Consider the following 57,671-nt stretch of genomic DNA (forward strand, 5'->3'; position numbering starts at 1 on the left):
GATGGTACCGCTTTGTTCGGACACGTTTAGTCCGGATATTCTGCTGGTTTTAATCGCAGGCATCTGCAAAACGTTTACGGAACTTTATGACGATAAAATGCCATTGCAGAATGCAATTGTAACGATGGCTGAATTTTATAACGTCTGGGATCCTACTAGCAACGGCACCGTTACGATGGATTATCTGCTTAATCATGATGACGAGGTGCAATGGGCAAAGCTCGAGGAGGCTTACGAAGCAACTGAGGACGTTGGGCCGTACGATCTGCTCGGCTACCCGGTTTATCTAAGCGTCCGCTCATATTTAAATGGCAAGGGATACGTTTCGGAGGAGGATATCGATGAGTACTTCAAGAATCACCCAGAGTCAGATAACTGATCCGCGGTGCTGGTCGTTTGCCAGACGGGCACTGGCAGAAAAACGCAGCGAAACCAAACGCAAGCCATTCTGGTTTTGGATTGAAGTGGAGCTGCCCAACCAGAAAAAACAGTGGTATCAATTGCCAAAAGATCTGCAGTTTGCTATGCGGCAGTATCTGCATGAGCGGCCAAAAGAATGGGCAAAAGTTTTAAATGGAGCGTTGATCAACGTACCACAATCCGATTATGACGATCAAGGTTATGCCAGCCTCACGCTGGGTATGATTCGGCAGGTTAAGATTCGTCGTCAGCACACCAGCATCAGCCGGCAGGTATCGCGCAGTCAGTTCATTATGCCGGAGTGGACCTGGTATGGATTGGCCAACAAAAAGCAGATCAAACGCTTCATGTTTCACGATCATGACACTGGCAATCGTAAGAATATCTTGGCCGCATTACGGCACTGGGAAATACAGTTCTTGTTGAAAAAATATTTTAAGATTGGAGATTTTTAGCATGGGATTTGAAACGATACACGAGATTCGCAATCGATTCTTTATCAAGCACGAAACGCCAGAAGAAATTGCCGATACGATCGACTATTCAGAGTTGCTGGAGGAATTTAAAGAGCTGGGCATTGTCTTTGACGATCATGGCACTCTGACTTGGCACGGGCGCAAAATCGGCGGCATGAACAAGAGTTATGCCGTTAGCCTGCTACGGAAAATGATGGTGCGGATCATCATCAGAGAATTCATGATTGATGATCAGGTAAATCAATATGAGGCGCTCGAAAAACAGCAGATTGCACTGACGGTTATGAAAATCTCACCAGAAATTATGGCCATGGATATCGACTTTCACGATCTAATCAGCGTTTTGATTGACCAGGCATTTACTTTTGATGCAACAAAATCGAAATGGATTGAACTTGAATACGCCGGCCAAAAGTTGGGTGCGTTTGTCAATCCGTATTCCAGTCAAAGTACAATCGCTGATACAAACTATGAGGCCGTTGTGCAGATCTTAAAGTTGCTGATCACGCCATTTATGCTGAAGAACTATCAGCCAGCTGTAAAAGTCGTTCTGAATGAGGAGGACGAGTGAAATGAGCAATGGAATATTAACTATGTTGACTATGGTTGCTACTAGCGGTTGCGTCTTGATTTTTGGAATTATCCATCGTTTAAGCTGCTGGAAAAAATCGTTGACGTGCTGAATATCGATATGAATGAGTTCCGCGGATTGAGTTAAAAATTGGCAGGCCGGTCGGTAACGGCTGGTCTGTTTTTTTAGAAAAAGTCGGTTTAATTGCCGACTTAGAATCATTTGATTTTTACGTGGCGAAAGTTTGAAAAAATCAAAATCTATTTAGAATTTCTAAATAAGTCATGTAATAAATAGCAATACATGATGTAACTAATGCGTAACTACAACGTGTTAATAGCCCATACAGGCGAGAAAATTGGCACTACTGCCCGGATCCCCGCCACTGGTGGGCCGCCGACTTGTCGGTGGTAGATCCCCCTTATGCTCTTTAAAACTTGTGAAACCATAGAAGGAGTGAATCATGACAACTTCAAAAATCGCAATCAAAATTGATGAAAAAATCTACGAAAAAATTTCGACCGCAGCCAAACAAAATCATGTTAATAAAACAGAAATGCTGGAATTGATTGTGGAGAATTATTTTCACGATCAGACCATTGAACGAGGAAACGCAGAATTAAAATCGATCATACGAGAGTACAACGATAATCTCGCCGCAATTTCAGAAAATCTGAAAAAGCTGGCTGGCGATTCGGAAACGACAAAGAATTATATTCGGATGTTTTTTGAAGAGTTGACTGGCGTATATGATCCAGATGACCTTGATGGCAATGATTTCAAAAATTAAAGGAGTGAGATTGATGGATCTTCAAAATCATTTTTCAATTCGGCTATATGACAAGACGGTAGCTAACCTTAATTATTTGTTGGCGCAATGGAATGCCAAACCATTTTTGATTAAACGAATGCCAGATAATCGCAGTGCCCTGATCAATATGTTGCTGACTGACTACTCAAACTATCTAATAGAAGAACAACGGCAGGACAAAAAGAAAAGCTACGATCAAATTGCAGCTGAACTTAATCACTCAAGATCAGAACGTGAGACCGTTGAAAAATTGCATCGTGAAAACGAGAAGCTGCACAAAGATAATATGCAATTGCTCAATCGATTGAATGAACTTTATTATCTGCAAATGATTGCAACGAAAGTTTTAATCGAGACTGGCGGCTTAAACGATCTTGAATCGATGTTTGAGTTTGGCAGTACCGAGTACAAAATTCATCAGGCTTTGCAGCAGTTAGTTGACGAAGACAATAAGCGACTGTTCGTAAAAACCAAGAATCAAAAAGGGTGATCAAAATGCGAGTAAAAAACAATCAAGATTTCTACCGGGCACTTCATGCTTTAGAGGAAGATCCAAAATGGTTTGCACATGTTGGACAAGAGAGCGGATTGGATCAGTACATTGACGATGGCGATCCGCAGACGGACGTGAAAACAGTTTTGGAGGATCGAAAACGACTGAAAAAAGTCCGCAAGATGCTGCAAGTTAATCCGCAAGCATGGCGCACTGGCAGCAAGCGCGATACGGTCCGCTTGGTCGTAACGTACTATGCTCGGTTCGGTTTGAGTTACAAAGATATGTCGGGGATTCTGCACATTCCAGTCAGCACGCTTCGGCATGGTTATCCGCCATTTAAAGAAAACGAGGTGATCAATTCTGACTTGCGAGTTGAGCTTAAGGACAAGTTTGGCAAGCACGTTCAATTGTAAAAACGAGGTGATCAGATTTGTATATGACCAAAGACGGTGAGCAGTCGCCGGATATCATCTATACGCAGACGTTTCACGTGGCGCAATCAAAGTATCTGGGCTATACGGAACGGAAGGAAGCCATTAATCCGGAGAAAGATTTTGAGCTGGAAAATAATCCATATGCTGATCAGATTCAAAAGGATCCTGACGAAAAATTTGCCGGCTACATTGGCTATACGGATCGGCAGGCCGCTACCAAACTTGAGCGGGGGGTCGATAAGAATCGCTATCCAACTTTTACAAAAGATAGTCTCAACATTGACAATCACCAGCACCAGGAACTGATCGATAATCTCAACCTGGCGCAGAAAAATAAGACCATGCTCTGGGCCGGCGTGATCTCGTTCAGTCCAGAATTTATTCGCGAGGCGGGGCTGTATGACGAGAAAACTAAGACGGTTGATCAGCGGGCCATTAAGTTGGCAGTGCAGAAAGCCATGCCCGGTTTTTTGGCGCAAGAAGAACTGGATAATTCAGAAACTTTCTGGTGGGGCGACGTGCATTTGAACACGGATCACGTCCACGTGCACCTGGCCATCAGTCAACGGCAGAATACACGTGAGCTGAAGAATGGAGAGCCGGTCGGTATGTTTCATACCAAGTCACTGCGCCGGCTTAAGTCTGACGTCCACCATGAGCTGGCACGATCAATCAATCGTGAGCGCGACGTTGAGCTGGACAAAGAGATTGATCACCTGCGGAAGGATCTGGTCGAGAACGTGCAGTGGCTGGTGCGGCATGATGCTGATCAGCAACAGCAGCTTCAGACTATCTACTGGTCGCTGCCTCAGTATCGCGACAAACGCAAATGGCGGGCCAGCAACCATAGCAAAGTCTTTCATGAGTCGCATGAGCTGACTGCAAAGTTGGTTGATAATCTTCTGAATGATCAGTTGCAAGATTCCTACCAGCAATTTAAAATGGCCGTGCACGAAAAGGATACTCGCAGTCGAAAAAAATACGGTCAGCATATCAAAGATACGGAAAAAAGACGCGATCAAGCCTTGCGCGAATTTTTGGCCAATCGGGTGTACGACTATCTGCGTGAAACAGATGAGCAGCAAAACAGTCAGCAGACACTGGAAAAAATTGCCGCACAAGGCGTTGACGAGAATCTTAAGCAAATTGAGTTGGAGAAGCAGCGACTCAGCATGCTGAAGCCATCGTCAAATGAAGCTAAAGCCTTAAAAAAACGTCTAGGGCTGCGTCGTCTCTATCTGCGTCAGGTCAATCTGGATGCACGGGCGAATGCCATTGATAATCAGATTGCCAAACTAAAAAGGCTGCACGACAAGTCGCCAGCCAATGAGTATTTTTTAAACGTACTGAAGGAACAACGGGAACTGGTTACGCTCAAAAAACTGCCGAAATTTGAGCGGACTAAACAGGGGCTGACCAAGCGTTATCGAGAACTTTCAAAACGCTATGTCAACGTGGTCAAACTGCCGATTCAGGCAGCCAGTCCAGAAGTTGTCAGTGAACGAATTGATCAGCTAGGCAAAGAGCTAGGCGTTATGCTCAAGTATCCGGATTCGCCGACTGTACAAATGATGCTACCGAATCCCGGCAGTCCCTATGGCTTACAGAATGCGGTCTATTATTATCAGATGCAGCAACAAGTGTTGAAGCTGAAAGGGCAGATTTATGAGAACAACCGGCAGTATAAAGACGATTTTACCAAACGGAATGCAACGAATCGGCCGCTGTTCCAGCGATTAAAAAAGAGCTACGCGATGCTTGAGAATGGTGAAAAATTGGATCAAATGATTCAGCATCGGCAGGAGTTTCTGGAGCGAACGCAAAAGCAGGCACAAGCAAGATATCAGACACACCGCGGCAGTTTGCGGCTATTGTCTAATCTGGATCGCCTGATGAGTGGACTCCAACGTGACGGCAGAGCAGAGATGAATGCCATGCGCAAGCACTTGGACGATGATGATGAGATTGAGCGTGCTGATCGAGAAGAAGAACGTGAGACGCGTGAGATTTGAAAGCTAGAAGCATCTGTCATTTCCGTACAGCGAAAAAGTAAACCATGCTATAATATTAATAGAAAAAGCAAGGTCGCTTTAAAGCCGGTCTACTTGGTTGGTCCCGCTAAGTTTAGCGTACTAATATATACTTAAATCGTATTCCTCACGTATGTGGGGGTGATCCTTACTACAAAATGGACGCCGGCTACTTTAACGAGTATTCCCCACGTATGTGGGGGTGATCCTGATATTAATATTAGGGATATTGCTTTATAGCAAGTTTCCCCACACAAGTGGGGCTGCGGTCGTCGTATGACGGCCTTTTTTTTTGGCGAAACTTGCGTAAATCCTAGTTCTGATGATGATTAAAACCAGACTTTAAATGGGGGCCTTTTTATGGAAAATTACGATCTGGGCCTGATTACCAGCCTGGAGCATGGCGCGGCCAAAGGGATCATTCTAGGCACGCAGGAGCCGTTTGCGATCAAGATCAAGACCGATGCGGCGGATTCCTTAATGCAGTATATGGTTGTGGCCATTAATCCAGACCATACTGATTTTGTTTATCAAGAATAAGGAGAGTGATGGATTATGTCTGCAAACGTTAGACGACAACCAATCAGTCAGGAATATTTTGAAGAAAAAATGCTTGATTTTTATAAAAACTGTAATGTCAGCCGGCCATTAGCGATGAAGATTCTAACCTTCTGCAAGGATATGATTCCGCTGATGCTGATGGGAACGCCTGAGACGGTTGCACGCGTCTGTTATCGAGAATATACTGGCGAAAAGCTGTAGGGGGCGGTTAAAGTGCCCTATGTTTTGATGTATCAGGCGCGTAGCAAACAGCGCTGGTATTGGACGATTGATCAGAAATTCACCTCAAAAGAGAACCGCGAGTTTGTGATCTGGGAGTCCTTGACCGGCCTGCATCATGACTTTGAAAACCTGAGACAGGCTTATCCAACGCGGTTTCGATCCAAACGGCCAGATAGCTTTTTTGCTCTTGATCTACAGGATCGGGAAACGCTGCCCTTGGCTGCGATTGCGGAAAACGATCCGGAGGCGCAGGAAACTTCTACTCGCTACGTGATTACGGTGATGCGGAATAGCGAGATGTATTATTTTCGCAAGTCCACCAAGAAATTTGAACAGACTGACGCGAAAGCATCAGTTTGGCAGGAATTAGCTGCACCAATTGAGTTGGCTCAGAAGATGGCTAAAAGCAAAACGATCTGGGCACACAATAAAAAATGTGATCCAGAAACGTTGCGTATTTTTGATTTGGCCAGCGATGAGTTTGTCTGGGAGCCTTCAAAAGAGGATCAGGTGACGGAGCCAAGCTACATGCCATTGTTTCAGACAATTGAAAAGCGCATTACCGCTCATCTGCAGAATAGTTCGCGAATCAATACTGATGCAGCAATAAGGCACAATATGCCAACAATCGACTGTGATCTTTGCGAAATGCTGGCGGCAGTTGGTATTCTGGTACAGGGACTGGCTAAGAAAACCGCGGTTGACCGATTGCTGAATACCTATGAGAAGAGCATTCTTCAAGACTTCCTGCACACGATAGAGTTAACAGATCTTGATCAGCTTGATCAGTCAGCGTTCTTGGCTGCTTTTCAAGCATCGCGCCTGGAACGGCGAAAAATCAAGGATCTTAGCATCTTTTTAACAGCGCTGGCAGAGTCGTTTGACGTAAAAAAGTTCTTGAATATTCTGCAGAGCAATCCGTCATACGGTAACAGTTATTCTTTCAAGGATAAGGAAACGGCTGACAAAATCAGCAGTTTGATTAGAACACGATAATAATGTTGACACACGTGCTTTAAGGAGGCTCATTTTATCTTCCGTGATTATATCTCGAATTTCTGCTAAAATAAAAATAACGCAACTGTAAAGTCGCGTTATTAGGGTTATTTATTTACAAGAGGCGATCGGCTATTATTCAAAAAAGTAGTCGATTGCCTTTTTGTGTTCCTTGTGGCCTTTCCAGGCATAGTACAGATAGGCAACCAAAGCGAAAGTGAGTACAGCTGCCAGATCATACTTGTGATCGGCTAGTGTTACTCCTAGCATAATTGACAAAAACGTAATGGCAAAATGATCAGTCATTATTATATCCCCCTTAGACGTTTATTTTATATAGAAAATGTTCATAGTAGTGAACGTTTTCTATATTTTTATTATACTATCATTAGTACAAAAATCAATATATTTGAATAATATTATTGAAAAATGTTCACTATACTGTACAATGATAATAAAAACAAGAGGGGCATAGATCATGATTTTTAATCGTTTAAAAATGTTGCTGAGCGAACGTGAGCTGAGCATTACGCAAGTAGCCAAAGATACCGGCTTATCACGAACAACCTTAACTTACATGGTGCAAAACAACTCGAAGGGCATTCAGCTGGCTACGCTAAACCAGCTATGCCAGTACCTGCATGTCCAGCCAAAGGATTTGCTGGAATACTACCCGTTTGACTTGCACTACGAATTTAACAGAGAGCAGGACAAGATTACTGTTGCTGCATCGATTCTGGAAAATGGTCAGGGTATTCAATCCGCACAAATTTCAGGAAAGATTACGAACACTGCTTGTCGGATTGCTTATTCTGATCTGGAACTTCATTTTGCCAAATATTTTAGTCAATTATCTGTCTTTGCCAAGACGTTGATGAAAAATGATTTTGTGGCGTTAGCAGGCAAAGAGCTTGGCTGCTCTATTGAATTGGGGTGAAAAAATGTTAATCTTACGTGGCCACTTTACTTCAGCTGAATTAGCAAAAGCTTTTGATGTTTCTGAATCTGAAGTTAGACAAGTTGCTGGTGATAAAATTCCATTTAAACTAATTGGTCAGACGCGCAAGGCAGTATTGGGAGAAGGAGTCTCTGAATATATCGGCAACAACTTCACGGTTCCTGAATGCTGTCGGTTATTGGGCAGATCGCTATCTGATGATCCAAAGGGTGCCTTTTTAGGTATTACGATTTATGGTGATCCAAAAGGAGATCATGTAATTCCGCTTGAAGATGTGATTCATGGCTACAATCTGTATCTTAATGATATTGATGACGGATATTGGGACTAATCGTGATTAAGCTTGTTTAATGGCTATAATTATAAATTAAGGAGGTGATTATAATGTTAAGCATATATGATTTGAATAATCAGGTGATGCTAAAGGATTCTGATTTTTTTAGCTTAACGAATGACTTTGATACTTTTAGTGGCGTATCTTTCGTGAGTTCCTTTAAGATCCTAGAAAAAGAGCTATTACCACGATTTAAAAATATTAAGCTAATTTTAGGTATGGAAGATCAGAGGACCGGCCAAAGTCTAAACCAGATTTTTGATATTGCTCGCCGAGTTAAGGAAATTAAAAATGCCAGTGACGAATTTATGAAACGGATTTCTGATGGTACGTTTCAGCTGCATTTTACAAAAGATCACTTATTCCATAGTAAATACTTCATTTTAGAGAATGAAAATAAATTTGCTATTTTTAATGGATCAATGAATCTAACTAATAAGGCAATGCACGATAACCATGAAGTACTTTGGCTGTATCAGGGAGATAAGAACAATAATGCTGATTTGTCAATTTATAAAGCTCATAAAAATCTGTTTAAGCACAATTTTACTTTTGATAGTACAGAGTACATAGACCGAAAGATTATTAAGCAGTTAGGCAGTAAAACAACCTATGCTGAAATTACAGCAGTCATTACAAATGATGCAATTGATAAACTGGGCGATAAAACGGTTGTTGTTAGTCCCACGGCAGTTAAGCAACTGGTTGGTAGTAAAATCGATGACGAAAGCAATCTCTTGATGAAACCTGAAACTGTAGAGATATTGAAGAATACCTACACGCAAAATGGAAACTTAAAACGTAATTTAGATCAGGTAAAATCAAGTATTAAAAAAGTTACCTACCAAACATTAAATAAAACAGCCACTAAAGAAATGAAGGCCAGCGACTTATATCCAAAACCACTGTGGGTATATGATCACGATCAGATTATGGTAAAAGATGATGGCGATGAATTATTTCACCCACTAACAATTAATAGTGATCTAGTCACTAGAGATGACGTTGAAACCTTTATTGATATTATAAGAAGCTTTAAATTAAACAAGGAACATGATGAAAGTCACCAAGCTTTGTCAGCTTTTCTTTATTTAATGACGGCTCCATTAATTTGGAAAATTCGCGAAGAAGTCTATCAAAAATCTAACTTTGCCAAAAATCCTGATCAAGTTCCTATGTCAATGGTGTTGATTGGACGTGGATCAACCGGGAAGACGCTACTATTATCTAAATACTTTAAGCCGTTTGTTGGTGATTGTTCAAAAACCATTCAATATACCGAGATCAATGGCTCTAACGCACGTCCAATTCCTGCTATTAATTTCCTAAGTAACTATCTAAAATCAAAGCGCTTCGTATCACCAATGATTGTTGACGAGTTGAATGGTAATTTTCTAAGTTATAAAGATGCCATTCAAGCTATCAAGGACTGGTCCTCACTTCGGATTGTGAATGGGGTTCATAACGTGAACATCTTTGCTATGAATCATAATAAGGGAGATAAGCCTATTAACAATCTTGAGGAAATTACTAAACGAACGTATTATTTATCTTTTACTTCAGACTGGAAACTAGATGATCAGCAAGAAATTCCTTACAAGATTTTGATCAATAATGTAAATGATCATATCTACCGTTATGTAACGTGGCATTTAAATGAACGATTAAATCATCTAAATGGTAATGAAGAAAGTCATTTAATCGATGACTACCTGTATTTAACTAAAGATATCCTCTATAGTTTATTAGATAAGTTTGGTCAAGCTGAAAAGTTTCCAAGCCAAATATGGGAAAATTACGACTATAAGAGAGACTGTAATAAGACTAACTGGCGAATGCTGATTCAAAATGATAATTTTGAACACGTTTCATTTATTGAGGGTAAAGATAACGTCTTCAATGTTGCAAAATCTATTTTTAATAGTTTCAAAGGTACTTCTTATGAAAACATAAATGAGAGCCTAGATAACTATTACAATATGTTTCCCAGAAAAGAAGGGATTGCTTTAGAGTTGTATGATAGCGGTATGCTACTAGATATTGATCGATTTGATGAATTTATAGGAGAACCGTTAATTAGAAACTATTACAACAAAATTCATAGTAGTGAACGTCAGCAGATACAGTTAGAAACTCTTCTTGAACAGCAAAACAAGCAAAATGAAATTTTAGTGCAAACTATGAGTAAATTGGCAAATAGTCAGAATCAACCTGGTAAAAAGAAAGGATTCTGGTCAAGGCTCTTTGATAAATAATAAATAGTGTTCATATTTTCTAACCAGTCATTAGTGAATCTAGTGGCTGTTTTTTTATTGGCCAAAGATTGAATCCTGAAAATTACCGTTATCCTAGAGCCAAGAATCAAGGAAAGCGGTGAGGAGATGCTGAATCCAATTGGCTTGTCAATGCACGAACTGGAGCGGATTATAACCAGCCCGCCAGCTGCGGCGAACCAGGGTATTTATCTGGCTCATGATCTTAACAGCAACCATTACTTTGTTGTGGACCGCTTAAACAAGAGTGATCAGAGTCAGCAACCATTTGAATTTGAAACGTTTGATCAAGCATATTCTTTTGCAAAAATAAAGGAGCGAATGAAGATGGAAAAAGAAAAACAGCAAAAAAAGGTGTCGCCAGCTGAGATCGAACGGTTTGCCGTCAGTCGCAAGGCGCAGCAGCTACTGAAAGACGGGACGCAGACCATTGATGCAATGGAAAAGCTGGTTGATCAGGTCAGTCCAGTAGTGGATTATGGTCGGGTTAACAGTTTGCTGCTGACGCAGGCCAGTCCGGAACGGGGCTTTATGACGAAGCAGGCCTGGCTCCATCATGATAAGAACGAGGATTTAAAAGGTGTTGATTTTGATCAGCTCGAAGGCGTCAAAGTATTCGTACCAAACGCTAAGCAACCTGGTCAACCCGTTACTTTTGGTATTGGTAAGATGTATTCTGCCGATGAGATTGCTGCCAAGTATCCGAACGTCAAAATACCGGCACAAGCACTGGTCAGTCAGCGTAGTTTAATGCACCAGTCTTCAGAGCCGAAACGACTGGGCGCAGTGGTTGATGCTCTGCGGGAATTGAGAGTACCGAAACCGGACTGGGTTTGGGGACGCAACCAGATTCATGCCGTGCAGACACATATGGCACGCCATATGGCCTTTGCCGGTGCTGGTCTCACGGATCAGTCTTTTCATTTCAGCGCCAGTGAGCGCAAGGCTATGGCCAACCTGCAGCCTGATGAGCTACAGACGATGTTTGTCAAGTCGGTCAGTCTGGCCAGTAAGATCAATCGGACGGCCAACCGCAAGCTGTATCAAATGAAAACGCAGCAAAAAATGCAGCAGCCAGTTAAGACTAAAGCAAAGGAGCGCTGATTATGGCAGGATACGGAGAATTAAAGAATCTACAGGCTTTTTTAACTTATTGGAATTTCACGGCCGACAAGTTTGAACAGCAGAACGATATTTACGGTCGGCTGACGGGAGCAATTATCCGCGACTGGGTATACGACTATACCAAGGACGGCGACTTTTTGGTGGGAAATGGTGATCTGGATTGGTTAGTCAAAGGACCGGCGTCAGATGATCAGAAATTGGCGGCATTTGATCAGTGGCTTGGCCATAACACGGCGAACTCAGCAATCGTGCCGGCAATCCAGGACTATCTGGTTGAACACCGCCAAGAGATTGATCAGGAGGTTAAAGATCACCAGCTGACTCTGGACAACGTAACTGATGATTCAGCGGAACGCTACATGGAAGTCCTGGAAAAGATCAATGATCAAAAACTGCCAAGTCAGGAGCTGATGCTGGGCTGGGCTGGCAGCTATGCGATCAAACAGGACGGCGAATGGCAGATCCATGGTACTCATGCGGCATTGGAAGAGCTTGAGGCTGATCAGGTCGGCTATAAGTTTGCCGGCGACTTAAGAGATGCGCCAGATGATGCGCCCGTGCATGCAACGCCTGATATCCTCCTGGCGCCAGAAGAAATGTCAGTTACCACCAAGCAGGAGTTGATGGAATCAGCGCAAGAGGTTTTACGGAACAATGACCTGCCTGATACTGAGTACAACTGCTACTCACTAGCTGAGACCATCTTAGAAGTAACTGAATGGACGCACACCGGAATTTCGGCAGAAGAGGTCAGCATTGATCTGCGTGAGAATCCGAAAAATTATAATCTAGCCGGCATGGCAGAACGCGATGCTGTCGATAAATACAATGAGCGCTTTATAGAGCTTGCAAGCCATTATGGCCTTCTGGCAGCACCTTATGATGAAACCAATTATTATACCAGAGAAGTCAAGACCAACTTATGGCTGAAGGATAGGTCATTGCGAGAAACTGATGACCGAATCATTGTTGCCGATTTTGACGAGATTATGAACGCCGATGCCAACGGTACACTCGATCGGCTGGCAATGAAAAAGATGGTTGAAGCTACCAGAGCCATTGAATCATCGGCTGAATACGATCAGGACAAGGAAGAAATTGATGAACGCTATAAAGAAATTGCTCGAAAAATTGAGCATGATCTGAAGAAACAGCGAAAAGTCATCAGCTATGATATGGAGACAACGGGCTTTGATCCGCAGGACGATGATATTCTGCAGCTGTCAATCGTTGATGGCGATGGCAATGAGCTGTTCAACAAGCTGTTCAAGCCAACGAAAAAGAACGAGTGGCCAAAGGCAGCAGCCGTCAATGGAATTACTCCAGAACGCGTACAGGACTGCCCTGCATTCCAAGCCTGGACTGGTCAAGTGCAGGAGATATTTGACCAGGCCGATGTGATAGTCGGATATAATCAACGCAATTTTGATGATCGGTTTTTGAAAGCAAATGGCATCAAGATTGATCCCGCTAAAGAAAACCATGATATGATGCTGGAATTTGCCGAGGCCGTTGGCGAACCGAATCCTTATCCAAAAGGCTTCAACAAGACGCCTTATAAGTGGCAAAAGCTGGGTCAGGCTGCTGATTTCTATGATTACGACTGGGGCAATGAACATGCTCATGATAGTCTGGCGGACGCGCGGGCGACTGCCTACGTCTATCGGCAGATGAATCCAAAACGGCCGGTACAGCCAAAAGAAATGGCTAAACAGTATCTTAACTATCTGCATCAAGCCTATCCGAACTATGAGAACGCACCAGTCGGCATCAGCAATAGTCTGAGCATGCTGCAAGATATGTCTGACTACCTGTACTATGAACAGCGGACGCCACGGTATACGCCACGCCAGCTGCAATCGATGGTGCGCCAGGGTTTAGAAGAGCTGAAGAAGCAGGAGGAACGGACGCAGGAGATCATCTACCATGATGAGCGGGTTGAGGCGGTAAAAAAGCTGACACTCACTGATGACGCCAGTGAGCGAGGCGGCAAAGCCTATGCAGATGAAACGGCCGGCGACTTTATGCGGACGGCATTTGGCAAACGGGCCGACGTTGATTTTAAAGAATTGAATCAAGCCTTAAAGGAAAGCGGAATTAAGCCGCTTGAAGAACCGCTGGCCCAACAGAAAATCGAACGGGCAACCAAGGTCCTGGAGAAAAACTATGCGCAAGATCAGACCAGCATGGCAGTAGCCGAGTATCTTCAGAATCCAAAACGGCCAATTGCTCAACGGTTAAAGGTTGCCAACAATATCATTGCTGCTCGCCGGCCGTATGCCAAGCCAATTTCCAATTCCAAAAAGCAAACCAAAGAACGTTGATCAAGGAACCATTGCTCGAAATGAGTGATGGCTCTTTTTTTAACCTCGTTCCAACCTTGGAACGAGGTTGGCCAATGGCCAAAGATTGATTTTTCTTCAGCGCAGATAAGCTCAACGTGAGGTAAATTTTTAAAGGAGTGATAGCAATGGCAGAAAATCCTGGAGTCAGCTATTTAGCAGGGGTCGATAACAGTTATGCTGAAAAGGTTGGTAACAGCTGGACTATTCACGGTGCAAAAGCAGTTGATCGGCAAGGAAAAAGCTGCCACTTTTATAAGCTGCAGAATACCGCTGAATTAAGCAGCTTGCCTGATGATGTACCAATTTTTGCAAGCTGGACTGATAATACAACGATTATTCCAACTTCGGTCAAGTCAACCACTAAACATGATCTGGATAAGATGGCCACTGATGCCTTGACAACATATGCGTATGGATTATATCCAATCAACCAGCACAATACAGAAATTGTTGCGCAGAGCATTCTTGAACAAAGCGATATCAAGAATTACCGGACTCTCGACGTTGCCGATGGATCCTGCCTGTATGACGATTATTGGAACGTCATCGATGATTTAGGAAAAGGCCAGAATGGTAGATTTCAAGCTCTGGATGGCTGGTTCCTTGATCCAAGAATCAAATCGGCGAAGTCCAAACCATTGGTTCGTGATGAATCGATTGAAACTAAAACCAAAGACCTTAAAACGGTGGCCGACTATCTAAAGGACTACGAGTTCTATGCTGACCGACAACTAAACCCTGAGTTTCTAAATTGGAACTTAGAGTTGGATGGCTTTCAGCGATTAGATAGCAAACGTACCGTTCCGCGATATACCTACACCACGCCGGATGGAACATTGCAGACGATATCGGAACATAAGCTGCTGCAAAGGGCAATTGAACTGGTAGAAAACCGCTATGCTGATGACGATGTAAAGACCTCTGCTTTAAAAGTATTAAAGCAGAAGCCTTATAGTGATTATTACCAAGCTCAGCGATTAAAACTGGCCACGCAGATCGTCGAAAAGAATGATCGAATCAAACTGGTGCCAATCGAAAAAGGATTAGCAGATCAGGTAGAGCATTTGATACGAAAACCCATGGCCAAACAGATTCAGCCAAAAGCAAAAGAACGCTAGTTAGTTGCGAGAAAGGAGCATTAAATCATGCAGAAAGATAGCCAGGATTTCGTAACCGAAAAGATGCTGAATGATTATGCCAATGATTTTTTACGGCTTATGGATTTTCCCAGAACTGATCGCAATATAAGCCTAATCGCAAAAGAATTGTTAGATGACGCTAATTCTAGCGACATTCAGACTGCCCATGACAACCTAATTAAAAACATGTACAAGGGTCGGACTAGGCAAAAACAAAATTCGCAGCTGGATGGCTTTTACAAGGATCCCAGAATTGATAAGCGTAAGAATAAGGTGCTTGAAGCAGATAGTACGGCTGCTGCTACGCTCCCTAAAGGTGCCGGGCAAACTCTAAACGATTTTCTTTTGAATGCCTATACGCTTGAAGATGGTGATCTGAACCGCGGAATTCGGCTGCTGGACTACAAGCAGCTGAACAAGATCCTGGAAAAAATGGGTTTTGAGTGTTTGGTTAAAAAGCACCGCAGGCCTAAGTTCGGCACCATTATCAATGGTCAAAAGCGGACTCTATCCGAACATGACGTACTCAATTGGGCGTTGGACGCGGTTGAGAACTATTACGTACAAGATCGGACGGCTGTTACTATCAGCAATTATCTACGCGACTCAGCTAATAATTCAATCGACAAACGCTTGAAGCTGGCAATCAAAGTAGTTGAAAATACTAAAAACGTTAGATTGGTGAAGCTGAATCCAAGTCAACGGCTATCAAAAAGTATGGCCCAAGCAAAAACCAAAGAACGTTAATCGGGGAACCATTGCTCAAATTGAGTGATGGCTCTTTTTTTTAACCTCGTTCCAACCTTGGAACGAGGTTGGCAAAAGATTGATTTTCTGAGCCGCTGTTTAGACTCAAAGGCAAAATCAATAAAAAGTGAGGGACAATTATGGAACAACAGGATCAAGTCAAGTATGTCTTTAATGATGGGATTGAGCCGATTGCGTTTACAAAGGATGAGCTGATCAAACAGGCCAACGCGGACGGCTATGAAACCAGCAGACACCCTGATTCAATGGCGGCCTCTATTAAGGCGGCCGAAGATCTGTATGACACCAAGTTTAAGTTTACAGTCAAGCCACTAGCCCGCTTGGAAAAAATTCACGAAGATGACGCCGTGCTGATGAACGTGGTTGATTTGCACGATCAGCAGCTGCCCGGCTTTGAAGGTCAGGCCAAGGCCATTGAAATTATTGGTGATTACGGCATGCCAGGCGATACGCACTTGCTGATGCCTTATGACCAGAAAACGCTGAGCATGTTGAAGAGTTTTGACGACTGTCAGGAGCCAGAATGGCAACAGGCTTTTGACCGGCAGCTGGCAAAAGCACCAGAACATGCCGGCAGTCAAGACTTGGAGCTGCCGAAAGTGACGGCTGATGAAATCAGCAAGATAGTCTACGAGAAAGAACAGCCTGAAGATCTTGAAACGCAAAAGAAAATTGATTATGCCAAGCAGATTCTGCAAAAAGACTATGTGCAGGATCAGACTAACCAACAGGTAACGAAATTCTTGGATAGCAGCAAGGTTCCACTAGACAAACGTGCAGAACTGGCGAGTCGGATTATTAAGGGCCGGCAAAGCAGGCAGAATCAGACTAAAGCCGTTAATTTTGACAACACTGAAGTCCGATATTTATTTGACGAGGGGGACTGGTCGACGAATCCGGCCAGCTATACTAAAGATGAAATGTTAAAAGCGACAGCAGATTTTGGATATAAAGCAAATTCACTGGAAGATGCTGTCAAAACGGTTGAGCGGATTACTACCCGTAAGTTTATGTGTAAACTAAATCCGCTTCTGCGTTCCCAGAAAGTATATGAAGCTCCTGGAATTTTGATTAACATTGTTGATTTACATAACAATCCTGGCTTGCGATATTTCAAGAATAAAGATAAAGCAATTGAGGTTGCTGGTTATGCCTTTTTACCTAGTCATAATCGTGTTCATCTGCTAATGCAATTTGATAAGGAGACGCTTGAACAATTAAAAGGCTTTCGCGATCTTAAAAATCCAAAATTTTATCAGGCTGCAGACCAGTTAAAAAACACTGCCCCCGATAAAGTTGATGGAGGCTGGCTGCGTTTACCTCTCATGTCGGATAAGAAAATGGATGAAATTACCTACCAAACGCCACAAATTAGTGTGAAAAAAATAAAGCCTAATCAGTTAATCAAGAAGAAAGGCCAAAAACGTTAAAAAAAAAAGCGCCCATGATGGACGCTTGGAAGCTCTTTACAGGTTTTGATTTAACGCGTGACGTACAGCAAGCTGATTACCAGTAACACGCAACGGGCAAACCTTTTTTTGATTAATAACGTGGGTACACTATTGCCATATCAAGCCCCAACTCTTTCCCATTAAGTATAGCATATTGTATTGTCAGAGTCATTGCTCGAATTTAAGTAGTGGGTCATTTAACCTCGTTCCAACCTTGGAACAAGGTTGGCCAAAGATTGAATTTTCTTCAGCGCAGATAAGCTTGGAATAAACTTTTAAAGGAGTGATGGCAATGGCAGAGGAGCCTGAAGTCAAGGTTGTGGATTTCGATGACGTTGCACTTTTTGATATCAACGGCCTGCGTTACGAACTATCATTGGAAAACAGCCACCTGATTCATAAGGTTGATGAGCGATTAGCGAAGATTCCAGCTGAAAAATATGATATGAAAGTTTTCACGATTAACATGCCGTATCTGTTTGAGGTGCCGGGACTAGATAAATATCTTGATGTTACTCTTTCAATCGACTGCCAGCCCTGGGACTATAAGCCGGATAGCCACTATGTAAGCACCAACTTAGGAATCGAATCAGCCAGACTGCGTGATAAGCGAGAGGATGAGCGCGTGGAGGCTGAAAAAGTAGTCGTTGCTGGCGATTATGAAAAACGTGAAGGCCTGGGCGATAGCTATGCTATCAAGCAGAATGGCAACTGGGTAGTCTATGGCGCGCATGACGTGATTGATGATGATTATTTTGCAGCCTATCGTGATAGCGTTAATTATAAGATTAAAGATCTGGATGACTTTGACAAGCTACCAGATGACGTCCCGGTATACGTTTCAAACTTTAGTCAAAACAATATCGTTTCGGCAAGAGAAATGGACGAGTGGGACCTGGAGCATGTCTTCATTACTAAAAAGCAGGTCTTAAAAGATGCAGCAGCTCTCTTGAAAAGACATGATCTGCCAGCTACGCCGTACAATCAAGCACAGATTGCTAAGGAAATGATAAAAAAAGCCGGGACGAGTCATTATTATGAAGAACCAGCAATCGAATACACGAATCGCGAAATTGATGAATGGGACTACCAACGATTGAACAGAGTACTGGAGTATGAAGGACTGGACCATATTGAGAAAAAATTCCAAGGCGAAGGTGAAAGCTATGCTGAAGAGTTAACCGATGGTCGATGGGCAGTTTTTGGTACGGCAGCAGCCGATGATAGTCTGCCATCTGGCAAAAAGACCTATAGACTAAAGAACATGGCAGATCAGTTGGATAATCTGCCGGCTGATGCGCCACTGTTTGTCCATCCAGCAATTTTTGAACATCAGGATCTTGTTATCACGAAACCTAATAATGCCGATTGCGTCACCAAGAAGCTGCTGATGGATAAATCCAAAGAGCTGCTGATAAAGCTAGACTATCCGGAAACCAAGAAAAATCTTGATACGATGGTCAAAGAGCTACTCTCGCAGGCTGGTTATGGACGATATGATGCCGGCAGCTACGATATCGAAGTCTGGAGTCAGGGAATTGCCGAACGAGTCCGCAAGGGGAATGAGACCGAAAAGTACTCGCAACTGGATGGCTTTTACAAGGATTTGAGGATCGAAAAAGCCAAAAATCAAGAATTAACTGAGGATAGCAATGCCAACAACGGTCTGATGTTTGAGGGTGAAACACTGAACGACTTCATTTTTACCGCATATGGCAAGAATCCTGCAAAACTGCGGAATCTTGACTATAAGCAGCTGAATAAGAGTCTGGAACGGGCGGGACTGGTCCGCCTGGATAGGAAACGGTTCACACCAAAATTTGAAGGAATAATCAACGGTCAGCGGCAATTGCTGTCGGAGCATGACGTGATCAGCCAGGCTCTGAAGACCATTGAACAGAACTATGAGGCAGATCAAACCAAAGAACAAGTTATGGACTATCTGCGCAATGCCTATGGCAACCCACCAAAGAAGCGGCTGAAATTAGCAATGAAGATCTTGAAGAATACAGGAAATGTTCAATTGTTGCGCAAGCTGAATGTGCAGAGTCAGCCAATGATTTATCCTAAGAAGGCAAAAGAACGCTAAAATAATATTTTAGCTGTATTCTGTATATCAAAATGATGGTAAATGTGTTAGTATATGGTTAGACCTTTTGCAGGTCAAAACATATTCCCTAAACATAAAAACGTTTTTTTCCAATCAGGCGTTGGCTGGCTTGTCCGGCTGACGCTTTTTAATAGCCCTGATGTTATTTTTGGTATTATAATAATACGAAAAATAACGTTTAAAGAAAGGCACGGAAGCATGTTAAAAACAATCAGTAAGATGCAGATGGTTGAGGAACGCTTGCGGCAAGAGTATGGAAATGACTTATTTCAACGCAAGAATATCAATGCAGCTGAGTATGGTACTACCGACGCTGAGATGACTACAATCTTAAACCGGCTGCGACAACAAGATAAGTTGGCCGACTTTGGCGTTTCAGGCTTGTATCAATTCGTTAAATGGAACAATGATTTAGGCTTCCCAATTGAAGATACTGCGGGATTGAATGAGATTATTGACTATCTGTATTTAAGCAATAATAGTGGTTATATCTATGGTGCGGATCTGCTTGAATGGTTGGAATTGAGTAATCAGATTGCTAGAGTCATTACACTGACAACAAATAACGTTAAACGAAAAGTCACGAAGCGGATATGCAATGTTGGTGTCGAAATTAAGCCAGGACTTACTAAGATAACGAAGGAAAATCAAAAATTTCTGGCAGCATTAGATACCGTCTTAGCTCCGGGCATGCTGGCAACTGACAACTTTTCTTCTTCAGAAATAATAGATAAATTAGCTGCTTATGCTTTGAGCGATGGCATATCTTTGAATGAGATTAAAAGAATAGTATTATTACTACCACCAAAACAAATAAGAAAAATCATTAAAGAAGGTTATTATGATTCATTACTTATACGAAAACGCGGGGTTTAACCGACTTGTAAATAATACTGCTACGCAATATGGATTGAGACCTGATGAGGTAGTTAAGGATTACTTCATGATGTTTGTTCTCCAACAAATTATTAAAATTGATTCTTCAATAATCCTTAAAGGTGGTACGTCTTTGTCGAAAGGTTATGGAATTACCAATAGATTTTCCGAAGATTTAGATTTAGCAGTTTCATTAGAAGAAAAAAGCACTTTCTCGAAGAGTAAATTAAATAGAGAAAAATTCAGAAATATAACTGCTGGAATTAAGGCGACTAAATTTCCATACCATGCGGAAAATGAGGAGCATGGTATCAGTGAAAGACGTAATATGAATGCAATAGCTGTCGAAATACCTGCAGATATTAAACAACCATCTTTAAGAAAATATATAAAAATCGAGGAAGAAACATTTTCTCCGGGTTTTCCAATAGAAAAAAGAAAGATACAATCTTATATTTCAAACTATATTTTGGAAAGAGTCAGAGGAAATGAACAAATATTTTTGAACTTCCCAGAATTGAAGGGTTTCGAAGTATTAGTACAGAGACCTGAACGTACAATGATTGATAAAGTAATGACTATTGCAGATAACTATCTAAATGCATTACAAGAACCTAATAATTCTAAATATACTGCCCGTAGCAGGGATCTCTATGACATAATTAAAATTTCAGATTATTTAAACAATACTAACTATGATTGGACAAATTTTTCAAAGTTGATAAATGATGTGCGTCGAGAACGTTACAAAGGAGATCAGAAAACAGCATTATCGGCTAGTCCGCAATACAATATCGGCAACCTTGTACTAAGTGCTTTGAAAGAAAATTATAGAGAAATAGAAAGAGACTATAATAAACATACTTTAGGATTATTATCACGTAATGATAGTAATATCGAATTTAAGAGTTTAGTAGCTGGTGTAGTAAGTGTTATTCAAAATCCTAATTGGCAAGCGTTGTGGCAAACGACACAACAAATTCCACATCAGCAAAGAAAACCTCGAGAACGATAAATCGTATTGATCATTGTTATTGCTTTTCTAATCAGGCGTTGGCTGGCTTGTCTGGCTGGCGCTTTTTTTAACTTCGTGCCAAACGTGGGACGAAGTTGGCCAAAGATTGAATCTGCAAGATTCGCTTTATCGTAAGGATAACAAATTACGATGAGGTGAGAATTATGGCTGAAGAGACAAATCCGCTGACCAGCCTGCTGAAGCATAAATACGGTATTAAGTCGCCTAGCACGACGCTTCGCTTTACAGAAAAAGACACGCTGATTACCAAGTGGCGCAAGACGGCCCAGTTTATCTTTAAGAATGGTGATTGGTCAGATCAAGATTATAAAGATGCTATTTTAACTTACTATGCAGAGCACCCAGCTCCCGGTGAATATGTAGAAGATAGAAATCCCTATGTTTATAAGCAGGGGGAGCGTAGTAATTTACATTTTGTTGAAGACCATATTGAACGGATTAAAAATGCGGTAGCTCGTGATACAAAAGGTAAGTCAACACCTGAAGATATGGAGATCTATCAAGTCGGCTTCCGAGGTAACGGCACTCCAGAATACTTTGTGATTGATCAGGCCAACCATTTGACGTCCAAACAGGGGGAAAGCTACCATTTTCGAAATGATCCAAGTGTCGGCTCTTGGAAAATTGGCAATGCTAATCTGACAATCGGTTATGCCAAACTGCACAATGATGTTCTAGCTGAATTTGACAAACGCAATGATTTTGCTACGGATAAGGAAAAAGCCACGGTACGCGCACTTGTCGGCAAACGACTGGCAATGCTGGCTAAACCGCAATACGCGAAAGAATTTCCTTCATGGTTCCAGACTACGAAATTTGGCGACTGGACGCATGAAGAATATCTGGCACGGACGGAGCAGGACCCACGTTTTGATGACAAGAATCGTCGTGTTTACGTTCAAAAAACACCATTGGGGCAGATTACGCACTCATTATCAGAGGACCGTTGGCACGATGCGCGTATCTCAAATCAAGCAATCAGCTTTTTAAACGACTACCTGAATGACACCTACAACGTGGTTATCGAACAGCGCTATGAACGAGACCTGGATAAACAGACGCACGCTCGCGCCTGGGAGCAGAAAAAGCAGATCAACAAAGAAACCCGGGCGATGATGGATAAAACGCAGCTGAAGCAGTATTTTAAGGACGTTGAGCTGGATAACGACGTAGACCTGGATCTGTATAAGCAGCTTTCACCAGAAATGATGCGCCTGCTGAAAATTATGCCGGCAGGGGATCAAAAGCCGATTCTGCGTCTCCGTAAACTGGGCAACTACAAGGCAAAAGGTATGTATGTACCCAGCAAAAATACGCTCGTTGTTGATTTTCGGCGCCCGGGCGAGATTTATCAGAATCTGGCTGATGGAACGGGAACAGCCGGCTATACCTCGTTCGTCCACGAGTATGGGCACTATTTGGATCGGCATTTGACGGCTGATGATAAGCCGCTGTCAATACAACCAGAGTTTCGTAAGATTCTGCAGGCCTATCAGAGAAATTTCGATGTTAAGACTAAGGGAACCCCGTTGGAAAAGCATGCCGGCTACTTTAAAACGCCGACTGAGGTTTTCGCCCGGGCGTTCGAAGTCTATACCAAGCAGGCGGGCCTTAAGTCCAACCTGATTGCCGATTCATATCATAGTCTGGAGTATCGGTGCATTGACACGCCAATCTATCAAGATCTGAAAGCCTATTTTGATAAACTGCCTGGCTTTGAGAACCTGGCTAAGGATCTGAATCAGGATTTGTCGGTGGCCAAAGAACAGATGCAGCCAAAAGAACCGGCAAAAACGAGTGAACGTCAACCAGAACCTAACACGGCTGAACCAACAGCCGGTACGCAGGAGAAACCTGCTGAAAAGCCGGCCGCACAAGGGGAGTCGGTCCAAAGTAAGCCAGAGGAAACGGTTAAGCTCCAAGAGAAGTTCTTGCCCAGCGATGATCGGCAGAATACGCCGGGGCTGGCAGACTATCAAGAGCTTAAGAAGTTTGCGGTCGATATCCTTGATAAATGGACGCAGACGCCAGAACGACTGGAGAAGCTCATTGATGCCACGGGATCACGGCTGTTGGAAAACAATCCGAACCGCGTGATCGAGTTTGACCAGTGGCAGACCGAACGCCTGCCACACTTGGTATCGAAACAGAATCTGCAGATGATGGAAGTTGATCCAGCTAAATATAAGGTTGCGTCAATTCGCGGATTTGAAGCACTGCCACTACATAAGTGGCAATCAAGTGAACTCTATGATTTGGATGCGCTGCTCAATCAGGCTGATCATAACGGACCTGACTACAAGCAGCTGCAGAAGCTTGAAAAAATGACTAGTGAAAAGGAATATGACCGAATGGCAGCCAACGTGCTGAGTCAAAAGCTGGAACAGAGTGGGATTCCGGATCCTAATGATCAGACGCTGAAGCCGGTCGTACGCTTGGTTGCACATATCACGCGCCATGAGCTGCAAGATGCGCTGACGGAAGGTAAACAGGAGCCGTTTAAGTTTACACCAGCCGAACGCGATCTGCTGAAAAAGACGCCGGCGGAAAAATTAAAGGGGCTTTATTTATCCTCGACAAAATCCACGCAGACGTTTTACAATCAGATTGCTAAATCGAAACAGCAAGAACTCGCACCAACGCGATCTTTTGCCAAGCCGAAACGAAAAGAGAGGTAATTATAGATGAACACTCCTGTAAACACGCCATCACTGGATCTGGTATCAATCGAAGCCATCAACGGCAGTATTGCGACGGTGCAGATTATCGGCCTGGACAATAAATTTGAAGCCATCATTCCCGATGGGGCTGACGTTAAGGTCGGCGAGATCTACAGCATTGCCATGGACTACAAGCATCTGATTGCTGGCGACAACATTCCTGACGAGGATGTTGATAAATTTGAGCGCCTGCAGAGAATGGCGGAGGAAACTCGGCGTTTGCGATCTGACGAATAGGGGGATCGATATTATGGACAATACAGCATTGGCCAGATTTATCACGTCTTTTGGGAGTTTGAACGGCTATGGCAGCTCCGTAGCGCAGACGAAAAAAGCGCTTGATGATAGAAATACCAAACCCTTGGAACAGTCGGAAAAAGATATCGGTATTTTTAAAGACGCATTGGCAGGAATCACCGCAATCAAGAAAAACGGCTTTTCTGTTGATGGTATTATTGCAATTAATAAGGCGTTTGTGTTTGCTGAGGACGAAGATCCAGAAATCCCAGGGCACTTGCGTAACTCGCTGTACAATACCGATGACAATATTTCAATCATTGTTGATAAATCATCGTCATTTGCCTATTTTCCTCCTGAAGTGGTAACAAGACGAGATTTAGAAATGATAGTTAATGACTTCAATAACTCCAAAAGAACCGAACGCGATGCCTGGCAGGTCTTTGCGAGACTGTCAAAACTGCAGCCATTTCAGGACGGCAACAAGCGTACGGCGCTGATTGCGGCTAACGGGGCAATGAACGTCTGGAACAGCGAAAATTACCTGGTTCTGCCGTTTAATGATCTTGATCGAGTGGAGTATATGGTCAACTTGATGCGTTACTATCAAGCCGAAACGCCTGAGGAAGAAGATAAGTTCTTTGATCGGATGATGCGTCTGTTGCCATCAAGCAAAGAAAGAGCTATCCAGCTGCACAACCCAGTCGTTGATCCGTTGGCAAAGACTCACAAGGTTAAGACGACGTTCAGGACAAGTCGTGAAAGATAGAAAAACACTTTCCATGATATTTGGAAAGTGCTTTTTAATTTACAGCAAATAAAACATAGGGGCCATTCCAATTTAATTCCTGATCGCGAATCTCGTCGGCTTTCTAGCCGGCAAACAGCTTGTGAATGTGGCTGGTCTTTTTTATTTTTGTAAAATAGTTTATAATATCAATATAAATCGTAAATAAATATATACAGAACACGAAAGAGGGTACCACCTATGAGCGATTTGACAATGACTCAAAAAGCTGAGTGGGTTTTAGATGAGGCGCGCAAGAAAGCGGGTCCGGCTTTCCAGATCTCCAAAATCTCAAAGATGACGGGAATCTCGCGGCCGATGATTTATAAGTATATGGCGGATCCACTAATGCTGACGGAACGATCAGCGGAACAGCTGTCGTACTACTACGATGAGCTGCATAAATCGATTGCCGGACAGATGCTTCAAGTGGCAATTAATAAACAGCGCTTCAAGGATACGCAGGCCCGGTTGGTCAATATGATCAAGGATGCTAAGGACGAGACCCAGTTGGATGAGTATTCGGAAAAAGTGACTGAAGTGTTAATTATGTTACTGCAGAAAAAGGATTCGGAACTATTACACGTTTTAATTGAATATTTAGGCGATGACGAATAATTCAAAAAAGATTGTGTTAAACTATTTACATTTAATGTTTTGGTTGTATAATGAAATCGTCAAATAGAAATATCACATATCGCTTTAGTCAAAGAACAAGAATCGAGGAGTTACATATGGGGAATAAAAAAATTGCTTTGACCGCAGGTGCCGGTTTGGCTACCCTGGCTGCAGGAGCTGTTACCACTACGCAAACTGTCAGTGCTGATACCGTTGCCAGCGCTGCTCCGGAACAAAGTGCTGCCGTTACTACGCCGGCTCAAAAAGCCCAGGCGGCCGTTGATCAAGCCCAAAGCAAGGTTGATGCTGCCAGTCAAACGGCCAGCGACGCCAGTCAAAAACTGACGGACGCTCAAAATGCCAACAGTCAGGCTCAATCCGCTGTCAATGACCAGCAAAAGGTTGTTGATGCTGATCAGCAAAACGTCAGCCAAGCCCAAACAGCCGTTAACAATGCCCAAAACGCGGTCAGCGATGCGCAAAAGCTCGCCGACGAGGCAACGCCGGCCAATATTGACAAGGCGCAAGCCGCTGTTGATCAGCAAAACGGAACGATCACCAGTGATCAGCAAAAGGCAACTGATGCGCAGACTGCTCAAAGTCAGGCGCAAGCCAAGTCTGATGCGGCACAAAAAGCGGTTGACGATGCCCAAGCCAAGACTGACACTCAGCAAAAGGTAACTGATGCCGCAGCTGATAATTTAAAGAACGCGCAGGATATTCTGAATAACAGCGACTCTGGCAAAGCTCAGAAAGCCGTTGACGATGCCAATACGAAAGTTGCTCAGGATCAAGCCAACATTGCAAACCAAAATACAACAATTGTCAATGATCAGGCCAAGATCAGCGATGCAACTCAAGCCGTATCTGATGCCAAAAACGCAAAGACGACGGCTGATACTAAGCTGACCAACGCGGAAGCCGATCAGCAGACTGCCCAAGCCAAGGTAGATACTCAGCAAAAGGTTGTTGACGATGCCCAAGCCAAGACTGACGCTCAACAAAAGGTAACGAATACCGCGGCTGACAATCTGAAGAACGCGCAGGATATCTTAAACAACTCAGCCACGGCCAAAGCTAATGCTGATCAAGCACTGGCTGATGCCAAGAAGAAGACCGATGAAGCCCAGGCCAATGTTAACGGTAAGTCTGCGGCAGAAGCTGATGCGGCCACGACTAAGGCCAATGCTGATGGTGCTTTGACCGATGCACAAAATGCGAAGACGACGGCGGATGCCAAACTGACCGATGCGCAAAATGCACAAACGACGGCCCAAGACAAGGCAGATGCGGCCAGTCAAACGCAAAAGACCGCGCAAAATGCCTACGACGCTACCAACAGCAAGCTGAGTGACGTCCAGGATAAGCTGGACAACATGAACACGATTACGCTGTCCACTGAATATATCAATGCACTGAAGGCCTACTACAACTCTAAGACTACGGCTAACAGCCAAGCAGTGATGAGCGCGGCAGAAAAATTAGTTGATGAGAACCAATACAAGTCAAACAAAGCTGATCAGGCAATCACCGTTACTTTTGGCCCAGATCAACAACTTCCTGCTGACGTCGAACAGGAATTGACGGTTTTTGCGGCGCAACTCTTGAATAAGATTCGTGAACAGTTTGGTACGCTTCCACTGACTATCAATCAAGGTAGTCTGAGTTTTGCCAGTGCTATTTCTAAGCGTTATGATGATGCAAAATGGAATGCGGCAGAGCAGGGGTGGCACTATACTGAAGGTATTAATCGTGCCGCGGCCGACTACGGTTTAGCTTATGGTGTATTCCAAAGCTTTATTGAACGAAATGGTCAAAAATATGTTGTACAACAAGCATATGAGAACCTAGAAGGCTCAACAGATGCAACTCCAACGACTCGTACCGAGTCACTGGATAGTTTGAAGGATAAGATTTGGAGTGCAATTCTTGGTATGTTGGTTTACGACTCAAGTTCAAAATGGGGGCATGCTACCTCATTGACTGGCTTGAGTTATACTGACCTTCATGATACTTCAGAGGATCTCGGTGTAATGGTTGATTCTCTTGGTCAGACTCATATCATTATTGTGCCAAGCGTATATGCTGATCCTAATGCCCTTACTGGTGACAATGCCGCGGTTGAAAATAGCAAATACTCACAATTAGCCAAGAGTACGGTTGCGGTACCAGATCAGCTGACTGAACTGACGTCGCAAAAACAGGCATTGACTACTCAATTGGCTACGCAAAAAGCAACGCTGGACCAGGCTAATACTGATTTATCCAGTGCCAATGCTTCGCTTGCAGCTGCTAAGAATGCTGCGGCTAGTGCGCAAGCCGTTGCGGATGCGGCTCAGAAGAATGTTGCCAACAAGCAGGCTGACGCTGATACGGCGGCTAAGAATCTTACGACGGCACAAGCGGCTTTGAAACAGGCCCAAAATGATCTGACTAATGCAAAGCAGGCTCAAGCTGATGCTCAGGCGAACGTTGATGCCTACTCAGCAGACGTTTCGACAAAACAGGCCAATGTCGCCAAAGCACAGGCTCAGTACGACACTGAAAAGGCCGCACTGAACCAGGCTCAAGATGAATCGGCTGACGCTAAACAAGCACTGGCCAACGCTCAAGCTGATTTGAGCGCCAAGAAGCAGGCAGTAACTGATGCTCAAGCCAATGTGGCCAAGGCTCAAAAGACGGTTGAACAAAAGCAGAGTGCACTTCAAGACGCCAATAATGTTTTGAAGACGGATCAGAATCAATTGACGCAATTGCAGGCGACGCTCCAAGCGGATCAAGGTACGTTGGCTCAAGCTAAACAGAATCTGGCACTTTACCAGGCTGATCTGGCAACGAAGCAGGCCAATGTCGCCAAAGCACAAGCTCAGTACGACACCGAAAAGGCCGCACTAGCTCAAGCTCAAAACGAATTAGAAGCTAAGAAGCAAGCATTAGCTAATGCTCAAGCTGATTTGAGTGCCAAAAAGCAGGCAGTGGCTGATGCTCAAGCCCAAGTTGCAGCTGATCAAGCTCAATTGAAGGCCTTACAGCAAAAGGTTGCTGATCTGCAAAACGCGCCAACGACTTTAGCTAAGGCACAAACGACTTTGGCCGACGCTAAAGCGGCTCTGGCTGACGCTGAACAGAAGCTGGCCGATGATCAGGCTAAGCTAGCTGAACTGAGTGCGCAAGCTAATGCTACACAAGCCCAAGTTGATGAAGCCCAAAAAGCCGTTGATGAAGCCCAAGCGGCACTGGATCAAGCTAACGCTGATCTGGCTAATGCCAAGCAGGCACAAGCGGCGCAACTTGAACAAGAAGCCGCAATCAAGCGTGCGGAAGCTCAAGCTAAGGCTCAGGATCAAGCCAAGGCCAATGGCTACCAGATTGTTAATGGTCAAGTCGTTGACGCTAATGGCAATCCAGTAGCTGGCTGGACGGTCAAGGACGGTCAAGCTTTCGATCCCGAAGGCAATGCCATCTATCTGCCAACTGCGCAGTTGACGCGTGAAGCCTACAAGGCACAACAGAAGAAGAGTGAGGCCGCTACTAAGACCTTGCCACAAACTGGCGATAATACTCGTGAAGCGGTTGCGCTTGCAGGCATGGGATTGATTGCCGCTGTTGCTGGTGCTCTTGGTCTGCGGAAGCGCGAAGACTAGACTAAATGATGCAAATATTAAAAAGCTCTACAGATGTAGGGCTTTTTTATGTTGCTCAAAAACTGGCTTTTTGGACTACTAGCGGTTAAAATCAAGACACGAAACTTGTATAGATCCTTAGGTGATCAAGGAATTTAGACGGTTGGCTAACGATACGTTGTAGTGATAGCTTACTGAGGAAGAAGATACATAATTTTTAACAACGTTTGCATTTCCAAACAAGTTAACCTGCATCTGCATTCCTGAATCGGCTGCTCCTTGTGGAGTACCCTTGTATGTTTCGTTATAGTCAATCTGATAGAAGTTAAACAAGAATTCAGTTCCATCAGATAACATCATTGCCGTACCTTCAGGTGTGCTATTAAAGCCAAAGTCAACATTAGCCGAAGAGGTAATCGTAGTGGTAGGACCGTTTTTTGATACGTCTAATTTTGAACCGCTATCCGTTACCGTGGCTAAATTACCAAAGGTTGTTTCAAAATATTGGTCATTGTCAATATCACTAATCAGTTGGTTGATAATAACCTTAGAGCTTGTGGTTTCACCGTTTTTAATAAATGAAATTGTGAATGGGAAGTTACCCGAATTCTTAACCTGAAATTCAAAACTACCATCTTTCGGATTAGTCACAAGGAAGATGGGACTTTCTCCGTTTTGAGACCCAATAATATCTCCAATTTTAATTTGCAGGTTATAGCTATTTCCATACTGATCAGTTGCAACATCGGTAAACGTAAGAACACTACCAGAATAGAAATATTTGGATAAATCAATATATTTTGAATTGTTCTCGGCAAAAGTGAGGTCATTAAGTTCCTTAGTAATCTCTGTGTTCCGAATATCATTGAGAATCTCGTTGCCATTGGCGTCAAGAACTTTCGTATCGGTATTCCACTGGATATTATTTAACACCGGCGTACTGTTCTGACTGCCATCTACATATAAATGGTAACCATCGTAATAATCAACAGACTTAGCCTTTGCTGTATCAGCAGATCCAGCTAGAGTAATACCATTTGCAGAATAGATGATATTTGTTTCAGCTTTAAGGCTATTATTAAAAGATTCATTCTTTTGCTTCTGCGCAGAGTAAGTATTTTGGATTTCGATCTTGCGTTTATCCCAATGCCATTATCGCCTGATCAAGCGTGATCTCTAGTATCAAAATTTAGCTATTATTAACTGACTATCGTTATTTTTATATTAATCAAGTACCTGATTATTAGCTTTGTAGCAAACTTTTCATTGATACTACTCTTGTTGCGCAGAAGCAAAAGAACGCCGCAGCTACGCAAAGCAATGCTGAAATTACGAAGGCCAATGATGAAATCAAGGCTGAAATCGACAAAATCAAGGCGGCTGGCGTAAGCGTCAAGAATACAGGAACCCAGACGGCTACTGGTTCTACACTGACGAATGATAAAAATAGTCAGTTGCAGTTGATGGACGAAGTTTCAAAACGACTGAGCCAGATTAAATCATCAAACTCTTTGTCAACGCAAGATGTAGTGCAGAACTTAGACTTAGGCCAAGAAACCAATGCCACTCTAACAGTAAGTTCTAGTAATTCCACCAGCACTAAAATTGCTCCAGTTGTCGGCGAAGACAACAAATCGCTATCAACCTACGCAATTCAAGTACAGCCAACTAATGGCAACAATGAACTTACGGTAACAGCAACCTACAGCAATCTGAGTAAGTCGTCATATACTGACAATAACGGCGTTACTCATAAGATTGCTAAAATCGTGACCAAATACCATGCGTACAACATGGCAAGCAATTATTCTAATCCAAATCTGCAAATCAATCAGCAACCACAAGAAGGCTTCTGGTATAACGGATTTAATACCGTTGACGCAGAGTACACGTTCTATGATGAAAACGGCCAAGTGATTACAATTGGAAAAAATGCTTGGCTGGCTGTTTTAAGCCTTAACAGTGGTATGGATGGTCTTAGTTCAACCGCCAAAACAGGTGACACAATTCCAGGCGGATATGGTGGTGGTTGGCGTGTTGAAGGCGTCAATGGCGATGGCATCGTTGATTTTAAAACCCTTGATGGATCTACCGTTACGGTTCACGATGATGGTTGGGCCTACAGTGACGGCGGTAACGACAGAATTGCAATCGGCTATGGAAACAATGAAGGGAAATTTGCCGTTCAATACGACAACGATCTGTATGAAATATCACGTAACAGTGATGGTCACTGGACGCTTGGCAATCTGCTGGTTCATGACGACAATGGAATCAACTGGCAAGACGTCTGGGATTCGGGATATGAATACTGGGACGATGCTACACGAGATTCACGCTATGCCGGGGCAACCGTTGGGAATATTAAAGAAGGCACGAGTACAGTCAAATTGACTTATTCCACGAATTTTGCCGATTCTTCAGCCGGCGGCGTTGTTTGGGCAATGATGTCTACGATTATTCCGCCAACACCCGCGGTTGAGTATCATTTGTACTCAACAGAAGCTCCTTCAACTTCTTCAGTAAGCTATCACTACAACGTAACTTTGTTGATGGTTTTGAATTAGTTATCTCTCAAGGGATAAGGGGCGATTGCCAACCACAAAAAAGACCTAATACATTACTGTATTAAGTCTTCCTTACAGTTCTTTTATGAAACAATTGAGAAAGAAGGGGCGACAATGGATTTTTTGGATTCACCAGAAGCATTGCAGGCTAAAGCCGAAGTTGAAAATGGCGAAGTAGGAGTAATTGGCACGGTTGATGATTTAGCCGAATGGATAGAGAACCTATAAGCAACAGAAAAAGCCGCCGGTAAAAACCGAACGGCTTATCACAAGCATCAATCCATGTTATAATAACCTTGTATCAAAGTTATGTTATTGATAGCTGAGGCTGGAAGATTGATAAAACGCTTGCTATCCTGGTGTAGTTGCAGCTACACCACCAGCCAAGCGACAACCAAAAAGGTTTGCAAAATAAATCACTTCCTTCATGGTTAGAGTGGTGTATTGTTGCAGCAATACACGATTGATATTATATCATAGAAAAGTCGGGTTCCAAATGGTGCCCGACTTTTTCGCTTTTGAATAATTAGAGTTTCGATAAGTGCTGGAGCACCTTGTCAGTATCTTTATTTTCCAGCTCCTGAATAATATGAATGTAGGTCTGCTGCGTTGTCGTTGTATTGGCATGTCCCAGCCATTTGGCGACGCTGGCGATCGATACGCCTTCATAAAGTAGCAGGGAAGCATGCGTGTGCCGTAAGCCGTGAATCGAGATGACTGGAATCTGGCAAGAATGGCAGTAGCGCGTCAGGATATTATTGATTGTCGAATTGTAAACGCGCTTGCCTTTGGGTACAAAAATCGGCTGATCGTCTGGCAGACCGTCAATCAGCATCTTAAACTGATTCATGGTTTTCCAGTCCAGCATAACGGTACGGTTGGAAGACTTGTTCTTAGTTGGCTGAAATTTACCGTGCTTGCTTTTGTAATCCCAGGATTTATTAATAATCAGTTCTTGTGTCTCAAAATTAAAATCTGCTGGAGTCAAGCCCAGGGCTTCCGCATAGCGCAAGCCGGTCTTGGCCACCAAGAGAATGAACCAGTCCCAGTTTAGATCGGGTCCTAAATCCAGGTGCTTTAACAGTGTCTGCAACTCATACATGCTGAGATATTTAGTTTTCTTGTGCTGCTTTTTGGCGGAACCTTTGATAATAATGCGGCGAGTCGGATCTTTTTCCAGCAGGCCATCATCAACCGCGTCTACCAGACTGGCCCGCAGGTGATGGTGAAAATCCAACACGGTCTTACGCTCATGAGTCTCTGCGTAGCGATTGATCAGATTCTGATACGTGCGCCGATTCAACTCGTTTAGATGCAGATTAGGGGCCAGCTCTTTAAGCTTGCGTTGGGCCAGATAGTATTTCTGCAGTGTGATCGGCCGAATGGCATTCTCCTTGTACAGGGCAATCCATTGCTTATAGTACTTATAAAATAATTTGGTGCTGTAACGTGGCATATTATTTTCCTTTCTTTTTTAACCTCGTTCCAAGGTTGGAACGAGGTTAAATTTTTTTAGGTGGCGAAACTTGCATAGATCGCTCCGATGATCATACTTCTCTTTGTAATTCAATAAAAAGGAGAATAAACATATGATTGTTAAAGACAAAGAAAAAACGTCGCAGCCAATCGACACGTCTTTGCATTACAAAATGTACAAGGACGGCAAGCATTGGGTGACGGCCGGGATCACGACACTGATGTTTAGTGGGCTGATTTTGGGGACGCAGACAACTGCTCATGCGGATACCACCACTGCCTCAACTTCTGGCGATGGCCAAGCACAAGCAACTACTGGTGGTAATGCGGTGACGCAGACGACGGCACAAGCTGCATCTGCTTCAAACGCAAACACCGCTGCAGCCAGTCAAACAACGGCCAATACGGTTTCAGCAACGGCTGCTGCAGCATCGACTGCTACGCAAAGTCAAAGCGCCGGCACGATTACGCAACCGGTAGCCGTTGATCACTCTCAACTGGATCAAGCCGTTGCCGCTGCTAAACAAGCAGGTTTAAATCCACAACAGCAGCCAACAACGTCATCAACGGTGGCGCCAAGCGAAGTTGAGTCGGCTAAGGCTAACATTGAAAGCGACTACGCCAGTCAGGCAGCTAAGCTGCAGGAAGCAACGGAACAGCAAGAGACCGCTAATCACTATAATGACTCCAAAGGTGATACGACTGCTTTAGATGAAGCTGTCAAGAAGGCTCAAAGTACCCCTGGGTTGTCAGTCAAGCAGGACGAGACAAAGACAACTACTAAGAGTGCAGATGATAAGTCAGGGATCGCAAACTGGGAAAAATCTACGGCTTCTGACTACGCTTCACAAGTGGAAGCCATCAACAAAGCTATCGATGCGCAGAAGCAACAGAACGATGACTACCAACAAAAATTAAAAGATTATAGTAACTACTTAAACGGAAATTCAACTTTAGATCCAACCAAAGTAATGCAAGGCTTGCATTTAAATGCAACAGCCGAGTCTTCAAATGTTGAAGAACTGCAGAAACCGGATAAGTCTGTTTCATTTAATGGCTTTATAGAACGTTGGTATAACTCTGATCGACCTGGTGCCTTTTTAAGGACAACCTATTATAATCCTGCACAATCGTATTACGTCGATTTTGAAGGCAAGGTACACAACATCGGCAAAGTTGTCGTTACTTATTCAGATTTAGTAGTAGGGCCACAATCAAATCAATGGAATTCTACAGAATTTTCAGTTTCACCAATTGAAATTGGTGTTATTGATAGTTTTTATTTAAAATCTGTTACTGCAACCTATGATTTCTATGATGAAAATGGAAATTACATTAATTTCGAACCAGGCAGTGCTTGGGTATTCCTTTCTTCATTGGGTCGTTGGAGTGACTGGAATGATTCTTCTAAAACGAATAATCCAGCATACGATCACGTTGAAGGTGTACAGGGCGTTTCTGGGATCAAAATGTATGATATTCCTAATGGTGGTGCAGTTGTTCATAACGGAAACAACGCATATCCAGATTCCGGTCAACAATATGAATCGGATGGAAAAACAGAATTTAACAATCCATATGATAACCAACAAGGGGCAGTTATTGGTTACATCTCTAACGGTTTAAAATTACGTTGGAATTTGGATCAAAACTATCCTCCTGTAGATAATGGCATAGGTCACTCTTTGCGTTATGAAGATGGTCAGAAAAAAGAAGATGCTTATGATGGTGGATGGTACTATTGGCGATTTGTTCAATCGTACAATGGTTTTGAAATGTTGCAACCACCAACCTCTTCAGTAAGCTATCACTACAACGTATTGAAAGTGAAGCCTAATTGGTCGGCAGATGACCTTTCTTACCAATACCACGATTTGAACGTAGCCACTTCACCAGAGAAGAACTGGACGCAGGGCAGTCAGACTGTCAATGGCAAGACCGAGATCAATGATGACGTGGTTTCTGCCACGGTCAAGATGACTACGCCGGCAGCCTCACAAGTTGAAGGCGGTATGAAGACGCTGGCCGTTACCGACAACTATTCCAAATTTGCAAGCAACGTAACCTACCAAGGCGCCCAGGTTTATGAAAATGATCAGCTGGCTACCTCGTTGTATAACGTTACCAACAATGCGGCGGATGCAACGGTGACGGCGACGCGCAAAGACGCTTCCACGACGCAGGCCGGCACTGTCTCACTGGTCGTTGACTTTAAGATCAACAGTGACGTTCCAAGCGGCACTAAATTTGAAAACTCCGGTTCTGGTACGATCAACAACAGTACCGTACCAACTAATGACGCTGAAATCGTCACGTACGAACAGTCGGCCGAAAAGCATTGGATCGAAGGCACGCAGACGGTTGATGGTAAGACGTACATCAACGATGACGTCGTAACCACCAAGGTTGACATGAGTCTGCCGGATCCATCGACTCTGGCGCACTCCTTGACTAACGTCACGATTGATGATGACTACTCCGACTTTGCCGACAAGGTAACGCCGCAGTCCTACCGCGTTGAGGAAAACGGCAAGGACGTTACCGATCAATACAACGTTACCTACAACAACGGTCATTTGACGGCCGTGCGCAAGACGCCAAGCACGGCGCCAGCCGGCAAGGTTTCGTTGATTGCCACCTGGCTGATCAATGCTAACGTAGCTTCCGGCACCAAGCTGACTAACCGCGGTTCTGGTCGAATCAACAACCACACGGTGCCAACCAACACGCCGGATATCAAGACGTATACCCAGACGACTGATAAACACTGGGTTGAAGGCAGTCAGACGGTTGACGACAAGACCTACGTTGATGGCGATGAGGTACATGCCCGCGTTGAAATGAGTCTGCCGGATCCATCGACTCTGGCTAAGCCGCTGACCGACGTCACACTGGTTGACAACTACAGCGACTATGCCGACAAGGTTGACTACGAGAGTGCCCAAGTGCTGGAAAACGGCAAGGACGTTTCCAACCAATACACGGTTACCAACGTGGGCGGCAAGATCACGGCCATGCGGAAGACGCCTGGTACGGCACCAGCCGGAACAGTGCAGCTGTTGGTTAACTTTAAGGTTAAGACGGGCGTTGCTTCCGGTACGCAGCTGAACAACTACGGTTCCGGTCGAATCAACAACAATACGGTTGCTACCAACAATGCCAAGGTCGTTACCTACCAGCAAACGACGGACAAGCACTGGGTTGATGGGACGCAGATTGTTGACGGCAAGACTTACGTTGACGGCGATACGATCAATGGTCAGGTGACGATGAGTCTGCCGGATCCTGCTACGTTGGCCAAGAAGCTGACCAAGGTATCAGTCACGGACGACTACTCCAACTTTAAGGACAAGGTTGACTATCAAGAAGCCCATGTCTACGAAAACGGGGTTGACGTCACTAGCCAATACAACATCGTCAATAATGCCGGCACGGGTATCGTTACAGCTACGCGCAAGGACGCTGCATCAGCTCCTAAAGGCACGGTTGTACTGACGGCTACCTGGAAGGTTCATGACGACGTTGCTTCGGGCACCAAGCTGGTAAATGGTGGTTCGGGGACGATCAACGAGTCCACGGTTAAGACGCCAGATCGTACGATTGAGACCTGGAAGCAGAATAAGCCAGTCAAGCACTGGGTTGAAGGCAGTCAAGAAGTTGACGGCAAGGTAGCGCTGGATAACGACGTCATCTCCGCTCAAGTAACTTCCGACTTGCCAAATCCTTCTGATCTGGCGCATAAGCTCTCGAACGTCCAAGTCATCGACGATTACAGCCAATTCAAGGATCACGTTAAGACCAGCTCAATCCGCGTCTTGGAAAACGGCACGGACGTAACCAGTCAATACACGATCGAGGACAACGCCGGGACTGGGATTATCACGGCGACGCGGAAAGATCCAAGCACCACGCCGGCCGGCAAGGTCCAGATGAACGTATCATTCCAGATCAATGCTGATACGCCAAGCGGCACAACGTTCAAGAACACGCCAATCAGTGTCATCAACAAGAGTCGCGTAACCGGTCAGGAAGTAACGCTGACTACGTACAAGCCAACCACGGACAAGCACTGGACTGAGGGAAGTCAAGTCGTTGACGACAAGACGTATATTGCCAGTGATACCATTAATGCCCGCATCGAAATGAGTTTGCCGGATCCTTCTACACTGACCAAGAAGCTGACCAAGGTACAGCTGGTCGATGACTACACGCAGCTGGCCAAGTATGTTTCTGATCCAAGTGATATCCGCGTTGAGGAAAACGGCAAGGACGTAACTGATCAGTACACGATCGCTACGGCCAATGGTCATATCACGGCCACGCGGAAGACGCCAGGAACGACGCCAGGCGGCACGGTAGCTCTGATTGCTCACTTTAAGATCAATGCGAATACGCCAAGCGGTACCAAGCTGGTTAACGCGGGTTCTGGGACGCTGAACAACGAGACGGTCCCAACCAATAATCCAACCGTTAAGACGTACACGCAAACGACGGATAAGCATTGGACCGAGGGCAGCCAGGTCGTTGACGGCAAGGTCTACATTGACGCATCGGAAACACACACTGACGTTACGATGAGCCTGCCGGATCCGGCCACGCTGGCTAAGAAGCTGACCAAGGTAGCCATCACGGACGACTACTCCAAGTTTGCCCAATACGTTGACTACGAAAGTGCTCAAGTGCTGGAAAACGGGAAGGACGTAACCAGCCAATACACGATCTCGGCTGCTAATGGCAAGGTTATGGCTACCCGTAAGGACGCTGCCACGACGCCGGCCGGCACGGTTGATCTGCACGTCAACTTCAAGATTCATTCTGACGTTGCTTCTGGTACCAGCCTGGTAAACAGCGGTTCTGGAACGATCAATGACGAGACGATTGCCACGCCAGATCGGACGGTTAAGACGTACAAGCAGGATACGAACAAGACTTGGAACGTTGGTGATCAAAAAGTCAACGACAAGCTGGTTATCAACAATGACCAAGTTCAGTCCACGATCTCAATGACGCTGCCAGACCAGAACACGCTGGCCAAGAAGCTGACCAAGGTACAGCTGGTTGATGACTACTCGGGATTGAGCAAGTACGCTGACGTCAAGACCGTTGAGATTCGTGAAAACGGCAAAGATGTTTCCGATCAGTACGACGTTCAAAACGATGGCAGTCATATCACGGCTACCCGTAAGAATGCCGCTGGTGCGCCAGCCGGCAACGTCCAAATGCTTGTAACCTGGCAGGTACGCGCCAATGTTCCATCAGGGACGCAGTTGGAAAACAAGGGTACTGGTACCTTGGATGACGAATCCGTACCAACGCCATCACCTAAGGTGGTTACGTACACGCCAGAGACCGACAAGCACTGGGTCAACGGCAGTCAGGTCGTTGACGGCAAGACGTTCATTGACGGTGATCAGGTATCCGGTAAGGTAACGATGAGCCTGCCAGATCCAGCTCAGCTGGCTCAGCCATTAAGCAAGGTAGCCATCACGGACGACTACTCCAAGTTTGCCCAATACGTTGACTACAAGAGCGCCAAGGTGCTGGAAAACGGCAACGATGTAACCGGCCAATACACCATCTCGGTTGCCAATGGCAAGGTTACGGCTACCCGCAAGAATGCGGCTGCTGCTCCTAAGGGTACGCTGGAATTGGACGTTGACTGGACGGTTCACACTGATGTGCCAAGCAATACCCAATTGATTAACACTGGTTCCGGAACAATCGACAATGACACGGTGCCAACGCCAAACCGTACGATCGTTACGTACAAGCAGGACACAGATAAGCACTGGGTCAGTGGCGGTCAGAACGTTGACGGCAAGGTCGCTATCAACGACGATAACGTAACCGCGCAGGTCAACATGACGCTGCCAGACAAGTCCAAGCTGGGCGGTTCCATCAACAAGGTACAGCTGACTGATGACTTCTCCAAGTTTGCCAAGGACGTTACGGTTCAAGCCGTGCACGTCTACGAAAACGGCATTGACGTTACCAGCGAGTACAATATTTCCATTGATCCAAACGGCAAGGTTGTAGCTACGCGGAAAGATCCATCTAAGGTCAACACGGCTGGCAATGGCTCCAGTACGACGGTTACCATGAAGGCCAACATGAAGGCTTCCGACTCGCTTGATACCTCATCATTGGTTGCCAAGGCCTCAGGCAATGTCAACGGCCAGACGTCAACGACGAAGACCAGCATGCTGCTGCTCGCGCCAACAACGGATATTGCCGTTGAAAACGGTCAGATCAAGTCGCAGGTCAACATGGCTCTGCCAAGCGACACCAGCGACGTTAAGAATTTTGCCATCACGGACGACTACTCCGACTTTGCCAAGTACGCAGATGCCAGTGAAGTACACGTTTACGAAAACGGGACGGACGCAACCAGCAAGTACGCTGTTACCGACAACGACGGTAAGGTTACGGCTACGCGGAAGGATATGTCTGATGCAGATGGCGGCAACGTTACGATGACGGTTGACTACAAGCTCAACCATGATATTCCTAACGGTACGGTCCTGGAAAACCACGGTTCCGGGACGCTGAACGATGAGACGGTGCCAACCAACACGCCAAGCATTACCACGTATACCCAGACGGCTGAAAAGCACTGGGTTGAGGGTACGCAAACGGTTGACGGCAAGGTCTACATTGACGGTACGCTGGCCCATGCTCAGGTTACTACCAGTTTGCCGGATCCGGCTACGCTGACTGATAAGCTGACTGACGTTTCCATCACCGATGACTACTCGGCATTTGCTGACAAGGTTGACTTCCAGTCCGCCCAAGTACTGGAAAACGGTAAGGACGTAACTGATCAGTACACGATCACCAAGCAGGGCGACAAGATCACGGCTACTCGTAAGGATCCAGGTTCGGCGCCAGCCGGCAATGCTCAGCTGCTGCTGACGTTTAAGATCCACTCTGATGTTGCTTCCGGCACGCAGCTGGAAAACGTTGGCTCGTCAACGATCAACAACCACACGGTATCTACCAACAAGGCTACGATTACGACGTTTAAGCCGGATCCAAAGAAGGACGTCGTGGTCTCGGTTGACAACAACAAGAGCCTCAACGGTGCCAACATTGACCTGAATAGCTCGTTTGACTACAAGCTGGAAGGCTCGACGGTTCCAAAGAACAGTAATGGTATCACCGAATACGGCTTCCACGACGACTACGATCAAGAACACGATCAGTACAACGGCGGCTACACGGTACTGCTCAACAGCGACGTGACGCTGACTGATGGTACGGTGCTCAAGAAGGGTACCGACGTTACCAAGTACACGACGCAGACGATTGACCAGGATAACGGTATTGTCGATATCGAGTTTGATCAAGATTTCCTGACCAAGGTTGACTTTACCAACTCCGAATTTGGGGCTACGGCCTACCTCAAGATGCGGCGGGTCAAGGCCGGCGATGTTGAAAACAAGTACGTCAACAGCATCAACAACCAAGCCTTTAACTCAAACACGGTCAAGACGCATACCGATGAGCCTAAATCGGAAACGCCTAAGAACGAGACGCCGACTACACCTCAAGCAACGACGCCGGAAACGCCGTTGTCGCCAAAGACCAGTCAACAACCGGTATTTGCGGCCGTACAGCCAGCTGCTCTGCAGGCTGCTAGTCAATCGCAGGCACCATCTCAAGGCCAGCAACAGCTGCCTCAGACTGGTAACGATAAAGACGAAGCGCTTGCCTTAACTGGTCTGGCCAGCTTGCTGTTTGGTCTGGGTACACTGGGCATGAAGAAGCGTCGTCGTCATGCTTAATCACTGCTGATATTTCTCCTAATCTTTATTCTTTGTTCTTTAGCAAGAAGGCAGGCTGCGGCCTGCCTTTTTTTATAGAAAGGGGTGGATTCATTTGCGCTTGCGGAATCTAAGTCTTTTGCAGCTCGAATTTGCTCAAGCGGGCATGAATGCCGACGTTAACGCCTGGCGACAAGCGGAGCGGCAATTGCCATTGCAGGATCAGATTAACTGTGTGCTGGCCTTGGCTCACGAACCAGAGCCGAAACCTGTAATTCAGCGGCTGATCGTAGCTAAACGGCTATCGAACCGGCATAAGCTGGCACACTGAGTATTATATTGATATGGTACAATGTTTATAAATGTAATAATCGAGGTCTCTTACCATGCAAAAAATTGACGTTGCAAAATTTCTAATTCAAGAGCGAGATAATCATTTTTCGCAAGGCCTATATGACTGGTCGCAAGTTACGTTTGCTTACAACAGCAATCATATGGAGGGATCTACTCTAAGCGAAGGTCAGACGCAGCAGCTATATGATACCGAAACGGTTTTTGCTGAAGGCGGGGATCCAATCAAAGCCAACGATATCATTGAAACGCAGAATCATTTTCGCTTGTTCGATTTTATGTTGGATACGATTGACCAGCCATTGACTTTGGACTATGTAAAAAAATTGCAAGGTATTCTAAAACAAGGAACTATCAGTCGAAAAGGACTTCAGGAACCAATCGGTGAGTTCAAGAGTCACAATAATATAATCGGTCAGCTGCAGACGGTGAATACCGTACCGGCTGATCAAGTACCACAACGGCTTGAGCATTTGTTGGATATTTGGAATAAAACGCCGCAAACAGATTTGAACAGCTATGCCGCTTTTCATTATGAATTTGAGCGAATTCATCCATTCAGCGATGGCAACGGCCGTGTCGGTCGCATTCTCCTTTTCAAGGAACGATGCCGAAACAAAACCATGCCGTTCATTATTGCTGATGAAGATCGTCCATTCTATATTCGAGGCCTGAGAGAATTCAAACGTACGCCGGGCTATCTGGTTGATACATTTGGCAATGCGATGGATGAATATTCGATGGCCTTTGAACAGGTATATGGCCGGCAAGTTCATCAGAAAGATCAGTCCAAGATTCCTCCCAAGCCCAAAAAGTCGCCAAGGCGTTAAAAATTGATAAAAAAGGTCAGTCAAAGATGGCTGGCCTTTTTTGTTAGCTTCTATTTTGAATGAATATAATGTAACCTCGTTCCAACCTTGGAACGAGGTTGCTTATTATGGCCAAAGATACGAATTCAGCTGTCCTCTTCTAAGATTGCTATAAAAGCAAGAAAAGAAGAGGAGGAATTTCTATGATTAAAGTCTATACGAAGCCAGATTGTCCGCAGTGCAAGATGACAACGATGTTTCTGATTCGCCATCATGTCAAGTTTTTGAATATCAACGTCAGCGAAAACCCGCAGTATGCGCAGAGTTTGCGCGACAAGGGCTATCGCTCGGTACCGATTGTGGTAACAGAATGCGAGGAGTGGTCCGGCTTTCGTCCGGAACGTTTAAAAGCAGTCGTCAGTCGGCAGCGTGAAGTCTTGAGGTGATCAGTATGGCAGAATTAACGGAAACGGATCGGCTGTGTCGGCAATCGATCCAAAAATATCTGGACGTCAAGGGCATTCCCTATGAACGGCAAGGATACTACCTGCGCCTGCGCGATCATGACTCTCTGGTCGTTGATACGCGCGTAACTAAGGAAAAGCCCTATGAGACCTTCTACTGGAACAGCCAGGCAGTCGGCGGCAACCTTTACAACTTTTTGCGCAGCTACGAAAACATGGAAGCCAAGGAAGCTTTTGAAGAGCTGAAAAAAATGGCGCCAGAGCTGGCTAAGGCAGAGGTCCATGAGGTTAAGACCGAACCATATGAGCCAGCAAAATGGCGTGGCCATGCTCGGCACGATCAGGCTAAAAGCTATCTGGTTGGCAAGCGGGGCTTGAATCCGCAGCTGGTCGAGGCACTGTTTAAGCAAGGACTAGTCCGCGAACTCAACAACGGCGATCTGTTTTTCTCCTGGAAGGATACAAAGCATCAAGAAGTCGGCGGCGACGTTCAGGGCACGACGATTGATCACGAAAAGTTTGGCAAGCGGGGCACGCGGAAAATGATTGCCAAGGGATCGGTTAAAAATTTTGGCTTTCATTTCAGTGCCAACGATGGCAGTGGGACTAAAAAGCTGTACGTTTTTGAAAGCCCAATTGACGCCTTATCCTTCTACAATCTTCACCCGCAGCTAAAAGGTGAGAAAACTTTTATCAGCCTGAATGGCGCCGGCACCAAGATCAAAACGATCGAGTCGTTCATCAAGCAGTATGGCATACCTGATGAGCTGCATTTAGCCATGGATAATGATGGTGCTGGCTTTAAGGGCATGCTTAGAGCCAAGACCGTTCTGCAGCCGGCCAATGCCGATCCGCATCCAGAACTGCGCAAGATGAAGATTCTGTTTGACCAGCCGGCTGATCGGTTTAAGGATTGGAACGATGCTTTGAAAGCACGATCGTTTGAAATGACCAGTGAAAGTATTGGTGATTTTATCAAGCACCGGCAACAGTCGCTGGGCCAGGACGCCTATAAGCAGCTCGTGCATGAGTTTGTCAGCGGGCAGTACGGTAACGTATCAGCCCCAAAAGCAAGTCGGCGGTTGCCGAAACCGCGTAAAGGAGTAATCAGGATGGAACCAGAACTTAATGAAGTCGCTAAGAAGCTGCAGGCTAGCCGAATGAAGCTTACGGGCGTAGATCTGACCAAGGTTTCCGATTATGCAGACGATTTTCAGTATCGGTTTGATATCGATGCCAATGCCTCACCTGACTATCACGAGCTGCTGCAGCGGTTGGATAATCAGGTAGGATCATTAGCCAGCGTTACCAGTGATGCAAAAGGCTGCTCTTTATGGGTCTTTGACAAAAAGGACCGCGCAGACGTCTTAAAAGAGATTGCCTCTGCATATGATCATGCACGTGATCCGCTGCTTGGTCGCCGAGTGCAGATGCCAAATGGTCGTGGTGGTACAATTGTTAAGACTGGGACGGAAAGCTTGGTTAAGTTTGACGACAACCAGCTGCAAAAGTTTAATCGGCAAGCGTTAGATCAGCATTTAATCCCAGACTTCCAGGTTCGTTATCTGCGTGACAAGACTAATGAGCTGCGTCCCGCATCGGCATCTGATGTCATGCACATGGCGGTGACGGTACTGGATAATCAGCACAATGCGCAAGCTGCTCGGCAAAAACAGCTGCTGATGAAGCAGCCAATGACAACGAAGCAGCGGTTGGGTATGGCCATGAGCGTGATCAACCAGTCAAGGTGGGCACGAGTCAATCCTGATCCGCGGACGATTATTCCACTGAACAGAAATATAGCTCACGAAAAATAGTAAAATAAAAACCGCTACCTAGGAGGTAACGGCCGTGCCCGACAGTTTGATTCATTGTTAATTTTGATGCCGAATTCGGCCGTTTTCCAAGGGACAAAAAAGGGACAAAATGGGAAAATATTTGATATTGTGTGACGGTATTTGAAGATTCTAACAGAATGAAAAGCCTATAGAGTAGGGTAAATGAGCATAATTTAAAGAGAATTGTAAATTATGTGTAAATATAGCGTAAAATCATCGGAATTTATCGAAATTTTGTAAACATTGCGTTTTAATTAGACTTGGAAGAGAAAAGGGGATGGAGAATCATGGAGCAGCGACACTTTCTGCTCATTAGCAAAGATATGGCTTTATACGGAGCAATTGCCGCCGCGTTTGCGGATGAGGGTTGGCTGCTGCACCAAACAACGACTGCGGTGGAAGGGGTTGCTAAAATAAAAAAACACCCATACGGTGGTATTCTATGGGATTTTGCCGCTACGCCTTTGGACACGATTTTAGCAACGCTGGATGTCATGCGTCAGATGATGAATGGTCCGATTATTATTATGGGTGAAGCATTTAAGCCTAAGGTTCGTCGCAAGCTGTTTCGTTTTCATGCCGATGACTGCCTGTCAAGATCGCTTAATGATGCTGAGCTGTTGGTGCCGCTGATCAGACAGCGCTTATGGGTTTATGATCAGTTAAACGTGGAACAGTCGACAGTCGATAAGCCGCGGCGACCGCAACGTGATGACGCAACGATTGGCAATTTAAGACTTGATTTTAATCATCGCTGCGTTTATGTGAATGATCAAAAGGTGATTTTAACGCCCAAAGAGTTTAAGCTGCTAAAATACCTATATGACAATCGCAATCAGGTTATCAGCCGTGAACAATTGTTGAATGGCGTTTGGAACTATGATATTTTAGGTACTTCCCGCATGGTTGACATCCATATTAGCCATCTGCGCGATAAAATAGAAAAAGATCCGCACAATCCAGAATGGATCAAGACTGCGCGCGGCTTTGGCTATCTTTTTGATACGGCTCATTTGGATAAGTAGCTTTTCTGTGTCATAATTGTCATAAACGATAATTTAAAGGAGAAGAAAATGGCATTTCCTTTTAAAGTGGTCGCTTTTGACATGGATGGCACGTTTCTGCGCGATGATAAGACGTTTGATCGTGAATTGTTCAGCCAGCTGTTGGATCGATTGTTGGCGCAAGATGTGCATGTCGTCGTGGCCAGCGGTGATCAGTATGAGTGTCTATTAAAATACTTTCCAACTCGTCATGAGCAGCTGACCTTTATCAGTGAGAACGGCGCGCATATTATTGACCATGACGAGGAGCTGGTGGTGCAGACCATGGATCCCACGGTAGTTAGCGAACTGATTCCGTTTATGGTCGACAAAATGGACCTGATACCGTCACTTTCTGGTCATCAGCACGGTTATATCTCGCCAAACGTTTCAGCATCGCAGTTAAAGCGACTACAGTTCTATTTTCCCAATCATGTTTGGATAGATGATTTCGAGCAACTGCCAGCCGATCGTTTCTATCAAATATCGTTTGTCGTTGAGCCAGACAAACTGAAAGAACAGCTGCAGGCCTTGCGCAGCCGGTTTGGCAAGCGGTTAAAGATTACGCCAAGTGGCAATGGCTCAGTTGATTTAACGATTCCTGGCGTTGATAAGGCCCAGGCACTACAAAAGATGCTTGCTCAATGGCAGCTGACGGCTGATGATCTGGTGGCGTTTGGTGATGGCGGCAATGACGTCACCATGCTTAAAATGGCCAGAGTCGGCTGGGCAATGCAGAATGCTAGCCAAACCGTCAAATTGGCGGCTGATTTTACGGCTGATGAAGACAATAATCATGATGCTGTTTTGCATGTTCTGCAATCCTATCTATAATTAATTTAAATATAAGCGGCCTTTTGTATGTTTGTCATGCGGAAGGCTTTTTTAGAGGTGATCTAATGCATCAAGAATCGCTTTTTGAACAACCAAAACAAGAACCATTGGCTAGTCGCATGCGGCCCCAGACTCTGGATCAGATCGTTGGCCAACAGCATCTTTTGGGAGCCAATCAGATGCTGCGTCGCTTGATTGATGCTGATCGCGTGCCTTCCATGATTCTTTGGGGACCGCCTGGCGTGGGCAAGACGACCTTAGCGCGGGTCATTGCTCGGCATACCAAGTCGGAATTCATCTCATTCAGCGCCGTTACCAGTGGCATCAAGGAAATTAAAGAGATTATGGCCCAAGCACAGCAAAATGCTGATTATGGACAGCGGACGCTCGTATTTGTCGATGAGATTCATCGTTTCAACAAAGCACAGCAGGATGCGTTTTTGCCTTACGTTGAGAATGGCAGCATCGTATTGATTGGCGCGACGACTGAGAATCCATCATTTGAGATTAATTCAGCTCTGCTTTCGCGCTGTCGAGTTTTTGTGCTGCAGCCGCTATCAACGGATGATCTGCAAAAGATGCTGCAGCGCGCGGCTCAGACTGGCTTTTCGCGTCCCATTCAAATTGATGACCGCATATTGAGGCAAGTGGCGATTTTTGCGGATGGCGATGCACGCACGGCCCTCAATACGCTGGAAATGCTGGTTGATAATGGCACGCTTGATGAAGAAGGTCAGCTTACGGCTACGGACCATCTTTTGGAGCAGCTGCTTGGGCATAAAACGCTTAAATACGACAAAAAGGGCGAAGAACACTATAACCTGATTTCGGCGCTGCATAAATCCATGCGCAATTCCGATGTTGACGCGGCTATCTATTGGCTGACGCGGATGTTGGATGGCGGTGAGGACCCATTATACATTGCCCGACGTTTGGTACGCTTTGCCAGCGAAGATGTTGGCCTTGCTGATACTAATGCGTTAAATGTCGCGGTTAATGTCTACCAGGCCTGTCAGTTTCTGGGGATGCCAGAATGCAACGTCCACTTGACGGAATGCGTAATCTATCTGGCGACTACCCCCAAGTCCAATGCCGTTTATGAAGCTACGCAAAAAGTTGCCGATGACGTCAAAAATACAGCCAATGAGCCGGTACCGCTCCAGATACGCAATGGCACCACCAAGCTCATGAAGGAACTTGGCTATGGCAAAGATTACCAGTATGCCCATGACACGGTCGCCAAGCTGACGACGATGGAGACAATGCCAGAAAATCTAATCGGCCATCAATACTACTATCCAACTGAGCAGGGCAACGAGATTAGCTTTAAGCGACGTTTGGCCCAGATCAAAAACTGGAAGCTGCAGCACCAAAATCATGATGGGCAGTCCGATTAAAAGACCGGCGCATAACAAAAAAGGGGCATTCTGCTGAGCAGGGTGTCCCTTTTTGGTATCCATTACATATAATATTTAGCGACTAGCCACTAGCCATCCATGACGATGCCACCGTCACAGTCGCCAATCTCGCCAGTAATAAAGCTGGCCGCGTCACAGCCGAAAAACAGAATCATCTGCGCAATCTCAGTAGGCGCCGCACCACGGCCAAGTGGAATCATGTTTAAAACTCGCTGTCTTTTTTCGGGATCGGCTTCCAATGTGGCCGTCATGCCAGTGTGGGTAAAGGAAGGGCAGACCGCGTTGGCATAGATGCCATACTTAGCTCCTTCTTTAGCAATTGCCTTGGTAAAGCCGTTCAAACCAGCCTTAGAAGATGCATAGGCCGTTGTTCCCAATAAACCGCCACCGATTTTGCCGGCTACGGAAGATACATTGACAATCCGCCCACCGCCATTGCTTTTAAAATGTTCCCAGATAGCATGAACGGTATTGAAAGGTCCGGTAAGATTGACGGCCAGCGTATGATCCCATTCGGCTGGCGATAATTCATCAAACGACTCGGCACTAATAACACCGGCCACATTGATCAGTACGTCAATGTGGCCAAAGTCATCTAAAATCTGTTGAAAGGTTGCATCAACGGTACCGCGATTGCTTTGATCCATAGCATAAGGATGGGCATGATTTCCAAGCTCAGTGGCCACTTTATTTGCTTTATCAAGCGTCAGGCCAATCAGTGCGACCGAACCGCCACCTGCAATGACGCCCTTAGCGACTTCTTTGCCAATACCGCCAGTGGCACCGGTTACGATAACGTTTTTACCATTATAGTCATAGCGCATAATAGATCCCCCTTTAATCAATGCTTGCTTTTTATTATAGTCCCAATCGTGAGTAGCAAAGCGCGAATCATCAGTTTAGATTTAAATAAACAAGTAGTAATTTACCTTAACTAAACTTAAAAACATAAAGCAGAAAACCTTTCTGATGAGTGGCTTTTATTCACTAACTTAAGCATCTACCATGTTTACAACTTTAATTTGACTTTCAGCAGCAAAGATGGAATAATTTGACTTCGATATCCCAAAACGTCTTAACAACTGAAAAATCTCAAGTTGAGACAATGATTTGGTGATCGTCATCGGGATATCGTTGATCATCGGAGAGAGAGGAATTGATATCATGACAAAGAAGGAAGTCGTAAAGGCCATGAACGATGCGGTATTGGTTCGCATTAATGATTGGCGCTGTGCTCAAGCCTACCTGATTCAAAAAGTCTTAAATGATGGTAAGGTCTTGTTGCGACGGGCCGACATCTCAATTGATGGTGAGGCCGTGCCGACTGACGAAACCAAAAATGCTGCCTGGAGCGAACTGGAAAAGCTGCAGTTGGACTTTTAGTTCTCAAATCAAAATATTTATAGAAGGTCATCTGCTTTCGATAGATGATCTTTTTTATTGACATAATGAATTGTCAGATGTATCCTGTACTAATTCCTCAATTTATTTTGGGGATTGACTTGAAGCTGGTGCATAAGGCTTTGGCAGAGTCGCCCAGCTGGCTGGCTTATCAATGAACTATGGCGTCAGGCAACGATAGCTGTTTGATTCCTAGCGTTAAGGCTTGCAGTGAGTCTTGATCGCGGTGAAAGAAAGCCGTGTTCCCAGTCAGTCAGGTAAGAGGTTAATAAGTTAAGGCACGACCCGATGCGCGTTTGCAATATCCCATCCACAGTCAATTGGGCTTGACAACCTAAGACCCAAAGTGGAACGTCACTAAAAACGTTCGCCGTGATGCTGCAGTGATGCAGCTATAAGCATCGAGGTCGGTCCGAGTCGGTCAAACGGCGGCATCCAATCAATACTTGATGAATGCTTATGCTGACCAAAAGCTGGTGGGTATCGGTCCCAGCCCATGCCTTGATTAAAGCGACAAGAGGTCATGATCGACGGGTCTTGGCTAAGCCTTGTCGAGCACGTTGCCTAATCAACTATTAACCTCGCGCCACGCAAACCAATGCGCAAGTCCGCATGCCAGTCTAGCTCAAAGGAAGAGCAGTTGCCAAACGATGCAAGTTCGATTCTTGCGACTGGGTTAGATAATCAAACAGCCCCCAAGTCACCTGCTGTTTAAGGTGTTTTGAGGGCTTTTTTTATATAAATAAATTAGTCGCGCAGTTTGAGCATCCCGTAGTCTTCAAATAATTTAGCCAGCTGCAGCAGAATATCTTCGCGACCTTTATTAGCAGTTAATTGAATTCCTTGTGGCAGACCGTTTTTGGTAAGATGAGTGGGTAACGAGATAGCGGGTTCGCCAGTCAGGTTGGCAGCCTGTGTAAATGGCGTGCGGCTGAGCGAATCCAGCCACTGATCATATATCAGCTGCCGTTGTCGGGGTCAAGAACACGTCAAATTTTTCGTGCAGCTTAGCGTGGAGAACACTGGCTTGATCCCAGATGTTCAGTGCATTGATATATTCGGCCGCGGTGACGTTTTTGCCGGCTTGCCAAAGTGCCCAAGTGACCAATTCAATCTCACTTTGGTTGACTGGGCGTTTGATTGATTGTTCAATATCAGCAAACATGGCTGCAGTTTCGCCTTCATTCATCAAATAATAACTATCAATGAGTTGGCGGCCATCAATCGGATCTTCATAGGGCTGACAGTCATAGCCAAGATCTTGGAGAAAGGTCACTGCCTCATGAACAGCTTGAATTGCATCTTCAGCAACTGGGGTTTTCACTGGCGAGGTGGTGGTCCAGCCGATCCTTAGGTGTGGACGATCGTTTAATGACTTACAGACGCCAGAATCAAGCAGCGGTGTTTGGAAGACGGCTGCGGGCTGAACGATTTGAAGGGCATCCAGCAAAAGCGCGGTATCTTTAACCGAACGCGTCAACGCAAAATTGATCGACGCTCCTTGCCATGACCGCCAATTTCCAGGACCGACCGGCATGCGGCCGCGCGTTGGTTTTAAACCAATGACGCCACACCAGCTAGCCGGAATTCTGATTGAGCCGCCACCATCATTGCCCGCGGCGACTGGTACCCAGCCAGCTGCCACGGCCGCGCCGGCACCGCCTGATGAGCCACCGGTCGTGAACTGCGGATTCCAAGGATTGCGAGCTGGACCAAAAAGTTTGGCATCAGTAATGTTCTTATAGCCAAATTCAGGAAAGTTTGTCTCACCAATAATGATGAAGCCGGCATTTTGGAGCGCCTTGACAAAATTGTCGGTTTCATTAGCCAGCTGATGGCGAAACAGCAAGCTGCCATTAGTGTCGGGTTCGCCCTTCATTCGTTGGCCAAGTCCTTTTAGCAGCAAGGGAACGCCTAAAAACGCCTGACCATGATCAACTAGCTGGTCGGCTTCTTTTAAGGCTGCCTCTGTTCTTAAGTGAATAACGGCATTCAGGGTGGGATTTTCTGCTTGAATCCTAGCTAGTGCCATTTCAACCAGTTCGCGACTGGTAAGCTGGTGTTGGCGAATCATTTCTGCTAAGCGGTAGGCCGGCAACGTCAGTAGATTCATTAAAACCACTCCTTTCAGTTTGTTAATATATTGGCCCTTTACTAAGCGGCGTCTCCAGAATTGACCATAGCCTTTGCGCGTTGGGCGTCAACAGGCGATTGGCACGAGCCGCCAGTGAAATGACAAACTCAGGCTGACTACCATCCGTCAAGGGCAAGGCCACCAAGCCATCATTGGTATCCAGTGCCAGATCCGTCAGAAAAGAGATCCCAGAATTGTTCGCGACCAACGCTTTTAAAATCTGCACGTCGCTGGTTTTAAAAACGATTTTGGGACGTACGTGAGCCAAACGCGCAGCCTGACGGAAAGCCTGGGCATGGACATATTCATCATCAAGCGTGATAAACGGATATTGCGCGGCTTGAACAAATGATATGCCATCTTTAAAAGCTGCCAAAGGGTGATCCTTAGCTACGATAATTCTGATTGGTGCCTTATCAATCACACGGGCTCGCAGACTCGGCTGTTGAAATGGCTGCAGCGATCCTAGCAATGCCAGATCAAGCTCGCCTTTTGCCAGCAGTCGCAGCATTGAGGCCGAACCATGATCAACGACTTCCAGCTGATTAAGCAGGCCCGCCTGCAGCAATGCCGGGGTGAAGCGAGGAAAGTACCAGCTACCGATGATTGGCGGCAGACCAAAGCTGATGCGTTCCTGTTTGGCACGGGTTAGTTCCTTTTGAGCAATCTCAAGCTCTTCAATCACGCGTTGCACGTGTTGGTCAAACTGAAGGCCGGTACTGGTAACCTTCAATTGATGATGCGAGCGATCACGCATGAAAAAAGTCGTTCCAAAGCTTTCTTCAAGTCGTTTGATGGCCATGGTGACGGTTGGCTGACTGATATTGAAATCTGCTGCGACCTGGGAAAAATTTTTGGTTCTAACCAAATCATGATAATAATATAATTCTTTAATATTCAACCTGAATCACCGCCATAATTGGATTTTTATTTATCATATCAAAAAAATTTATAGATTTGGGTATATTTGACTATGTGATTGGTCGGTTTTTATAATCGGTTGCGAGATGAGAGATAAAAGATGAATTTTGTTGAAAGAAGATGAAGTCTAATGCGCGGATTTCAAATCCTAAATGATCCGTTTTTAAATCGCGGTACGGCTTTTACTGAAACTGAGCGGCGTAAATATGGCTTGATTGGCCTCTTGCCGCCCCGTGTCAAAACAATTGATGAGCAGGCCGCCGAAATGTATGCACTGTATCAAAGCAAGGGATCGCTGATTGAAAAGCGTCATTTCTTAATGGAGATCTTTAATCATAACCGGACGCTGTTTTTCAATCTGATGGTTCGGCACATTGATGAATTTATGCCGATCGTCTATGATCCAGTAATTGCCGAAGCAATCGAACGCTACAATGAACGGTTCATGCAGCCGCAAGATGCCGCTTACCTGACGATTGACGATCCCGATACGATTGAACAACGCCTACAGAATGCAGCTGATCAGCGCGATATTCGGTTGATTGTCGTTACCGACGCTGAAGGTATTTTAGGAATCGGCGACTGGGGCGTTAACGGTGTGGACATCGCGGTTGGCAAGCTCATGGTCTATACGGCAGCAGCCGGCATTGATCCACAGCAGGTACTGCCGGTCGTAATTGACGCGGGAACAGATAATCAGCAGCTGCTGGCCGATGATGAGTACTTGGGAACACGCCATAAGCGGTTGACGGGTGATCCGTACTTTACATACATCGATCGTTTTGTAAAGGCGGTTGAAAAGCTGTTTCCTCACAGTCTGCTGCATTTTGAGGACTTTGGTCGCGGCACGGCTGCTCGGATTCTGGACAAGTATCAGGATCGGATTCTGACGTTTAACGATGACATTCAAGGCACTGGTATCATCGCGCTGGCAGGTGTTTTAGGGGCGCTTAAGATCTCTGGTCAAAAAATCACTGAGCAGCGTTTCTTGACGTTTGGTGCTGGCACAGCCGGAATGGGAATCGTTAAGATGCTGTACAACGAGCTCATTAAGCAGGGACTGAGCCCGAAGGAGGCTAAGCGGCATTTCTATCTGGTGGATCGGCAAGGACTGCTTTTTGATGATACGCCAGGACTTACGCCTAAGCAGCAAGCGTTTGTCCGCTCACGGGATGAGTTTGCCGACGCGGGCAGGCTTACGGATTTGACTGCGATCATCAAAGCGGTTCAGCCAACGGTAATGATTGGCACGTCAACGGTTCATAATGCTTTTACCGAAGCTGCCGTTAAAGAGATGGCCAAGCATGCTGCCCGCCCAATCATTTTCCCAATCTCCAATCCAACCGAAAAGATCGAAGCTATGCCAGAGGAACTGATCAAATGGACCAATGGCAAGGCTCTGGTAGCAACGGGAATTCCTAGTGCTACGGTCGCATACCAAGGCATCGACTACCAGATCGGCCAGGCCAACAATGCTTTGATCTATCCCGGCGTAGGATTTGGTGCTTTGGCCGTTAATGCACGGGTTATCAATGATGAGATGCTGGCCGCAGCTGCTCATGCGCTTGGTGGTCTGGTTGACGTCAAGGTTCCTGGGGCACCAGTTTTGCCGCCAGTTAGTCAGCTGACTGAATTTTCCAAGAAAGTTGCGCTTGCCGTGGCCCAGTCGGCAATTGACCAGGGCTTGGCACAGACTGATCTCAGCGCGGAACAAGCAGTCGCGGCAATGCACTGGCAGCCAGAGTACCAGCCATTTGACCAGCTGCTGGCAAACTATCGTAAATAAAATGACTCAAAGTAAAAACAGCGTCAGATTCGAGCTTACTAAGCCGATTCTGACGCTGTTGCCGTTTCTGATTAATTTTAGTAGACGGCTCCTTCATAAAAGTTAAACGAAGGCTGATTAAAATTAAAGCTGGCCAGCTCACTCATTTTGATGGCGTTGTCAGCAAATCCCCATGACATCAGGTTGATCGGCTTGCCCCATTCTTCATCGGGAATTACCAGCAGCACGTACTTGCCGTGCGCCTTAGCCCAAGCAATCTCAGTTCCCATACCAACGTCTTCTTCATCTGGAATATAAACAGCCAGCGTAGCGTCGGTGGTAGTGACGCCTAAACAGTCGCCCTTAAAGGTAGCCGTAGCCCATTCCTTATCATGCAGGTATTCTGGGTGCTCATCGACGCGAATGTTCTTGTACTGATGCTGCAGAGGAACATAGCTGTTTTCGACGTCAATGGTTGGGTTTTGCTTGATTGCTGTCATGGCTGTTTGATAGGCTTTGTTTTGCTTATCAGTAAACCAGCCGGCACAGAAGTAGATGGTTTTGCTCATCATTATCTCTCCCTTAATCAAAATCGACTCGTTTTGCTTGAGTCAAGGAATCTATTTTACCATAATTTGCGGAATAAGGATTGGCATCAGTTTTCAACTTGTTCCACAAAACGCGTTATAATATTTATAGGAAATCGATGCATCAAAAATATGCACGAACAGGAGGCTGAATGATGAAAACAGTTTTAATAACTGGCGGTACGGCTGGTATTGGTCTGGCTGCCACTAAACTTTTCTTGCAAAATGGATGGCAGGTAATGATGGCTGCGCGCAATGCCGATAAGGGGACAGCGGTAAAAACGGAGCTGGCAGCTGAATTTGGAGCCGCAATTGATTTTTGCCAAGTCGATGTCAGCGATGAAAAAAGCGTTGCCGCACTGCATGACTTCACTGTTGAACGCTTTGGCACGATCGATGCATTGGTTAACGATGCCGGAATCGTGGTTAAGGGCCGGTTGCATGAAACAAGTCTGGATGATTGGGAACGGGTCTTCGCGGTCAACGTGCGCGGTACCTTTTTGATCAGTAAGGCGTTCTTGCCTGATATGATTGCCAGCCATGCTGGGACGATCGTTAACATTGCCTCAGTTTCAGGGATGGCCGGTGATTACGCTATGACGGCCTATAATGCTACCAAAGGGGCGATTATCAACATGACGCGGGCCATGGCGATGGATTATGGGCCACTGGGAATTCGGGTCAACAGTGTTTCACCTGGTCCAACCAACACGGCTATGTTTCCTCAAACAATGAAGGAGCGTTTCAGTCAAAACAGTCCGTTGCAGCGTATCGTGGAACCAAGCGAGGTTGCGGCGGCAGTCTACTTTATGTCAACCGATGCCTCCAGTGCGATCACTGGCGAAAACATCCCCGTGACGGCTGGTTTTGAGATTGGTACCGGTCAGCCAAAACAGGCTTGATCAAGGCTGAGCCTAGGCGGTTGATTATCATTATTCGCCTGAGGTATTTAGACGTAAAAAGATCATGAACCAGTTCGGCCCATGATCTTTTAATTTTATTGATTTGACGAAGCTTGTGCCATCAGAGCCTGCTTTTGCGCGGACTGTTGAGCAGCCATCTTCTTTTTGAGCTGCTTTAATTCTGATAAAATAGATAGCAATCAAACGATCGAAGTTGCTGAAAAAATCCTAACCAAGGGTGCCCTAACCCATATCCGTAGGCTTGCTCAGCATAATCAGCAGTTTTAATCGCTAATCTGATTGGGGGATGAATAAATGTATCAAAATGTGCTTTTTGATCTGGACGACACTCTGCTTGATTTTCAAGCTGGTCAGCAGGCCGGTATTACCAAGATTCTGCAGTCACAAGGCGTACAAGACATCGAACGAGGACTGGCAGCTTTCAAGCAGATCAATCAGCATGTTTGGCAGCAGATTGAACAGGGCGCTGATCGCCAGCCATTGTTCGATCAACGATTTAATGATTTGTTTGCTCAGTTTAACAAGCAGGTTGACGGCCTGGCGCTGCAGCAATGGTATGCCAAAATGGAGGCTGCCAACTATCATACGATGCCAGACGCTCATGATATCTTGCAGCAGCTATCTAATAACGGTGTTCATATCTATGCTGCCAGCAACGGTGAGACTGGTATGCAACAACAACGTTTAAGCGGTGCCGGTCTCTTGAATTATTTTGATGCGGTGTTTATCTCAGAAGAGCTGGGGGTCGCCAAACCAGATCCACGATTTTTTGAGCAGATTATGGCTACTTGCCCAGTGTTGACTTGCAAAAATACCGTCATGGTTGGCGATAGCTGGCAATCTGACGTTAGAGGAGCGCAAAATGCTGGCCTGGATTGTATCTGGATAACCCCAAACGATCAGGTCCCTTCAGCTAAATTCGATCATCAAATCAAGATTGCACACGACTTAAAGCAAGCTGTTCAGCTGATTCTTAAATAATCTCAATCAAAAAAGGCTCGCCGTTTCAGACGCGCCTTTTTTAGGTACTTTAGGTTGAAGAGTTATTTTGCCAGCTGGTCGACAAACTTGGCATGCGGTAGTTGTGCCAAAATCTGAGGCTTGGTCTTGAACTTGGCATCAACGCGGCCGCCACCAATGATGACCTCATCCAGTTCCTTAACGCTGCTGTCAATCAAGACCTGCCAATCATCGGGCAATCCAACGGGAGTAATGCTGCCAAATTCCATACAGGTCATGGCAATAACATCGTCCAAATTGGCAAATGATGGCTTGGTGGCATCCATGGCGTGCTTGAGAACTGCTCCAGAATTAACCCGCTTGCCATAAGGAACCACGACGGCTGCATATCTAATCTGACCATCACGCTTGCCAGCAAAGGCCAGACAGTTTAACTCCTGATTAATGTCGACGCCGTAAGCCTCACTGAGTTTTTCACCATCAGCATACTGGGGATCGATTTGGGCAACCTGGATTTTATCGGTCAGCTCATGGGACTTTAAAAATGAAAGCATTTTTGGTGCCACATATTCGGGATGACTTGCAACAGAAACAAATTCAAGCATAAAAATTCTCTCTTTCTTTAAGCTAACTTGGCAATCAATTCACACAACTGATCGACATCGGCTTTTTTTGAGGCCCAGCTGGTGGCAAAACGGACGATGGTATGGTTTTCATCATATTTTTCCCAGAAGCTGAACTCGGCATGCTGGGCCAGCTCCTGCATCTTTTGATTTTCAATGACAAAAAACGTCTGATTGGTTGGCGATGAGTAGTAAAGCTGATAGCCATTTTCTTTCAGGCATTGACGAATCTGGTTGGCATAGTCGATAGCTTCTTTGGCAATCTTGACGTACAGATCGTCTTTAAACAGCTCATCGAATTGAATTCCCAAGAGTCGTCCCTTGGCCAGTAATGCACCATGCTGCTTGATAATGGTAAACAGATGCGGAATCAGCTT

The 57,671-nt window shown here is 45.3% G+C and carries 47 protein-coding genes, 1 tRNA gene and 1 pseudogene (2 of these 49 cut by a window edge); 40 read left to right on the top strand and 9 right to left on the bottom strand.

Features of this window, described 5'->3' with window-relative positions:
• The 10 genes from ACLUWI_RS02040 to ACLUWI_RS02085 all read left to right on the top strand — a co-directional run.
• Window positions 1–379: the 3' portion of a hypothetical protein gene (locus tag ACLUWI_RS02040; RefSeq protein ID WP_278757856.1), read on the top strand. 41 nt of this gene lie to the left of the window's left edge; 379 of the gene's 420 nt are visible here — the last part of the coding sequence; the start codon falls outside the window, past its left edge; the stop codon is at window positions 377–379.
• A complete protein-coding gene (locus ACLUWI_RS02045) occupies window positions 342–875 on the top strand; it encodes a hypothetical protein (RefSeq protein WP_412145948.1) in 534 nt (177 codons plus the stop codon). Before ACLUWI_RS02040 ends, ACLUWI_RS02045 begins: the two co-directional genes overlap by 38 nt.
• 1 nt (window position 876) lies before the next feature.
• A complete protein-coding gene (locus tag ACLUWI_RS02050; RefSeq protein ID WP_278757853.1) occupies window positions 877–1,467 on the top strand; it encodes a hypothetical protein in 591 nt (196 codons plus the stop codon).
• A 463-nt stretch (window positions 1,468–1,930) separates the two neighbouring features.
• Window positions 1,931–2,257, top strand: a complete 327-nt coding sequence (locus ACLUWI_RS02055) for a hypothetical protein (RefSeq protein WP_278757851.1) — start codon at window positions 1,931–1,933, stop codon at window positions 2,255–2,257.
• Window positions 2,258–2,270: 13 nt separating this feature from the next.
• On the top strand, window positions 2,271–2,768 hold the full coding sequence (locus ACLUWI_RS02060) for a hypothetical protein (RefSeq protein ID WP_289579382.1): 498 nt from the start codon (window positions 2,271–2,273) through the stop codon (window positions 2,766–2,768).
• Between the two features lie 5 nt (window positions 2,769–2,773).
• Window positions 2,774–3,187: a hypothetical protein gene (locus tag ACLUWI_RS02065; RefSeq protein WP_278757848.1), complete on the top strand. Its 414-nt coding sequence runs from the start codon at window positions 2,774–2,776 to the stop codon at window positions 3,185–3,187.
• A gap of 23 nt (window positions 3,188–3,210) precedes the next feature.
• Complete coding sequence (gene mobL, locus ACLUWI_RS02070) at window positions 3,211–5,220, top strand: relaxase MobL (RefSeq protein WP_412145991.1); 2,010 nt, start codon at window positions 3,211–3,213, stop codon at window positions 5,218–5,220.
• Window positions 5,221–5,598: 378 nt separating this feature from the next.
• Complete coding sequence (locus ACLUWI_RS02075; protein ID WP_412145949.1) at window positions 5,599–5,778, top strand: hypothetical protein; 180 nt, start codon at window positions 5,599–5,601, stop codon at window positions 5,776–5,778.
• A gap of 15 nt (window positions 5,779–5,793) precedes the next feature.
• Complete coding sequence (locus ACLUWI_RS02080) at window positions 5,794–6,000, top strand: hypothetical protein (RefSeq protein WP_412145950.1); 207 nt, start codon at window positions 5,794–5,796, stop codon at window positions 5,998–6,000.
• 12 nt (window positions 6,001–6,012) lie between these two features.
• Window positions 6,013–7,017, top strand: a complete 1,005-nt coding sequence (locus ACLUWI_RS02085) for a hypothetical protein (RefSeq protein ID WP_412145951.1) — start codon at window positions 6,013–6,015, stop codon at window positions 7,015–7,017.
• Window positions 7,018–7,152: 135 nt separating this feature from the next.
• Here ACLUWI_RS02085 and ACLUWI_RS02090 read toward each other — a convergent pair whose 3' ends face one another.
• On the bottom strand, window positions 7,153–7,323 hold the full coding sequence (locus ACLUWI_RS02090) for a hypothetical protein (RefSeq protein ID WP_270638088.1): 171 nt from the start codon (window positions 7,321–7,323) through the stop codon (window positions 7,153–7,155).
• 172 nt (window positions 7,324–7,495) lie between these two features.
• Between ACLUWI_RS02090 and ACLUWI_RS02095 the strand changes: the two genes are divergently transcribed.
• From ACLUWI_RS02095 to ACLUWI_RS02170, 16 genes are all read left to right on the top strand, one after another.
• Window positions 7,496–7,954: a helix-turn-helix domain-containing protein gene (locus tag ACLUWI_RS02095; protein ID WP_412145952.1), complete on the top strand. Its 459-nt coding sequence runs from the start codon at window positions 7,496–7,498 to the stop codon at window positions 7,952–7,954.
• Window positions 7,955–7,958: 4 nt separating this feature from the next.
• Entirely contained in the window at window positions 7,959–8,306 is a 348-nt protein-coding gene (locus ACLUWI_RS02100) for a hypothetical protein (RefSeq protein ID WP_412145953.1), read from the top strand.
• A gap of 53 nt (window positions 8,307–8,359) precedes the next feature.
• Entirely contained in the window at window positions 8,360–10,564 is a 2,205-nt protein-coding gene (locus ACLUWI_RS02105; protein WP_412145954.1) for a phospholipase D family protein, read from the top strand.
• A 126-nt stretch (window positions 10,565–10,690) separates the two neighbouring features.
• Window positions 10,691–11,686, top strand: coding sequence for a hypothetical protein (locus ACLUWI_RS02110; RefSeq protein ID WP_412145955.1), 996 nt, complete (start codon window positions 10,691–10,693; stop codon window positions 11,684–11,686).
• Window positions 11,687–11,688: 2 nt separating this feature from the next.
• Window positions 11,689–14,031 carry an exonuclease domain-containing protein gene (locus ACLUWI_RS02115; RefSeq protein WP_412145956.1) on the top strand — a complete coding sequence of 781 codons (2,343 nt, stop codon included), beginning with the start codon at window positions 11,689–11,691 and terminating at the stop codon, window positions 14,029–14,031.
• Between the two features lie 146 nt (window positions 14,032–14,177).
• Window positions 14,178–15,170 carry a hypothetical protein gene (locus ACLUWI_RS02120; RefSeq protein ID WP_412145957.1) on the top strand — a complete coding sequence of 331 codons (993 nt, stop codon included), beginning with the start codon at window positions 14,178–14,180 and terminating at the stop codon, window positions 15,168–15,170.
• Between the two features lie 27 nt (window positions 15,171–15,197).
• Window positions 15,198–15,938 carry a hypothetical protein gene (locus ACLUWI_RS02125; RefSeq protein WP_412145958.1) on the top strand — a complete coding sequence of 247 codons (741 nt, stop codon included), beginning with the start codon at window positions 15,198–15,200 and terminating at the stop codon, window positions 15,936–15,938.
• Between the two features lie 140 nt (window positions 15,939–16,078).
• Window positions 16,079–17,389, top strand: coding sequence for a hypothetical protein (locus ACLUWI_RS02130; protein ID WP_412145959.1), 1,311 nt, complete (start codon window positions 16,079–16,081; stop codon window positions 17,387–17,389).
• A 313-nt stretch (window positions 17,390–17,702) separates the two neighbouring features.
• Entirely contained in the window at window positions 17,703–19,499 is a 1,797-nt protein-coding gene (locus tag ACLUWI_RS02135) for a hypothetical protein (RefSeq protein ID WP_412145960.1), read from the top strand.
• A 219-nt stretch (window positions 19,500–19,718) separates the two neighbouring features.
• Complete coding sequence (locus ACLUWI_RS02140; protein ID WP_412145961.1) at window positions 19,719–20,396, top strand: hypothetical protein; 678 nt, start codon at window positions 19,719–19,721, stop codon at window positions 20,394–20,396.
• The gene (locus ACLUWI_RS02145; protein ID WP_412145962.1) at window positions 20,362–21,411 is read left to right on the top strand and encodes a nucleotidyl transferase AbiEii/AbiGii toxin family protein; all 1,050 of its coding nucleotides are present in this window, start codon (window positions 20,362–20,364) and stop codon (window positions 21,409–21,411) included. The genes ACLUWI_RS02140 and ACLUWI_RS02145 overlap by 35 nt, the downstream gene beginning before the upstream one ends.
• A 164-nt stretch (window positions 21,412–21,575) precedes the next feature.
• On the top strand, window positions 21,576–24,110 hold the full coding sequence (locus ACLUWI_RS02150; RefSeq protein WP_412145963.1) for a hypothetical protein: 2,535 nt from the start codon (window positions 21,576–21,578) through the stop codon (window positions 24,108–24,110).
• A 6-nt stretch (window positions 24,111–24,116) separates the two neighbouring features.
• The gene (locus ACLUWI_RS02155; RefSeq protein WP_412145964.1) at window positions 24,117–24,389 is read left to right on the top strand and encodes a hypothetical protein; all 273 of its coding nucleotides are present in this window, start codon (window positions 24,117–24,119) and stop codon (window positions 24,387–24,389) included.
• A gap of 13 nt (window positions 24,390–24,402) precedes the next feature.
• Entirely contained in the window at window positions 24,403–25,158 is a 756-nt protein-coding gene (locus tag ACLUWI_RS02160; protein ID WP_412145965.1) for a Fic family protein, read from the top strand.
• A 219-nt stretch (window positions 25,159–25,377) separates the two neighbouring features.
• Window positions 25,378–25,794 (top strand): hypothetical protein, encoded by a 417-nt coding sequence (locus ACLUWI_RS02165; protein WP_034540816.1) that lies wholly within the window; start codon window positions 25,378–25,380, stop codon window positions 25,792–25,794.
• A gap of 116 nt (window positions 25,795–25,910) precedes the next feature.
• Window positions 25,911–29,438, top strand: a complete 3,528-nt coding sequence (locus tag ACLUWI_RS02170; protein ID WP_412145966.1) for an SEC10/PgrA surface exclusion domain-containing protein — start codon at window positions 25,911–25,913, stop codon at window positions 29,436–29,438.
• Between the two features lie 117 nt (window positions 29,439–29,555).
• Here ACLUWI_RS02170 and ACLUWI_RS02175 read toward each other — a convergent pair whose 3' ends face one another.
• Window positions 29,556–30,350: a hypothetical protein gene (locus ACLUWI_RS02175; RefSeq protein ID WP_412145967.1), complete on the bottom strand. Its 795-nt coding sequence runs from the start codon at window positions 30,348–30,350 to the stop codon at window positions 29,556–29,558.
• 596 nt (window positions 30,351–30,946) lie between these two features.
• On the opposite strand from ACLUWI_RS02175, the gene ACLUWI_RS02180 reads away from it, so the two are divergent.
• The gene (locus tag ACLUWI_RS02180) at window positions 30,947–31,984 is read left to right on the top strand and encodes a hypothetical protein (RefSeq protein ID WP_412145968.1); all 1,038 of its coding nucleotides are present in this window, start codon (window positions 30,947–30,949) and stop codon (window positions 31,982–31,984) included.
• 526 nt (window positions 31,985–32,510) lie between these two features.
• Here ACLUWI_RS02180 and ACLUWI_RS02185 read toward each other — a convergent pair.
• Complete coding sequence (locus tag ACLUWI_RS02185) at window positions 32,511–33,440, bottom strand: tyrosine-type recombinase/integrase (RefSeq protein WP_289579401.1); 930 nt, start codon at window positions 33,438–33,440, stop codon at window positions 32,511–32,513.
• A gap of 133 nt (window positions 33,441–33,573) precedes the next feature.
• Between ACLUWI_RS02185 and ACLUWI_RS02190 the strand changes: the two genes are divergently transcribed.
• The 8 genes from ACLUWI_RS02190 to ACLUWI_RS02225 all read left to right on the top strand — a co-directional run bounded on the left by ACLUWI_RS02190 (window position 33,574) and on the right by ACLUWI_RS02225 (window position 47,959).
• Window positions 33,574–41,244, top strand: coding sequence for an LPXTG cell wall anchor domain-containing protein (locus ACLUWI_RS02190; RefSeq protein ID WP_412145969.1), 7,671 nt, complete (start codon window positions 33,574–33,576; stop codon window positions 41,242–41,244).
• A gap of 94 nt (window positions 41,245–41,338) precedes the next feature.
• Entirely contained in the window at window positions 41,339–41,554 is a 216-nt protein-coding gene (locus tag ACLUWI_RS02195; protein ID WP_278757890.1) for a hypothetical protein, read from the top strand.
• A gap of 55 nt (window positions 41,555–41,609) precedes the next feature.
• Complete coding sequence (locus ACLUWI_RS02200) at window positions 41,610–42,404, top strand: Fic family protein (RefSeq protein ID WP_278757892.1); 795 nt, start codon at window positions 41,610–41,612, stop codon at window positions 42,402–42,404.
• Window positions 42,405–42,586: 182 nt separating this feature from the next.
• Window positions 42,587–42,829 (top strand): glutaredoxin-like protein NrdH, encoded by a 243-nt coding sequence (gene nrdH / locus ACLUWI_RS02205; protein WP_278757894.1) that lies wholly within the window; start codon window positions 42,587–42,589, stop codon window positions 42,827–42,829.
• A 5-nt stretch (window positions 42,830–42,834) separates the two neighbouring features.
• The gene (locus tag ACLUWI_RS02210; RefSeq protein WP_412145970.1) at window positions 42,835–44,664 is read left to right on the top strand and encodes a toprim domain-containing protein; all 1,830 of its coding nucleotides are present in this window, start codon (window positions 42,835–42,837) and stop codon (window positions 44,662–44,664) included.
• 308 nt (window positions 44,665–44,972) lie between these two features.
• On the top strand, window positions 44,973–45,710 hold the full coding sequence (locus tag ACLUWI_RS02215) for a winged-helix domain-containing protein (protein WP_412145971.1): 738 nt from the start codon (window positions 44,973–44,975) through the stop codon (window positions 45,708–45,710).
• Window positions 45,711–45,758: 48 nt separating this feature from the next.
• Window positions 45,759–46,562, top strand: a complete 804-nt coding sequence (locus ACLUWI_RS02220; protein WP_412145972.1) for a Cof-type HAD-IIB family hydrolase — start codon at window positions 45,759–45,761, stop codon at window positions 46,560–46,562.
• 65 nt (window positions 46,563–46,627) lie between these two features.
• Window positions 46,628–47,959, top strand: coding sequence for a replication-associated recombination protein A (locus ACLUWI_RS02225; protein WP_412145973.1), 1,332 nt, complete (start codon window positions 46,628–46,630; stop codon window positions 47,957–47,959).
• Window positions 47,960–48,048: 89 nt separating this feature from the next.
• Here ACLUWI_RS02225 and ACLUWI_RS02230 read toward each other — a convergent pair whose 3' ends face one another.
• Complete coding sequence (locus ACLUWI_RS02230) at window positions 48,049–48,804, bottom strand: SDR family NAD(P)-dependent oxidoreductase (RefSeq protein WP_412145974.1); 756 nt, start codon at window positions 48,802–48,804, stop codon at window positions 48,049–48,051.
• A 340-nt stretch (window positions 48,805–49,144) separates the two neighbouring features.
• Between ACLUWI_RS02230 and ACLUWI_RS02235 the strand changes: the two genes are divergently transcribed.
• Together ACLUWI_RS02235 and ACLUWI_RS02240 are read left to right on the top strand one after the other, a co-directional pair.
• Entirely contained in the window at window positions 49,145–49,363 is a 219-nt protein-coding gene (locus ACLUWI_RS02235; protein ID WP_412145975.1) for a hypothetical protein, read from the top strand.
• A 632-nt stretch (window positions 49,364–49,995) separates the two neighbouring features.
• A tRNA-OTHER gene (locus tag ACLUWI_RS02240) sits at window positions 49,996–50,058 on the top strand.
• 70 nt (window positions 50,059–50,128) lie between these two features.
• Here ACLUWI_RS02240 and ACLUWI_RS02245 read toward each other — a convergent pair.
• Together ACLUWI_RS02245 and ACLUWI_RS02250 are read right to left on the bottom strand one after the other, a co-directional pair.
• Window positions 50,129–51,494 (bottom strand): annotated as a pseudogene (locus ACLUWI_RS02245) (amidase family protein).
• 22 nt (window positions 51,495–51,516) lie between these two features.
• On the bottom strand, window positions 51,517–52,416 hold the full coding sequence (locus ACLUWI_RS02250; protein WP_412145976.1) for a LysR family transcriptional regulator: 900 nt from the start codon (window positions 52,414–52,416) through the stop codon (window positions 51,517–51,519).
• Window positions 52,417–52,566: 150 nt separating this feature from the next.
• Between ACLUWI_RS02250 and ACLUWI_RS02255 the strand changes: the two genes are divergently transcribed.
• The gene (locus ACLUWI_RS02255; protein WP_412145977.1) at window positions 52,567–54,222 is read left to right on the top strand and encodes a malolactic enzyme; all 1,656 of its coding nucleotides are present in this window, start codon (window positions 52,567–52,569) and stop codon (window positions 54,220–54,222) included.
• A 77-nt stretch (window positions 54,223–54,299) separates the two neighbouring features.
• Here ACLUWI_RS02255 and ACLUWI_RS02260 read toward each other — a convergent pair whose 3' ends face one another.
• Window positions 54,300–54,773, bottom strand: a complete 474-nt coding sequence (locus ACLUWI_RS02260) for a nucleoside 2-deoxyribosyltransferase (protein WP_412145978.1) — start codon at window positions 54,771–54,773, stop codon at window positions 54,300–54,302.
• A 170-nt stretch (window positions 54,774–54,943) separates the two neighbouring features.
• On the opposite strand from ACLUWI_RS02260, the gene ACLUWI_RS02265 reads away from it, so the two are divergent.
• Window positions 54,944–55,690, top strand: coding sequence for an SDR family NAD(P)-dependent oxidoreductase (locus ACLUWI_RS02265; protein ID WP_412145979.1), 747 nt, complete (start codon window positions 54,944–54,946; stop codon window positions 55,688–55,690).
• Window positions 55,691–56,005: 315 nt separating this feature from the next.
• The gene (locus tag ACLUWI_RS02270; protein WP_412145980.1) at window positions 56,006–56,692 is read left to right on the top strand and encodes a YjjG family noncanonical pyrimidine nucleotidase; all 687 of its coding nucleotides are present in this window, start codon (window positions 56,006–56,008) and stop codon (window positions 56,690–56,692) included.
• Between the two features lie 62 nt (window positions 56,693–56,754).
• On the opposite strand, the gene ACLUWI_RS02275 is transcribed toward ACLUWI_RS02270, so the two are convergent.
• Both ACLUWI_RS02275 and ACLUWI_RS02280 read right to left on the bottom strand, forming a co-directional pair.
• The gene (locus tag ACLUWI_RS02275) at window positions 56,755–57,276 is read right to left on the bottom strand and encodes a YbaK/EbsC family protein (protein ID WP_412145981.1); all 522 of its coding nucleotides are present in this window, start codon (window positions 57,274–57,276) and stop codon (window positions 56,755–56,757) included.
• Between the two features lie 17 nt (window positions 57,277–57,293).
• Window positions 57,294–57,671 carry the 3' end of a threonine aldolase family protein gene (locus ACLUWI_RS02280; protein WP_412145982.1) on the bottom strand. The gene runs 669 nt beyond the window's last position, so only the last 378 of its 1,047 coding nucleotides appear in the window; its start codon lies beyond the right edge, outside the window; it ends in the stop codon at window positions 57,294–57,296.

This window comes from Limosilactobacillus mucosae (assembly GCF_046939755.1).
Classification (GTDB): Bacteria; Bacillota; Bacilli; order Lactobacillales; family Lactobacillaceae; genus Limosilactobacillus; species Limosilactobacillus mucosae_A.

What these genes read in the sequence shown, in the direction of transcription:
- ACLUWI_RS02215 (WP_412145971.1), top strand. Translation starts at nt 44,973, where the DNA reads ATGGAGCAGCGACACTTTCTGCTCATTAGCAAAGATATGGCTTTATAC.
- ACLUWI_RS02145 (WP_412145962.1), top strand. Translation starts at nt 20,362, where the DNA reads ATGATTCATTACTTATACGAAAACGCGGGGTTTAACCGACTTGTAAAT.
- ACLUWI_RS02115 (WP_412145956.1), top strand. Translation starts at nt 11,689, where the DNA reads ATGGCAGGATACGGAGAATTAAAGAATCTACAGGCTTTTTTAACTTAT.
- ACLUWI_RS02060 (WP_289579382.1), top strand. Translation starts at nt 2,271, where the DNA reads ATGGATCTTCAAAATCATTTTTCAATTCGGCTATATGACAAGACGGTA.
- ACLUWI_RS02265 (WP_412145979.1), top strand. Translation starts at nt 54,944, where the DNA reads ATGAAAACAGTTTTAATAACTGGCGGTACGGCTGGTATTGGTCTGGCT.
- ACLUWI_RS02090 (WP_270638088.1), bottom strand. Translation starts at nt 7,323, where the DNA reads ATGACTGATCATTTTGCCATTACGTTTTTGTCAATTATGCTAGGAGTA.
- nrdH (WP_278757894.1), top strand. Translation starts at nt 42,587, where the DNA reads ATGATTAAAGTCTATACGAAGCCAGATTGTCCGCAGTGCAAGATGACA.
- ACLUWI_RS02055 (WP_278757851.1), top strand. Translation starts at nt 1,931, where the DNA reads ATGACAACTTCAAAAATCGCAATCAAAATTGATGAAAAAATCTACGAA.
- ACLUWI_RS02120 (WP_412145957.1), top strand. Translation starts at nt 14,178, where the DNA reads ATGGCAGAAAATCCTGGAGTCAGCTATTTAGCAGGGGTCGATAACAGT.
- ACLUWI_RS02140 (WP_412145961.1), top strand. Translation starts at nt 19,719, where the DNA reads ATGTTAAAAACAATCAGTAAGATGCAGATGGTTGAGGAACGCTTGCGG.
- ACLUWI_RS02100 (WP_412145953.1), top strand. Translation starts at nt 7,959, where the DNA reads ATGTTAATCTTACGTGGCCACTTTACTTCAGCTGAATTAGCAAAAGCT.
- ACLUWI_RS02130 (WP_412145959.1), top strand. Translation starts at nt 16,079, where the DNA reads ATGGAACAACAGGATCAAGTCAAGTATGTCTTTAATGATGGGATTGAG.
- ACLUWI_RS02270 (WP_412145980.1), top strand. Translation starts at nt 56,006, where the DNA reads ATGTATCAAAATGTGCTTTTTGATCTGGACGACACTCTGCTTGATTTT.
- ACLUWI_RS02225 (WP_412145973.1), top strand. Translation starts at nt 46,628, where the DNA reads ATGCATCAAGAATCGCTTTTTGAACAACCAAAACAAGAACCATTGGCT.
- ACLUWI_RS02110 (WP_412145955.1), top strand. Translation starts at nt 10,691, where the DNA reads ATGCTGAATCCAATTGGCTTGTCAATGCACGAACTGGAGCGGATTATA.
- ACLUWI_RS02125 (WP_412145958.1), top strand. Translation starts at nt 15,198, where the DNA reads ATGCAGAAAGATAGCCAGGATTTCGTAACCGAAAAGATGCTGAATGAT.
- ACLUWI_RS02105 (WP_412145954.1), top strand. Translation starts at nt 8,360, where the DNA reads ATGTTAAGCATATATGATTTGAATAATCAGGTGATGCTAAAGGATTCT.
- ACLUWI_RS02220 (WP_412145972.1), top strand. Translation starts at nt 45,759, where the DNA reads ATGGCATTTCCTTTTAAAGTGGTCGCTTTTGACATGGATGGCACGTTT.
- ACLUWI_RS02080 (WP_412145950.1), top strand. Translation starts at nt 5,794, where the DNA reads ATGTCTGCAAACGTTAGACGACAACCAATCAGTCAGGAATATTTTGAA.
- ACLUWI_RS02165 (WP_034540816.1), top strand. Translation starts at nt 25,378, where the DNA reads ATGAGCGATTTGACAATGACTCAAAAAGCTGAGTGGGTTTTAGATGAG.
- mobL (WP_412145991.1), top strand. Translation starts at nt 3,211, where the DNA reads ATGACCAAAGACGGTGAGCAGTCGCCGGATATCATCTATACGCAGACG.
- ACLUWI_RS02065 (WP_278757848.1), top strand. Translation starts at nt 2,774, where the DNA reads ATGCGAGTAAAAAACAATCAAGATTTCTACCGGGCACTTCATGCTTTA.
- ACLUWI_RS02210 (WP_412145970.1), top strand. Translation starts at nt 42,835, where the DNA reads ATGGCAGAATTAACGGAAACGGATCGGCTGTGTCGGCAATCGATCCAA.
- ACLUWI_RS02075 (WP_412145949.1), top strand. Translation starts at nt 5,599, where the DNA reads ATGGAAAATTACGATCTGGGCCTGATTACCAGCCTGGAGCATGGCGCG.
- ACLUWI_RS02275 (WP_412145981.1), bottom strand. Translation starts at nt 57,276, where the DNA reads ATGCTTGAATTTGTTTCTGTTGCAAGTCATCCCGAATATGTGGCACCA.
- ACLUWI_RS02260 (WP_412145978.1), bottom strand. Translation starts at nt 54,773, where the DNA reads ATGATGAGCAAAACCATCTACTTCTGTGCCGGCTGGTTTACTGATAAG.
- ACLUWI_RS02235 (WP_412145975.1), top strand. Translation starts at nt 49,145, where the DNA reads ATGACAAAGAAGGAAGTCGTAAAGGCCATGAACGATGCGGTATTGGTT.
- ACLUWI_RS02170 (WP_412145966.1), top strand. Translation starts at nt 25,911, where the DNA reads ATGGGGAATAAAAAAATTGCTTTGACCGCAGGTGCCGGTTTGGCTACC.
- ACLUWI_RS02045 (WP_412145948.1), top strand. Translation starts at nt 342, where the DNA reads ATGAGTACTTCAAGAATCACCCAGAGTCAGATAACTGATCCGCGGTGC.
- ACLUWI_RS02190 (WP_412145969.1), top strand. Translation starts at nt 33,574, where the DNA reads ATGATTGTTAAAGACAAAGAAAAAACGTCGCAGCCAATCGACACGTCT.
- ACLUWI_RS02155 (WP_412145964.1), top strand. Translation starts at nt 24,117, where the DNA reads ATGAACACTCCTGTAAACACGCCATCACTGGATCTGGTATCAATCGAA.
- ACLUWI_RS02200 (WP_278757892.1), top strand. Translation starts at nt 41,610, where the DNA reads ATGCAAAAAATTGACGTTGCAAAATTTCTAATTCAAGAGCGAGATAAT.
- ACLUWI_RS02135 (WP_412145960.1), top strand. Translation starts at nt 17,703, where the DNA reads ATGGCAGAGGAGCCTGAAGTCAAGGTTGTGGATTTCGATGACGTTGCA.
- ACLUWI_RS02185 (WP_289579401.1), bottom strand. Translation starts at nt 33,440, where the DNA reads ATGCCACGTTACAGCACCAAATTATTTTATAAGTACTATAAGCAATGG.
- ACLUWI_RS02095 (WP_412145952.1), top strand. Translation starts at nt 7,496, where the DNA reads ATGATTTTTAATCGTTTAAAAATGTTGCTGAGCGAACGTGAGCTGAGC.
- ACLUWI_RS02255 (WP_412145977.1), top strand. Translation starts at nt 52,567, where the DNA reads ATGCGCGGATTTCAAATCCTAAATGATCCGTTTTTAAATCGCGGTACG.
- ACLUWI_RS02150 (WP_412145963.1), top strand. Translation starts at nt 21,576, where the DNA reads ATGGCTGAAGAGACAAATCCGCTGACCAGCCTGCTGAAGCATAAATAC.
- ACLUWI_RS02050 (WP_278757853.1), top strand. Translation starts at nt 877, where the DNA reads ATGGGATTTGAAACGATACACGAGATTCGCAATCGATTCTTTATCAAG.
- ACLUWI_RS02160 (WP_412145965.1), top strand. Translation starts at nt 24,403, where the DNA reads ATGGACAATACAGCATTGGCCAGATTTATCACGTCTTTTGGGAGTTTG.
- ACLUWI_RS02230 (WP_412145974.1), bottom strand. Translation starts at nt 48,804, where the DNA reads ATGCGCTATGACTATAATGGTAAAAACGTTATCGTAACCGGTGCCACT.